The organism is Cumulibacter soli (assembly GCF_004382795.1).
GTDB classification, from domain to species: domain Bacteria; phylum Actinomycetota; class Actinomycetes; order Mycobacteriales; family Antricoccaceae; genus Cumulibacter; species Cumulibacter soli.
The window spans coordinates 515,696-571,874 of record NZ_SMSG01000003.1 but is presented as its reverse complement, the minus strand read 5'-3'; the positions used below and the strand labels follow the sequence as shown (position 1 = coordinate 571,874).

At 63.4% G+C, this 56,179-nt stretch carries 56 protein-coding genes and 1 riboswitch (1 of these 57 only partly in view); of the genes, 34 read left to right on the top strand and 22 right to left on the bottom strand.

All coding sequences use genetic code 11. The features are described from left to right. A protein-coding gene (locus E1H16_RS09465; protein WP_134323426.1) for a methyltransferase domain-containing protein crosses the window boundary here: on the bottom strand, positions 1–1,107 show its 5' portion. Its footprint begins 9 nt before the window's first position; only the first 1,107 of its 1,116 coding nucleotides appear in the window; it begins with the start codon at positions 1,105–1,107; its stop codon lies beyond the left edge, outside the window. Positions 1,108–1,146: 39 nt separating this feature from the next. On the opposite strand from E1H16_RS09465, the gene E1H16_RS09460 reads away from it, so the two are divergent. After that, on the top strand, positions 1,147–1,518 hold the full coding sequence (locus tag E1H16_RS09460; RefSeq protein ID WP_134323424.1) for a pyridoxamine 5'-phosphate oxidase: 372 nt from the start codon (positions 1,147–1,149) through the stop codon (positions 1,516–1,518). 46 nt (positions 1,519–1,564) lie between these two features. Here the strand turns inward: E1H16_RS09460 and E1H16_RS09455 are convergent, their stop codons facing one another. Beyond that, positions 1,565–3,076, bottom strand: a complete 1,512-nt coding sequence (locus E1H16_RS09455; RefSeq protein ID WP_134323422.1) for a GMC family oxidoreductase — start codon at positions 3,074–3,076, stop codon at positions 1,565–1,567. Between the two features lie 53 nt (positions 3,077–3,129). Between E1H16_RS09455 and E1H16_RS09450 the strand changes: the two genes are divergently transcribed. From E1H16_RS09450 to E1H16_RS09420, 7 genes are all read left to right on the top strand, one after another. Continuing rightward, positions 3,130–3,780, top strand: coding sequence for a 4a-hydroxytetrahydrobiopterin dehydratase (locus E1H16_RS09450; RefSeq protein ID WP_134323421.1), 651 nt, complete (start codon positions 3,130–3,132; stop codon positions 3,778–3,780). A gap of 29 nt (positions 3,781–3,809) precedes the next feature. After that, positions 3,810–4,613, top strand: coding sequence for an alpha/beta fold hydrolase (locus E1H16_RS09445; RefSeq protein WP_134323420.1), 804 nt, complete (start codon positions 3,810–3,812; stop codon positions 4,611–4,613). Between the two features lie 3 nt (positions 4,614–4,616). Further along, the gene (locus E1H16_RS09440; protein WP_134323419.1) at positions 4,617–6,287 is read left to right on the top strand and encodes a long-chain-fatty-acid--CoA ligase; all 1,671 of its coding nucleotides are present in this window, start codon (positions 4,617–4,619) and stop codon (positions 6,285–6,287) included. Positions 6,288–6,327: 40 nt separating this feature from the next. Next, positions 6,328–7,098, top strand: coding sequence for a thioesterase family protein (locus E1H16_RS09435; protein WP_134323418.1), 771 nt, complete (start codon positions 6,328–6,330; stop codon positions 7,096–7,098). 82 nt (positions 7,099–7,180) lie between these two features. Next, a complete protein-coding gene (locus E1H16_RS09430) occupies positions 7,181–8,506 on the top strand; it encodes an acyl-CoA dehydrogenase family protein (RefSeq protein ID WP_134323417.1) in 1,326 nt (441 codons plus the stop codon). Further along, the gene (locus E1H16_RS09425) at positions 8,506–9,654 is read left to right on the top strand and encodes a GNAT family N-acetyltransferase (protein WP_166741689.1); all 1,149 of its coding nucleotides are present in this window, start codon (positions 8,506–8,508) and stop codon (positions 9,652–9,654) included. Before E1H16_RS09430 ends, E1H16_RS09425 begins: the two co-directional genes overlap by 1 nt. A gap of 158 nt (positions 9,655–9,812) precedes the next feature. Continuing rightward, the gene (locus E1H16_RS09420; protein WP_134323415.1) at positions 9,813–10,217 is read left to right on the top strand and encodes a cupin domain-containing protein; all 405 of its coding nucleotides are present in this window, start codon (positions 9,813–9,815) and stop codon (positions 10,215–10,217) included. A 115-nt stretch (positions 10,218–10,332) separates the two neighbouring features. Here E1H16_RS09420 and E1H16_RS09415 read toward each other — a convergent pair whose 3' ends face one another. Continuing rightward, positions 10,333–11,037 (bottom strand): alpha/beta fold hydrolase, encoded by a 705-nt coding sequence (locus tag E1H16_RS09415; protein ID WP_134323414.1) that lies wholly within the window; start codon positions 11,035–11,037, stop codon positions 10,333–10,335. Between the two features lie 134 nt (positions 11,038–11,171). On the opposite strand from E1H16_RS09415, the gene E1H16_RS09410 reads away from it, so the two are divergent. Both E1H16_RS09410 and E1H16_RS09405 read left to right on the top strand, forming a co-directional pair. Continuing rightward, complete coding sequence (locus tag E1H16_RS09410) at positions 11,172–11,777, top strand: maleylpyruvate isomerase N-terminal domain-containing protein (protein ID WP_134323413.1); 606 nt, start codon at positions 11,172–11,174, stop codon at positions 11,775–11,777. A 67-nt stretch (positions 11,778–11,844) separates the two neighbouring features. Next, positions 11,845–13,065, top strand: a complete 1,221-nt coding sequence (locus E1H16_RS09405; protein ID WP_134323412.1) for an MFS transporter — start codon at positions 11,845–11,847, stop codon at positions 13,063–13,065. Here E1H16_RS09405 and E1H16_RS09400 read toward each other — a convergent pair. Beyond that, positions 13,053–13,697: a cysteine hydrolase family protein gene (locus E1H16_RS09400; RefSeq protein WP_134323411.1), complete on the bottom strand. Its 645-nt coding sequence runs from the start codon at positions 13,695–13,697 to the stop codon at positions 13,053–13,055. The two genes, E1H16_RS09405 and E1H16_RS09400, sit on opposite strands and share 13 nt — an antisense overlap. Positions 13,698–13,774: 77 nt before the next feature. On the opposite strand from E1H16_RS09400, the gene E1H16_RS09395 reads away from it, so the two are divergent. Next, positions 13,775–14,434 carry a class I SAM-dependent methyltransferase gene (locus E1H16_RS09395; RefSeq protein WP_208378958.1) on the top strand — a complete coding sequence of 220 codons (660 nt, stop codon included), beginning with the start codon at positions 13,775–13,777 and terminating at the stop codon, positions 14,432–14,434. A 29-nt stretch (positions 14,435–14,463) separates the two neighbouring features. Here the strand turns inward: E1H16_RS09395 and E1H16_RS09390 are convergent, their stop codons facing one another. Beyond that, entirely contained in the window at positions 14,464–14,931 is a 468-nt protein-coding gene (locus tag E1H16_RS09390) for a hypothetical protein (RefSeq protein WP_134323410.1), read from the bottom strand. 85 nt (positions 14,932–15,016) lie between these two features. Here E1H16_RS09390 and E1H16_RS09385 point away from each other — a divergent pair, with 85 nt between their 5' ends. The 4 genes from E1H16_RS09385 (at position 15,017) to E1H16_RS09370 (ending at position 19,061) form a co-directional block, all read left to right on the top strand. Continuing rightward, positions 15,017–15,844: a hypothetical protein gene (locus E1H16_RS09385; protein WP_134323409.1), complete on the top strand. Its 828-nt coding sequence runs from the start codon at positions 15,017–15,019 to the stop codon at positions 15,842–15,844. A 132-nt stretch (positions 15,845–15,976) separates the two neighbouring features. Then, complete coding sequence (locus E1H16_RS09380; protein WP_208378957.1) at positions 15,977–16,729, top strand: enoyl-CoA hydratase/isomerase family protein; 753 nt, start codon at positions 15,977–15,979, stop codon at positions 16,727–16,729. After that, positions 16,730–17,935 (top strand): acyl-CoA dehydrogenase family protein, encoded by a 1,206-nt coding sequence (locus tag E1H16_RS09375; RefSeq protein WP_134323408.1) that lies wholly within the window; start codon positions 16,730–16,732, stop codon positions 17,933–17,935. 10 nt (positions 17,936–17,945) lie between these two features. Continuing rightward, complete coding sequence (locus E1H16_RS09370; protein WP_134323407.1) at positions 17,946–19,061, top strand: acyl-CoA dehydrogenase family protein; 1,116 nt, start codon at positions 17,946–17,948, stop codon at positions 19,059–19,061. Positions 19,062–19,148: 87 nt separating this feature from the next. Here E1H16_RS09370 and E1H16_RS09365 read toward each other — a convergent pair whose 3' ends face one another. Genes E1H16_RS09365 through E1H16_RS18775 form a run of 3 tightly spaced genes read right to left on the bottom strand, consistent with a single transcriptional unit; the run spans position 19,149 to position 20,733 of the window. Beyond that, a complete protein-coding gene (locus E1H16_RS09365; protein WP_208378956.1) occupies positions 19,149–19,538 on the bottom strand; it encodes a periplasmic substrate-binding domain-containing protein in 390 nt (129 codons plus the stop codon). Between the two features lie 2 nt (positions 19,539–19,540). After that, positions 19,541–20,335 carry an ABC transporter substrate-binding protein gene (locus tag E1H16_RS09360; RefSeq protein ID WP_243837814.1) on the bottom strand — a complete coding sequence of 265 codons (795 nt, stop codon included), beginning with the start codon at positions 20,333–20,335 and terminating at the stop codon, positions 19,541–19,543. Then, positions 20,239–20,733 carry a hypothetical protein gene (locus tag E1H16_RS18775; RefSeq protein ID WP_243837808.1) on the bottom strand — a complete coding sequence of 165 codons (495 nt, stop codon included), beginning with the start codon at positions 20,731–20,733 and terminating at the stop codon, positions 20,239–20,241. The genes E1H16_RS09360 and E1H16_RS18775 overlap by 97 nt, the downstream gene beginning before the upstream one ends. A gap of 132 nt (positions 20,734–20,865) precedes the next feature. Between E1H16_RS18775 and E1H16_RS09355 the strand changes: the two genes are divergently transcribed. Next, the gene (locus E1H16_RS09355) at positions 20,866–21,219 is read left to right on the top strand and encodes a DUF2200 domain-containing protein (protein WP_134323404.1); all 354 of its coding nucleotides are present in this window, start codon (positions 20,866–20,868) and stop codon (positions 21,217–21,219) included. 98 nt (positions 21,220–21,317) lie between these two features. After that, on the top strand, positions 21,318–21,812 hold the full coding sequence (locus E1H16_RS09350) for a hypothetical protein (protein ID WP_134323403.1): 495 nt from the start codon (positions 21,318–21,320) through the stop codon (positions 21,810–21,812). A gap of 74 nt (positions 21,813–21,886) precedes the next feature. On the opposite strand, the gene E1H16_RS09345 is transcribed toward E1H16_RS09350, so the two are convergent. The 5 genes from E1H16_RS09345 to E1H16_RS09325 are packed head-to-tail and all read right to left on the bottom strand — an operon-like array spanning position 21,887 to position 27,064. Continuing rightward, positions 21,887–22,558, bottom strand: coding sequence for an ABC transporter ATP-binding protein (locus tag E1H16_RS09345; RefSeq protein WP_208378955.1), 672 nt, complete (start codon positions 22,556–22,558; stop codon positions 21,887–21,889). After that, the gene (locus E1H16_RS09340) at positions 22,558–23,481 is read right to left on the bottom strand and encodes an ABC transporter ATP-binding protein (protein WP_134323401.1); all 924 of its coding nucleotides are present in this window, start codon (positions 23,479–23,481) and stop codon (positions 22,558–22,560) included. Before E1H16_RS09340 ends, E1H16_RS09345 begins: the two co-directional genes overlap by 1 nt. Beyond that, positions 23,478–24,419, bottom strand: coding sequence for an ABC transporter permease (locus E1H16_RS09335; protein WP_208378954.1), 942 nt, complete (start codon positions 24,417–24,419; stop codon positions 23,478–23,480). Before E1H16_RS09335 ends, E1H16_RS09340 begins: the two co-directional genes overlap by 4 nt. Further along, a complete protein-coding gene (locus E1H16_RS09330; protein WP_166741688.1) occupies positions 24,412–25,437 on the bottom strand; it encodes an ABC transporter permease in 1,026 nt (341 codons plus the stop codon). Before E1H16_RS09330 ends, E1H16_RS09335 begins: the two co-directional genes overlap by 8 nt. 4 nt (positions 25,438–25,441) lie before the next feature. Then, positions 25,442–27,064, bottom strand: a complete 1,623-nt coding sequence (locus tag E1H16_RS09325) for an ABC transporter substrate-binding protein (protein WP_208378953.1) — start codon at positions 27,062–27,064, stop codon at positions 25,442–25,444. Positions 27,065–27,169: 105 nt separating this feature from the next. On the opposite strand from E1H16_RS09325, the gene E1H16_RS09320 reads away from it, so the two are divergent. The 7 genes from E1H16_RS09320 to E1H16_RS09295 all read left to right on the top strand — a co-directional run bounded on the left by E1H16_RS09320 (position 27,170) and on the right by E1H16_RS09295 (position 37,903). Beyond that, on the top strand, positions 27,170–27,514 hold the full coding sequence (locus E1H16_RS09320) for an ArsR/SmtB family transcription factor (protein WP_208378952.1): 345 nt from the start codon (positions 27,170–27,172) through the stop codon (positions 27,512–27,514). A 331-nt stretch (positions 27,515–27,845) separates the two neighbouring features. Continuing rightward, the gene (locus tag E1H16_RS09315) at positions 27,846–28,721 is read left to right on the top strand and encodes a response regulator transcription factor (RefSeq protein WP_134323399.1); all 876 of its coding nucleotides are present in this window, start codon (positions 27,846–27,848) and stop codon (positions 28,719–28,721) included. Positions 28,722–28,993: 272 nt separating this feature from the next. Further along, a complete protein-coding gene (locus E1H16_RS18375; protein ID WP_166741687.1) occupies positions 28,994–30,055 on the top strand; it encodes an Hsp70 family protein in 1,062 nt (353 codons plus the stop codon). Further along, the gene (locus E1H16_RS09310) at positions 30,052–32,751 is read left to right on the top strand and encodes a helix-turn-helix transcriptional regulator (protein WP_166741686.1); all 2,700 of its coding nucleotides are present in this window, start codon (positions 30,052–30,054) and stop codon (positions 32,749–32,751) included. Before E1H16_RS18375 ends, E1H16_RS09310 begins: the two co-directional genes overlap by 4 nt. Positions 32,752–32,982: 231 nt before the next feature. After that, a complete protein-coding gene (locus tag E1H16_RS09305) occupies positions 32,983–34,455 on the top strand; it encodes an IniB N-terminal domain-containing protein (RefSeq protein ID WP_166741685.1) in 1,473 nt (490 codons plus the stop codon). Between the two features lie 98 nt (positions 34,456–34,553). After that, complete coding sequence (locus tag E1H16_RS09300) at positions 34,554–36,389, top strand: dynamin family protein (protein WP_134323396.1); 1,836 nt, start codon at positions 34,554–34,556, stop codon at positions 36,387–36,389. Continuing rightward, a complete protein-coding gene (locus E1H16_RS09295) occupies positions 36,389–37,903 on the top strand; it encodes a dynamin family protein (RefSeq protein WP_134323395.1) in 1,515 nt (504 codons plus the stop codon). The genes E1H16_RS09300 and E1H16_RS09295 overlap by 1 nt, the downstream gene beginning before the upstream one ends. Here the strand turns inward: E1H16_RS09295 and E1H16_RS09290 are convergent. The 3 genes from E1H16_RS09290 to E1H16_RS09280 all read right to left on the bottom strand — a co-directional run bounded on the left by E1H16_RS09290 (position 37,841) and on the right by E1H16_RS09280 (position 40,408). Next, complete coding sequence (locus E1H16_RS09290) at positions 37,841–38,572, bottom strand: hypothetical protein (RefSeq protein ID WP_134323394.1); 732 nt, start codon at positions 38,570–38,572, stop codon at positions 37,841–37,843. The genes E1H16_RS09295 and E1H16_RS09290 overlap by 63 nt on opposite strands. Positions 38,573–38,736: 164 nt before the next feature. Beyond that, a complete protein-coding gene (locus E1H16_RS09285; protein ID WP_134323393.1) occupies positions 38,737–39,513 on the bottom strand; it encodes a hypothetical protein in 777 nt (258 codons plus the stop codon). Further along, positions 39,497–40,408, bottom strand: coding sequence for an ABC transporter ATP-binding protein (locus E1H16_RS09280; RefSeq protein ID WP_134323392.1), 912 nt, complete (start codon positions 40,406–40,408; stop codon positions 39,497–39,499). Before E1H16_RS09280 ends, E1H16_RS09285 begins: the two co-directional genes overlap by 17 nt. A gap of 133 nt (positions 40,409–40,541) precedes the next feature. Between E1H16_RS09280 and E1H16_RS09275 the strand changes: the two genes are divergently transcribed. The 9 genes from E1H16_RS09275 (at position 40,542) to E1H16_RS09235 (ending at position 47,998) form a co-directional block, all read left to right on the top strand. Then, the gene (locus E1H16_RS09275) at positions 40,542–41,726 is read left to right on the top strand and encodes a sensor histidine kinase (protein WP_134323391.1); all 1,185 of its coding nucleotides are present in this window, start codon (positions 40,542–40,544) and stop codon (positions 41,724–41,726) included. Beyond that, a complete protein-coding gene (locus E1H16_RS09270; RefSeq protein ID WP_134323589.1) occupies positions 41,726–42,385 on the top strand; it encodes a response regulator transcription factor in 660 nt (219 codons plus the stop codon). The genes E1H16_RS09275 and E1H16_RS09270 overlap by 1 nt, the downstream gene beginning before the upstream one ends. Positions 42,386–42,568: 183 nt before the next feature. Then, positions 42,569–43,072 (top strand): SRPBCC family protein, encoded by a 504-nt coding sequence (locus tag E1H16_RS09265; RefSeq protein ID WP_134323390.1) that lies wholly within the window; start codon positions 42,569–42,571, stop codon positions 43,070–43,072. Continuing rightward, positions 43,069–44,103 (top strand): LLM class flavin-dependent oxidoreductase, encoded by a 1,035-nt coding sequence (locus tag E1H16_RS09260; protein WP_243837807.1) that lies wholly within the window; start codon positions 43,069–43,071, stop codon positions 44,101–44,103. Before E1H16_RS09265 ends, E1H16_RS09260 begins: the two co-directional genes overlap by 4 nt. Positions 44,104–44,125: 22 nt before the next feature. Then, positions 44,126–45,358, top strand: a complete 1,233-nt coding sequence (locus E1H16_RS09255; RefSeq protein WP_134323389.1) for a glycosyltransferase — start codon at positions 44,126–44,128, stop codon at positions 45,356–45,358. 66 nt (positions 45,359–45,424) lie between these two features. After that, positions 45,425–46,087, top strand: coding sequence for an HAD family hydrolase (locus E1H16_RS09250; RefSeq protein ID WP_134323388.1), 663 nt, complete (start codon positions 45,425–45,427; stop codon positions 46,085–46,087). A 104-nt stretch (positions 46,088–46,191) separates the two neighbouring features. Beyond that, positions 46,192–46,812, top strand: a complete 621-nt coding sequence (locus tag E1H16_RS09245; protein ID WP_208378950.1) for a TetR/AcrR family transcriptional regulator — start codon at positions 46,192–46,194, stop codon at positions 46,810–46,812. 18 nt (positions 46,813–46,830) lie between these two features. Continuing rightward, positions 46,831–47,292: a PaaI family thioesterase gene (locus E1H16_RS09240; protein ID WP_243837806.1), complete on the top strand. Its 462-nt coding sequence runs from the start codon at positions 46,831–46,833 to the stop codon at positions 47,290–47,292. A gap of 29 nt (positions 47,293–47,321) precedes the next feature. Next, positions 47,322–47,483, top strand: a riboswitch (FMN riboswitch). 62 nt (positions 47,484–47,545) lie between these two features. Next, complete coding sequence (locus E1H16_RS09235) at positions 47,546–47,998, top strand: 6,7-dimethyl-8-ribityllumazine synthase (protein ID WP_134323387.1); 453 nt, start codon at positions 47,546–47,548, stop codon at positions 47,996–47,998. An 81-nt stretch (positions 47,999–48,079) separates the two neighbouring features. On the opposite strand, the gene E1H16_RS09230 is transcribed toward E1H16_RS09235, so the two are convergent. Together E1H16_RS09230 and E1H16_RS09225 are read right to left on the bottom strand one after the other, a co-directional pair. Further along, entirely contained in the window at positions 48,080–49,147 is a 1,068-nt protein-coding gene (locus tag E1H16_RS09230; RefSeq protein ID WP_208378949.1) for an alpha/beta hydrolase fold domain-containing protein, read from the bottom strand. Between the two features lie 132 nt (positions 49,148–49,279). Further along, positions 49,280–49,882: a class I SAM-dependent methyltransferase gene (locus E1H16_RS09225; RefSeq protein WP_134323386.1), complete on the bottom strand. Its 603-nt coding sequence runs from the start codon at positions 49,880–49,882 to the stop codon at positions 49,280–49,282. A 157-nt stretch (positions 49,883–50,039) separates the two neighbouring features. Between E1H16_RS09225 and E1H16_RS09220 the strand changes: the two genes are divergently transcribed. After that, positions 50,040–52,019 carry an OPT family oligopeptide transporter gene (locus E1H16_RS09220; RefSeq protein WP_243837805.1) on the top strand — a complete coding sequence of 660 codons (1,980 nt, stop codon included), beginning with the start codon at positions 50,040–50,042 and terminating at the stop codon, positions 52,017–52,019. 54 nt (positions 52,020–52,073) lie between these two features. Here E1H16_RS09220 and E1H16_RS09215 read toward each other — a convergent pair whose 3' ends face one another. The 4 genes from E1H16_RS09215 to E1H16_RS09200 form a co-directional block, all read right to left on the bottom strand. After that, positions 52,074–52,910 (bottom strand): MBL fold metallo-hydrolase, encoded by an 837-nt coding sequence (locus E1H16_RS09215; protein ID WP_134323384.1) that lies wholly within the window; start codon positions 52,908–52,910, stop codon positions 52,074–52,076. Positions 52,911–53,035: 125 nt separating this feature from the next. Then, on the bottom strand, positions 53,036–53,902 hold the full coding sequence (locus E1H16_RS09210; protein WP_134323383.1) for an aminoglycoside phosphotransferase family protein: 867 nt from the start codon (positions 53,900–53,902) through the stop codon (positions 53,036–53,038). A gap of 44 nt (positions 53,903–53,946) precedes the next feature. Beyond that, entirely contained in the window at positions 53,947–55,476 is a 1,530-nt protein-coding gene (locus E1H16_RS09205; RefSeq protein ID WP_134323382.1) for a long-chain-fatty-acid--CoA ligase, read from the bottom strand. Between the two features lie 103 nt (positions 55,477–55,579). Continuing rightward, positions 55,580–56,173 (bottom strand): MOSC domain-containing protein, encoded by a 594-nt coding sequence (locus E1H16_RS09200; RefSeq protein WP_134323381.1) that lies wholly within the window; start codon positions 56,171–56,173, stop codon positions 55,580–55,582. Positions 56,174–56,179 lie beyond the last annotated feature (6 nt).

Here is a 56,179-nt window from a genome sequence, read left to right as displayed (position 1 = left end):
CTGCAGCAGCACCATCACTTCGTGGTGGTCGGTCTGCGGAAACATGTCGAACAGTCGCGCAGCACGGGCGCGATACGACGGCATAGCGTCGAGGTCTGTGGCCAGTGACGCGGCGTTGCAGGAGGAATAGATGATGTGGCTGACCGTGCTGTGCTCGAGCCACGCAGCCAGATCCCCGACCCCTCGACGTGGCGGATTGACGACGACAAGGCCGGGCGCGCCGTGTTGCGCAGCGAACGACAGGGAGTCGGCCGCGACGAACTGCGCATCGAGTTGCGCGTCGGCGGCGCTGAGGCTGGCGCTGGCGATCGCTTCGCCTGATGTTTCCACCCCAGTGACCGCAATGCCTTCAGCAGCGAGGTGAAGGGCGAACCCGCCCACGCCGCAGTACAGGTCCCAGGCGTCCGGCGGCCGGTGGTTGGCCGCCCACGAGGCCGCCTGGCGGTAGAGCGCCGCGGCGATATCCGTGCTGGTTTGGAAGAACGATTGGGGGCGCACGTGCATCGTGATGTCGTTGAGGCGCATCGACAACGTTTCACGCTCGGTGAGCGGGATCTCGCGATCACCCTCCAACACTGCTCTATGCTCCGGCAGAATATTCGCCGACACGGCGACAATCGCTGGGCACGCCGCGAGCAGACCGGGCAGGTATTTGCGGATGCGGGCAATCGGCTCTTGCGAGCGCAAGACGAAGCGCAGCATCACCTCGCCGTCAGGTGAGACGGTGACCAGTAGGTTCTTCAGTTCACCGCGTCGGGTAGCCAGGTCGTACGGCGCGAGTCGAGCCGTCGTGATGAAGGTGGCGAGGTCGGCGAAGGTATACGCCAGCGCGGGTTCGTAGAGCCCGCAGTCGCGCAGATCGACCCCGAGTCCGTGATCCAGGATTCCCAGCGTCGGTGTTGCGATGGTGCCACCGATAGCCAACTTCGCCTTGTTACGGAAGCCCGATTCGGTGTTGCGGTACGGCGCCAGCCACATCTGCGGGTCGATATGCGCGGCGAGGACCCCGCGGACGGCCGCGTCTTTGCGCCGCAACTGCTCCTCGTACGGCGTCCCCATGAGGGAGCAGGAGCGGCACGCGTTGGCGTCGAAGTAGTCGCATTGCATAGCAGCATCAGGGTACGGCCGCGGCGTACGCTGACTTCCATGAGCATCCCGGTCAAGGTCGAAGACCTCGCGAAGGCCCTGGACGACTTCGATACCGCTTACTTGTTGTCTGTCGGAGCCGCCGGCGTCAAGGTGGTGTGCGTCGAGGTCACGGTCGATGAGGATGGCGTGCACATCCCTACGCAGAGCAAGGGGACCGCCGGTAATATCGCGCAGAATCCGGCCGTCACGTTGTTATGTCCGCCGCGCGAACCGCGCGGTTTTACCCTGCTCGCCGACGGTACGGCGCGGGTGGACGGCGAGGGTTTTCTGATGACGCCGCGCACCGCCGTACTGCACCGCCCGGCGTCACACGCAGATGCGCCGGTGGACGCCGAGGGATGCGGCCAGGACTGCGCACCAGTCGAGTGACGCGCGTCGAGTAGGCAGAGTTTTGCAATGCAAGCGGGGAGCGGTGTCAACGCTGCTCGGTCGCGTCAGTAGCAGCGATGCGACCGCCCGCGATCCAGCCGATCGCCATCGCCACGGCCGCCGTACCGCCGCTCGGATGGTGCGGCAGCACTGACAAGTCGGCGATATGTAGCCCCTCGGTACCACGCACTCGCAGGTCGTGATCGACCGCAGCATCGGCATCGGGACCCATCGCGGCCGAGCCGACAGCGTGATAAATCGACGATCCGGGACCGTCCAGCCCAGCGTGATCGACGCCCGTGACCAATTCCCGCAGTTCGCCGGTGGCGGCGATCCGACGTAGCGCAGCGAGCGTGGCCTGCTGCGCGTTCTGGTCGTGCACGGACAACGGCTCCGAAGCGTCGATGATGGGCTCGGCAAACGGATCAGCCGGATTGACGTGTACCGACACGCTGGTCGTGGAGCGCAACGGGTATCCGGCGAGCAGCATGCCTGGGTAGTCTGCCGGTCGCAAGATGCCGCCTGAGGCGAGCGCGAAGGGCGCGATCAGCAGTTGAGTGTCCACGGCGGCGCCACCGAGAGCCATGAGCGCGACGGCGTCGTAGGCGGGCCGCGCGATCGCGCCGCCGCGACCGAACGCGTACCGAACCGCGTGACGCGCAATCGCCTTATTCGATCCGAGCTCCATCGCATCCGCGACGTCCGAACGCAGCCGCAACTGCAGCCCGACGCCGCGCTGCTCGGTGATTCGATCCCCGAGCCGCGGACTAGCGACGCGCAGCGGGATTCCGGCGGCGTGCAGTACGTCGGCACGACCGATGCCCGAGCGTTCCAGCAGCACGGGTGTCTCGATCGTGCCTGCGCACACCACGACGTTGCGTGCGTGGATCTCGCGGTGCGTATTTCCACGGCGGACCCGAGCGCCGATGATCCGAGATCCCTGCCATAGCAGGGTTTGCGCCGTCGTCCCCGGTAATACGCGCAAGTTTGGGCCGGCCGATTTCAGCAGTACCGCCGCGCTGCGCCGTACACCTCGGTGAATGGTTGCGGGCATCGCGCCGGCTCGTGGACCCTCGAGTGCGTTGATGTCCGCGACGATCGGGACTTCGGTGGCGGCCACTGCCGCCAGTGCGAGCTCATCGAGTGCGTTGAGCGTCGAGCGGCTCGGACGCAGACGTGCCTCGATTTTCTCGAATGCATCACCGAATGCCGACCAGCCCCACCCCGGGTTCCCCGCGAACTCGATCTCCTCGTACGCCGCCGCCTCACCGCGGACGTACATCATTCCGTTCACCAGTGTCGAACCGCCGACACCGCGTCCACGTACCCAGTACCCGACGTCTGCGTCGCGCGGGCCGAGGGTTGGGTAGCTGGTCAGGGCAGCCGAGCGCAACGCAAACGGCATCGCCCGTGGCACGTGCGTTGCCGCAGGGGCGTGGCGTCCGCCAGCCTCCAGTAGTAGCACCTGCGCCCGCGGGTTCTCGGCAAGGCGACTGGCCGCAGCACAACCAGCCGCGCCGGCGCCGATCACCAGGAAGTCGAAGATCATCGGGTCCATCGTGCCAGGTGGCGACGGTGGCGCAGCACCGCACAGGCTGGGAGGATCGAGGAATGGGACAGTTAACGGCAACCGAGATACGCGCGGCGGACCTGCCCGATTGGCGCTACCTTGCCCGCGAATTGCATGCGCGGTTCCGCACTGGCGACTTCGTGACCGGCGCCGCGCTCGTCGCTGACATCACCGTGGCCGCGGAGGCAGCCAATCACCATCCAGACCTGAGCCTGAGTTACCCGTACCTGGACGTGCGGTTGATGAGTCACGACGTTGGAGCGGTCACTGAGAGAGATCTTAACCTCGCGGCGCAGATCAGTCAGATCGCGGCAGCGAAGGGGATCGCCGCCGACCCGCGGGTGCTGACCGAACTAGGCGTGGTCCTGGATGCAAGTTCGCACGGCGCCGTCGGCGAGTTCTGGGCCGTGGTGTTGGCCGGCTCGCGCGATGCGCTCGTCGAAGACATGATCACCGATCCGCACGGGCGAGTGCCCCGGTTGTGGTTGCAAGCCACCGAACCGCACCCCGAACCGCGCCAGCGCTTCCATTACGACCTCTGGGTAGCGGAGGACACGCTGGATGAGCGGATCGCCGCGGCGCTCACGGCCGGCGGCGTGATTGTCGACGACCAGCACGCCCCAGCTTTTGTCGTCCTCGCCGATCCCGAGGGCAACAAGGTATGCCTGTGTACCCAAGCGGGCCGGGGCTAGGAGTTTTCCTGGCCCACTACGCTAAGGGCATGTCTGATCGGGCCAAAGTACACGTGACGACGGTCGCCGGGCACGGACCGACGATCGCGTTCTTACATGGACTGTACGGGCAAGGCAAGAACTTCCTGAGCGTTGCTAAAGCACTCGCGCCGACCTATGGATCGGCGCTCATCGACTTACCGAACCACGGCGAGTCCGCGTGGACCAAGAGTGTTGACTACGTCGACATGGCCGACACGGTCGCCGCAACGCTGCGCGAGCGAGTCGGGCGAACCAGTGTGATCGGCCATTCGATGGGCGGCAAGGTCGCGATGGTGATCGCATTACGCCACCCGGATCTCGTCGAGCGTCTGGGCGTCGTGGATATTGCTCCGGTTGAGCACGCCGATATGTCCGAGTTCAGGCACTACCTCGACAGCCTCGCTGCAATCGATCTGGACCAGGTCGCCACACGTGCGGATGCCGACACGACCCTCGCGAGCATGGTGCCGAACGCGACGATCCGTGGATTCCTGTTGCAGAACCTCATTCGTTCCTCGAGCGGCTTCACCTGGAAGGCGAACCTGGATGTGCTGCGGCGTGATCTGGTAAATATCGGCTCGTTTCCGCAGCATCTCGCCTCGTACGACGGGCCGGTGCTGTGGGTATCAGGGGGAAAGTCGAACTATGTCCGCGCCGAGTACGGCGAACGCATGCGCGAATACTTTCCGGCGGTACGCAAGGTCGTGGTTAAAGGCGCCGGACACTGGGTTCACTCCGAGCAGCGCGACACGTTCATCGCCACGCTGAGATACTTCATGGAGCACACCGCACCACACGTCGAACGGACTTGATCTATGTACGAACTCGTCACTGGAATGCCCGCCACCCACGGCGATCACTACCAACTCAATACGACCACGCTGCTGCGGCACGCGGCGCGGACCTACCCGGAGCAGGAAATCGCCTACCGCGATTCAAACGGGCAGTGGCAGCGGTACACCTACGCGGACTGTTGGCAGCGTTCTGCCCAGATCGCGGGCATGCTGAGTTCGCTGGGAGCGCAGCCAGGTGACGTCGTCGGCGTGCTCGACTGGAACAGTGTCCGGCATTGGGAACTGTATTGGGCCATTCCCGGTATCGGCGCGGTCATGCTGCAGATGAACCTGCGACTGGCCACCGAAGACCTCGGGTACGTCACGAACCACGCGAATGCGCGATTCGTGTGCGTCGATGAAACTCTGCTGCCGATCGCCGAGAAGCTTGCCGAGGTCGCGACCGGTGTCGAAAAGTGGATCGTGATGAGCGACAAGCCGCTCGATCAGATCAGCACCAGCCTGAGGAACGTGGTGCACTTCGAGGACCTCGTGCGCGCCGAATCGACGACGTACGACTGGCCGATGATCGCCGAGACCTCGGCGTACAGCGCCTGCTACACGACCGGCACGACCGGTGCCCCGAAGGGCGTGTACTACTCGCATCGCGGTATCTACTTGCACTCGAGTTCCCTAGCGCTGGCCGTGCGGATGAACCGCGAGGACGCGGTCATGATGATCACGCCAATGTTCCACGCATCATGCTGGGGTCTGCCGCAGGCTGCTGTCATGACCGCAGCAAAGGTTGTCCTACCGGGGCAGTACAGCGCGGAGGACACCGGAATGCTGGTCGACGCCATCGTGTCCGAGAACGTGACCGTCGCGCCGGGTGCACCGGCGATCTTCCAGCCGATGATCAACTACATCAAGACGCTTGACGACTACCCGGATCTCAGCAAGGCGCGGTTGATCTGTGGCGCCACCGAGCCCCCGATCTCAATGATGCGTGACTTCTACGACTACACGGGCGCCGATGTAATTCACGGCTACGGTGCCACGGAGACGACTCCGATGGTCGCGTGCAACCTCGGTATGAAGCCGTCGCTGGCCGACAAACTCAGCGAAGAGGAGCGCTGGGATCTCAAGCGTTACCAGGGTCTGCCGCTGAGTGGCGTCGACTTCCGGATCGTGGACGCCGACAACAAGGATCTACCGCACGACGGTTCGGCGCAGGGCGAAGTACTGCTGCGCGGCCCCTGGATCATCGAGAAATACCATAATCTGCAAGAGTCGCCTGAGGAGTCCGCAGCACGATTCCATGAGGGCTACTGGCGCTCAGGCGACGTCGGAATGATCTCGGACACCGGGTACCTGAAACTCACCGACCGGATCAAGGACGTCGTCAAAAGCGGCGGGGAGTGGATCTCGTCGATCGATATGGAGAACGCGATCCTTGGCCATCCGAAGGTTCGCGACGCCGCGGTCGTGGGAATCAGTCACCCGAAGTGGCAGGAACGCCCGGTCGCGATCGTGGTGACCGATCCCGCCGACCCAGTAACGCTGGCGGAGGTGCAGGAGGTACTCGTCGGCAAGTTCGCGAAGTGGCAGTTGCCCGACCACCTTGAAATCGTCGACGTCCTGCCGCGCACCAGCGTGGGCAAACTCGACAAGAAGGTCATGCGCGTGCAGTACGGCGACCTGTACGAGCAGTAACTGGAAGCGGTGCTGGCACCGCATACGGGGAGGACACAGGTTGGCGTACTTCGAGCGCCTCGACGAATCGACCTATCGCGCGGGTGAACACACGACTGGCGCATGGTCGCTCGACGAGCAGCACATCGGTCCGTCGCTCGGTCTGCTGGTGCACGAGATCGAGCGCGACCGCGATACGCGGCGGGACGACGGTCTGCAGATCGGTCGGTTGTCGTACGACATCCTTGGGACCGTCCCTGTGGGCGATATGACCATCGATGTACGGGTGGTGCGCCCAGGTCGGACGATCGAGTTGGTAGAGGCAGCATTAGCGCACGGTGGCCGAGACATCGTGCTGCTGCGGGCCTGGCTGATGGCCGGCGGCGATACGGGGGCGTACGCCGGGACCGCGCTATCTTCGATCCCACCGCGGACGCAGATGCCGGCGTGGAGCCCCAGCGAGGTCTGGCCGGGCGGGTTCATCGCCTCAGCCGATGCGTACCGCCACCAGTATGAGCCGGGCCGTGCCGCGTATTGGGTGCGAGCCAAAGTCCCCCTGATTCGAGATGAGGCGGTGAGTCCGCTGGCCCGCGTCAGCGGACTCATCGACATCGCCAACGGTTTCACTGTGCGCCAGTCTCCCGATATAGTCGCGTTCCCGAACGTTGACCTGACTGCGCACTTCTTTAATCAGCCCGCTGGTGAGTGGCTCGGCTTCGACACGTCAGTGTCGTTCGGGGCCAACGGTTTGGGTTTGACGCACAGCATCCTGCACGACGAAACCGGTCCGATCGGGGCTATGTCGCAGTTTCTTACGGTGCGACCCCGGTAATTACAGCGTTGTTGCTACCGGCGTACGACCGCCTGGAGGCACGCGGCATGATCGGTAAGCAGGACCGGAAAGGGACACGACGATGAGCGATACCACCACGCAGCGGTCGGCCGAGCTTGCCCAGAAGCTCCAGGCCTTCATGGCAGAGCATATTTATCCGAACGAACGGCAGTACTACCTGGAGGCTGAGCGGCTCGGGCCGTGGCAGACCTACCCGGTGATCGAGAAGCTCAAGCCGCTCGCCCGTGAGGCGGGTCTGTGGAACCTGTGGTTGCCGGCCGCTGAATCTGCCGAGGGGCTGACGAACCGTGAATACGCGCCGCTGTGCGAGATCATGGGTCGAAGCACCCTCGCGCCCGAGGTGTTTAACTGCGCGGCGCCGGATACCGGGAATATGGAGACCCTGCTGCGCTACGGCACCGACCAGCAGAAGCAACAGTGGCTAGAACCCCTGCTGGCTGGGGATATGCGCTCATCGTTCGCGATGACTGAACCGTTGGTCGCATCCTCGGATGCCACTAATATCGGCAGCCAGATCATCCGCGATGGCGACGAGTACGTCATCAACGGACGTAAGTGGTACACCACGGGAGCCACCGACCCGCGCTGCAAGATCATCATCTTCATGGGTAAGAGCGATCCCGAGAATGCGAACGCCTACCAGCGTCAGTCGATGATTTTGGTGCCCAAAGACACTCCAGGTGTGGAAGTGATTCGGTCACTGCCCGTCCTGGGGTTCTATGGCGTGCCCGATCGAGCGTCGGAGGTCGTGTTCGACAACGTGCGTGTTCCGGCGAGCAACATGTTGCTTGGTGAGGGCCGTGGCTTTGAAATCGCGCAGGGGCGTCTCGGTCCCGGACGGATACACCACTGCATGCGGCTGATCGGTCTGTCCGAACGAGTGTTGGAGCGGATGTGCCGGCGGGCAGAGCAGCGCACCCCGTTCGGTCGTCCGCTCGCCGAGCAGACCTTGACGCAGGAACGTATTGCCGAGTCGCGGATCATGATCGAGCAAGCGCGTCTGCTGACCTTGCGTGCCGCGGAAATGATGGACACGGTCGGTAATAAGGGGGCCAAGCAGGACATCGCGATGATCAAGGTCGCTGCTCCTAGGATGGCGCAGCAGATTGTGGATTGGGCAATTCAGCTGTTCGGCGGTGGCGGTACGGCGAACGATCACTTCCTTGGCGCTGCCCTCGCCATGGCGCGGTTGCTGCGTCTAGCAGACGGTCCGGACGAGGTGCATCGCAACCAGATTGCCAAACTAGAGATCCGTAAGTACGCGTCGATCGATCCGAGCATGACCGGCGGTTCGGCTGACGTCGTGTCCCTAGATGAGGCGCGACGCATGGCCAGCGAGGGCGCGTGGCCCAGGCCCGCGAACTTCGGCGCTGAGGGGAGCGCATGATGAGTGAGAACGACGCCGTGGTGCGCCCGGCAGACCCATCGGATTTACCCTTCCTGCAGGCCATCGAGGCCGCGGCGGACCAACTGTTCGCACCGCTGATGCCGATAAGCCACTGGGGCACTCCGCCAACCGGAGAACAGCGTGCCGCGCAAGGCGGCTTCATCCTGGTGGTAGGTGACCCAGTCGTCGGATTCGCGCACGTTCTCGAGCGCGACGGGCGTTTCCACTTCGAACAACTAGCCGTCCATCCCGATCACCTGCGACGCGGGTTGGGGACGGCGCTCACGTACGCGGTCTGTGAAGCGATCGAGGCCCGCGGCGGAACCGGTATCAGTTTGATGACCTTTGCCGATGTGCCGTGGAATGCGCCGTTCTACGAGCGACTCGGCTTCGAAGTGCTCGATCCGGCACCCGAATACCTCGACGATGTTCTGGAACGTGAACGCGCCGCTGAACTTCACCTGGGCGGACGCCGGGTGGCGATGGTCCGCGGGATCACGCCGGGCGTTGTGCCGCGTTCGGCGGTCAGCGTGATCCCGGTTCGCGATGGCGAGGACGGGCTTGAGGTGTTCATTCAACACCGCGTGTCCACTATGGATTTCGCGCCGGGAGCCGTCGTGTTCCCTGGCGGGCGGATCGACCCTGTCGATGCGCAGCATCCGGCCGACGTCGATGACGATGTGCTCTCCGAACTCGTCTCGGTGTGGGGCGGGTCCACGTTTGTGGCCGCCGCAGATGACCCCCGCCTGGCAGTACGCACGATCCTGGCGACCGGGCTTCGAGAGGTGCATGAGGAGACCGGGGTACGCCTGGATCCCGCCGAACTGTTGCCGTGGGACGACTGGACGACGCCGCCCGGGTTCCCGAAACGGTTCCAGGTGCATTTCATGGTGGCGCATCTGCCGGTGGGCGACCCGCGATCGCCGCAGAACACCACCACTGAGGCGCTTGCGTCCGAATGGTTACCGGTCCAGCAGGTGCTCGATCGCGGTAATGGTGGCGATCTGCAGGTCATGACGCCGACGCGTGTCATTCTGCAGGAGCTCGCGGAGCTGGGGTCTGCGGATGCCGTGATGAACCTACATCCGCACGTCGTGCCGGTTCATCTTGATCGCAGCGGTCGACGTCCGCGCTCATCGCGGCGTTGAGCACTGTCGCGTCGTTCGTGTGGTTGTAGGTGTCGACGTGCGCGCTGGCGGCCGTCCGTACAGACGTTCGCGGATCGAATGGCGTCGCACGGCCCAGAGTGCACTCGAACGTCGACAGCCGCGCCACGGATAAATTTGAGACAGGGCAGAATGACAGCATGAGCGCTGAACAGAATTCGCATAACCCAGCAGAGCCGGTCGCCTTCATCCAGGGCGACGACCTGACCGATGCCGACCCGACGCCCGGTATGCACCGACGCCTGGCCAACAACTCGGAAGGGATGTGGACCGGTACGGTCGACACCCAGCCGCAGGCCGTGTCGGGGTGGCATCACCATGGCGAGCACGAGACCACGATCTACGTGGTCGAAGGGACGATGCGCCTGGAATCCGGCCCGAACGGCGAGACCGTGGTGGAGGCCAAGGCCGGTGACTTCATTCGTGTGCCCAAGGGGGCAGTGCACCGCGAGTCGAACCCGGGGGAGTCGGTCTCGAAAGCGGTCTTGGTGCGTTGTGGCACCGGCGTACCCACAGTGAACGTCGACGGTCCGGCGTCCGCCTAACCTCCGCCGCCGCACCCCACTCGGTCTCGCCATCGTTGGTCGATGACCGGTGGGTGTGGCCCGCTTGGTCAATGATGGCGCGTTGTTACGCGTGCTTGCTTGACATCCAGGGTGGTTACGCCGCGGGGAGTTCCAGGAGCAACTCGGCGAGTACCTGCGGGCGGTTGGTCGGGATCATATGGTTTGTGTCGACCTCGCGGTAACGCCATCGCGGGCTATCACTGGCATGTGCGCCCGCGGCGGTGAACACGCCGCCCGCCGCGTCGTCCTGCACGGCCCTGATGTACGTGAGGCTGAACGCCTCGTCCTCAATCGGTCGCGCGCGTCGGACTGCTTCAGTGAAGCAGGCGGCCGGATGCGGCGTACGGCGCGGACCGAGCCATTCGGCGTCCGCCGGATCGTCGTACGTGCGCGGCGCCGGGCTGACCAGCCAGTCTGCGCCGATCGTGATCGGCGCAGTTAGTCTGCCGGCTCCTTGTAGAGCGCGAGCGCTCTGGCCGTCGGCAGGGACAAACGCGTCGAGGTAGACGAGGTCATGCACTCGGTCCCCGATGTGATCGAGTGTCCCGGTCACGACCATGCCGCCATACGAGTAGCCGACCAGCACAATGTCGTCGAGATCTTCGTAGAGCACGCTGTTGACGACGTCGGTGACATGGGTGCTGAGGTTGACCTGCGGTCCGGTCAGATGCACACGCTCGCCGATCCCGGTGAGGCACGGTGTGAATACCTCGTGCCCTGCGGCCTGCAGGAGCCGGCGGACTTTACCGAATTGGTGCGGGCCGCCCCAGGCGCCGTGGACCAGAACGTATGTCGTCATGCGAATCTCCATCTGTCGGTAACCTGCGCCCACAACGGGCGTAGCCACCGATCTTGGGCCGCTTGGCGACAGTTCGCAACTACTAGTGATGATCGGACTAGCGCACGCGGGCGATTGGCCAGATACTGACTCCCATGACCCCTCGTGAGTGGTTCACGACCGCCGCCGACGGATATCTGACGGTTGTCAGCGGTGCCAGCGCGGACGTGCTGGACGCGCCCGGACTCGGCGAGTGGGACGTCCGATCGTTGTTGGGCCATTCGGCGCGCGCCTTTCAGACGATCGAGACCTATCTGGCCGCAGAGCCCGAGGCGATATCGCTGCGCGGCCCGAGTGAGTACTTCATCGCCACGCGTGCGGGCTTAGCCGACCCCGTTGCGGTCACCGAGCGTGGGCGCGCTGCTGGAATTGCACTCGGCGACGACCCGATCACTGCCATTGGTGAGATCGCAGACCGAGTGCTGGCGCTAGTGAATGCGGAGCCTGACGACGCCGTGGCCACGACGCCGGTCGGCGCGATAACCCTGCTGGACTACCTGCCGACCCGCGCATTCGAGTTAACGGTGCACGGACTTGATCTCGCTGCGGCGACCCGCCAAAGCACTCCGAAGGAACTCGCCATATCAGCCGTGGATGCGGCACAACTGGCAATACCGTTGAGCGGCCCAACCCGCGCCGCCGAAATCCTGTTCGCGCTCACCGGTCGCGGGCAACTCGCGGAGGGATTTTCCGTCTTGTAGACGGCATCGCTCGAGGTGGGGGAGAACCCCCTCGTCGCTGGTGTCGGTACGGCGATAAGGTCGGCCGATGACCGTTCCGGAACGCAGCGAAGATGGCGTCGGTTCGCGGCGTCAACAGTGGCTGATGTGCTTCGCACTGTTCGCAGTGGGGTACTCCGCGCAGGGCATCTCGCCGATCATGCTGCTGTACACCCGAGAACTCGAATTGAGCACCACGATGCTCACCGTGTTCTTCACCGTGTACGCGATCGGGCTGATGTTCGCGTTTGTCTTCGGCGGTCCGCTTTCGGACCGGTACGGCCGCAAGCGTGTGGTAGTTCCGTCGATGTGCCTGATCGTCGTGTCATTGATCGGTCTGTTGGCCGCCGCTTCGCTCGGCGAACCGATGATCCTGATCGCGCGGTTTGTGCAGGGCTTGGCCTCTGGGGCCGTGTTCACCGTCGGCACCGTGTGGTTGCGGGAGCTCGTGGGCACCAAGAACGCCGCGGGCGCCGCAGCGCGGGCGAGCGCATTCCAGGCATTGGGATTCGGCATCGGGCCGTTCCTGTCGGCGCTGTTCGTGCAGTGGCTGCCGTGGAAGCATGCGCTGACCATCCTGGTGATCCTGGCGCTACTGATTCCTGGGATCCTCGTCGCCCGCGTGCTGCCGGAGACCATGACCCGGCAGCGCTCCGGCCGGATCCAGATTGGCCTGCCGACCGGAACGCGCGCGGGTTACGTCTGGTATTTGGTGCCGTGCGGGTTGTGTGTCTACGCATTCGCAATGCTGTCGATCCTGGGGTTCCCCATTCAGATCGGGAATGCAGGATTCGACCAGGTCTACGTCATCTTGGGGATTAGCGCGCTAGTGGTACAGGTTGGTGCCGTGGTGGCCGCGGGCATCGCGAAGCGCCTAGGGCCGTCGGTGAGTGGATGGCTCGCCGGAGCTACCGGAGCAGCAGGGTGCGCCCTTGGCGTGCTGGCCGTGCAGCCGGGCGGATGGCTCTGGGTGATCCCGGCTACGGCGCTAATCGGGCTAGGTACCGGCCTCGCGATGACCTCCGGAGTCATGGTGTCCGACCTATTGGCCCCACCGGATCGCCGTGGCGCGCTGATCTCGATGTTTTATATCGCGGTGTACGTCGGGTACTCCAGTGGCACGATCCTGTCTCTGATCTGGGGCCCTAACACCATGGAGCAGCCCGAGACCGTGGCTGGATTAGGGGTAGCGGCGGTGGTGCTCGCGGTCATCTTGGCTGTGCCGGGCCGGGCCGTCGTACGCCGTGCGCGAGAACGTCAGGCCGCCTGAGCGATCGCGGTTACGATCGCGTCCGTCGTCCAAACCTCGGTGCCGATAAGGGCAAGATCGGCCAGGCGTTCGGGCGTGGACTGCGAGGTCGCGTCGGCGGCCAGCACCGCACGGTAATCCCGGTTGCTGGCATCGAACAGAGTCGCCCGTGGGCAGTTCGGCAGGTTACATCCCGCGACGACGACGGTGGTGACCTCGCACGCGCGCAGCCAGTCATCCAGGCTCGTTCGGTAGAACGCGCTCCACCGCGGCTTGTAATAGATGCGTTCGCGAGCGCCGACGATCTGCGGCGCATGGCTAAGCAGTAGCGCGGAATCGAGCGCCGTACGCCGCGGGAGAAGCGGTTGCGGAATCTGCGAGCCAGGGGTGTGCGGTGCGACGATCTGCGTACCTGCCTCGATCGACGCGCGTCGTGCAAGATCGGTGTCGCTGCCATGCGGCACGTACAACCGCACGACGTGAGCGACGGGTCGGTGCGTGCTGCGGAAGGCATCGGCGAGCGCGGTGAGTTGAGGTAGCAACTCGGCCGTGCCCGGCACGGGCATTGCGCCGTTCGGCTCGACGAAGTCATTCTGGACATCGATCAGCACGAGCGCGGACCGACTCCATTGCGGCTCGGTGTAACTCGGCATACCCACAACCTAGCGGTGAGGTGACGCGCCTAGCGAACGGCACGGACGCCGGCGAGGTGGCGCCGTAGGCTGGTGACGTGAGTTCGCGCGCCCGGATCCCCGACGTCGTTCAAGGTGCCGTGAACGGGCTGGATGAGTTCAATCGGCGACACCCGTGGAGCCACAACGACTTCTTTCATCCGTGGATTCTGCGCAATTTGCCCGGACGCCGGGAGTTTGCCGTCGACGTGGGCTGCGGACAGGGCAAATTGGCGGCCTCGTTGGCGCCGCGGTTCACCCAGGTAATAGCGATGGATACCTCGCCGCAGATGCGCGCGACTGCCGCACAACGATGCGCGAAACTCCCGAACGTATCGGTGACAGACGGCGGCAGAATTCCAGATGGCGCGGACCTGATCACGATGATCGCCGTATTGCACCACCTGGACGTCGATGAGGCGTTGTCTGAGGTCGCCGAACGGCTCGCGCCCGGCGGCCGATTCCTATGTGTGGGTTTGGCGCCATTGGCAGGGCTGCGCGACCTCTGCTGGGACGTCGCAGCCATGGTGACGACTCCAGTGATCGGACTGATCAAGTCGCCCAAGGCGCAGCAGGTTCCGCAGACCGACAGCTTTCCTGTTAAAGACCCCACCGTCCCGTTCGCGCACATCAGGACGATCCTCAGGAAGGCGATGCCGGGCGCCCAGATACGTCACCGACTCGCCTTCCGTCACACGATCTCGTGGACGAAGCCCTAACGCTCGCGGCGCGCGACTGCGCTCCCTCACTAGCGACCGAGCGCAGGATTCGCCGCCGTTCCCGCCGATAAGCGCTCGGCAAGGCGGTCGAGTCCGCTGCGGATCAGTTGCCCGTATCCGTCGTCTGCGAGGGTGTGCACGCGAGCCAGGCCGAGGTGCAGTTGGCGTTCAGCGTCCTCGAACCGTTCTTGCCGCAGATACCCGTCGCCGAGATTTAGATGGAGACTGGGCGCGAGTGCGGCCGCGTCAGCGATCCCCACCGGCGTCAGGTCCGCGTCACTGACATAGGGGTGCGCGGCGAGCGCACGTTCATCCCACGCGACTTCGTAGGCAAGGTCGTCCTGCAAGTCGGCTAGGTAATGCGCGATGACACACCGCTGGGCCTGATCATCATCGCTCGTCGTCTCCCAACAGGCGGTGAGCTGCTGACGCCCACTGTCCTTATCGCCGCTGAGTGCTTCGGTCACGGCCGCGAGGATCGGTTCCCAATTCGTCATACCCGCGATGCTACGGACCGTCTCTGACAGGAATCACTGCGCAGCGCTGAACTCAGCGTGATGAGCGGGCACCTATGCTGCATGGATGACTGAGCATTCGTCAATGTCGCGGTGCGGCGAGGCGCATGAGGTGGTGCGTCAAGCGTTGGTCGCGGCGCGGGAAGAACTCGGGCCGAATCTGCGCTCGGCGTACACGCTCGGCAGTCTGGCCCACGGCGGTTTTGCGCCGTTGGTGAGTGACGTCGACCTGGCGTTGATTGTCGTCGATCCCGATATCGCAACGAGGGTCGATCGCGTTAAGGCCGTCGTGTCCTCGCGCACCACGTCTGCATTGGCCGACCGGCTGTCGGTGTTCTGGGCTGACGTCGATGGCGTGCATAACGGCATCGGAGACGTAGGACGGTTACCCGAACTCGACCGACTCGATCTGCTTGAGTCCGGTGTAGTGCTGCATGGCGACGACATTCGCTTCGGTGCCACCCCTCCGGTGCATGATGACCTCATCGTGCAGGCCGCCGAGTTCGCGCTAAGGAAGTTCGACGCTGCTTTCCGCCGCGCGTTACGCGCGCCAACCGAGTTGGTTGCGGACGGAGTCAGAGCAGTGACCAAAGCAGTGCTGTTCCCGGTGCGTTTCGGGTACACATTGGAGACCGGAGCGATCGGGCGTAATGACGACGCGGCGTCCTGGTACACCGGTCGTGGGCGTGAGGTCGTCGCAGCCGCGATGCGCTGGCGGGTAGCTGGCATTCGCGACGAAAGCGAGGCGATTGTGCTGCTCAAGCGGCATCTCGTCGCGCTGTACGTCGAATTCGTAGACGCGTATTGCCTCAGGTTGGCGGCCGCTGGTCACCAGCAGGTCGCGGCCGAGCTGGCGCAGTGGGGCGAGCAGCTCGGGTCACCTGGCTCAGGCTGATGGTGACACGGCGCGGTCGACGTGGGTCGCGAGTGTTGAGCCATACTTGACTGGCATGTCAACTTCATACAGGCTGACTGCGTCGGGCGAATTCGGCGCAGCGGCGTGCTTGAGACGAGGGGAGACACACAGGTGGCTGACGAGGGAACACTGGTGGTTCGCGAGGATCGCGACGGCTGGACGATGCTCACGCTGAACCGTCCGGACAAACTCAACGCGCTCACCGTGGCGATGTTCGCTGAACTGCGTGCGCATATCGAAGACCTGCGTGGTGATGACTCGATCGGTTGCGTGGTACTCCGCGGGGCAGGTAAGTGCTTCTCAGCAGGTCACGACCTCGACGATATCGCTGCCGGAGAGGCAGTGCCGTCGCGCGGCTGGCACAGCGAGACTCTGCGCATGCTCGAGAAACTGCCCAAGCCGGTGATTGCCGCCGTACACGGACATTGCTACACCGGCGCACTGGAGGTCGCGCTCGCCGCCGACTTCATCGTCGCATCCGAGGACGCTCGCTTCGGCGATACGCACTCGAAGTGGGCCTTGACCCCGGTGTGGGGTATGAGCCAGCGGCTGCCGCGCCGTGTCGGCCCGGCGACGGCTAAGCGGCTGATGTTCACCGCGGACATGTTCGGTGCCGATGAGGCGGTGCGGATCGGGCTCGCGGAGTACGCCGTCCCTACTGCCGAATTCGAGCAGCATCTCAGCGAGCTCGCTGGGCGCATCGTGGCGAACTCGGTCTTCTCTCATGCCGCCAACAAGCAGCTCATCGATGTGACTGATGGCGGCCAGCTCGACGCGGGGTTGCAGTACGAAATCATGGAGAGCCCCGGGCGCGGTCCGGACTATTTGGAGCGCATCGCGGCGTTCAGCAAGGGAAAGAAGTAGATGAACCTCGATCAGGACCCAGAACTCGAGGCATTCCGCCGCGAAGTTATTGAGTTTCTCGATACTGCGCCGACCGATGAGATTCGTGAAGCCGGTCGCCGTACGACCAGCGCGTTCGCGCCATTCGATCAAACGATGGCCTGGCAAGCGATCCTTAACGAGAAGGGCTGGGCCGCGCCAGGCTGGCCCGCCGAGTACGGCGGCACCGGTTGGAGCGTCGAGCAGCGATACATCTACAGCGAGGAGTACGCGCGGCGTGACCTTCCGCCGCTGCTGCCTAATGGCCTGAAGATGATTGGCCCACTGATCATCGACAAGGGGACCGAAGAGCAGAAGAAGCGTTACCTGCCTGGGATCTTGGCGGGTAAGGACTATTGGACGCAGGGTTACTCCGAACCCGGATCCGGTTCCGACCTGGCCTCGTTACGCTGCGCGGCGGTGCGCGATGGTGACGATTACGTCATCAACGGCAGCAAGATCTGGACCACCCTGGCGCACCGCGCCAACCGGATGTTCATGCTCGTGCGCACCAGCACCGAGGGACGCAAACAGGCCGGTATCACCTTCCTGCTGCTGGACCGGGTTGATTACCCGGGCATGGAGATCCGCCCGATCGTCAACCTCGCCGGCGAGGAAGAGCAGTGCGAGGTCTTCTTCGAGAACGTGCGTGTTCCGGTCTCGGGCCGCATCGGTGAGGAGAACGACGGCTGGGCCGTGTCCAAGCACCTACTCACGTATGAGCGTGGCGCCAATGTCACTGCGCCCGCGATGCGGCGGCATCTGGTGCACATCCGCGATGCTGCCGAAGCCGCTGCCTCACCCTACGGCGGTTCTCTGGCCGAGGACCCGGTATTCCAACGAGACATAGGTGAACTCGCCGCCGACATCACTTCCTTCGAAGCGGTCGAAAGGCTCATCCATAGCGGGCATCCGATGGGACGCGATATCGCGACGCCATCGATGAACAAGGTGATTGGCAGCGAGATCACCCAACGGTTAACGGTCCTGATGACGCGGATCGCCGGCGTGGGGGCGATCCCGCGTCAGCTCGAGGAGATCGAGGTCGGCTCGGGTATCAAACCTGTGGCCAGTGAATTCGAGCTGACCGCGATGCCGTGGTACCTCAATAGCCGAGCAACCACCATCTACGCCGGAACCAACGAGGTCCAGCGCGACCTCATTTCGCGCACCCTCGGCGCACGTTAACGGAAGCGATATGGACCTCACATACTCAGAAGAACAACAAGCTCTCCGCGACGGGCTCGCACGGTACCTCGATCGCAGTTATGCCTTTGAACAGCGTCAGGAGCTCCTTCGCTCCGGCGCGCCGTACTCGACCGGAGCCTGGCAGCAGTTCGTACAGATGGGCCTCACCGCGCTTCCGTTCGCCGAAAATGTCGGTGGTATCGGCGGTACGATCGCCGACGTCGTCGCGGTTGGTGAAATCCTCGGCGAATACCTCAGCATCGAGCCGTTCGTGAGCGCGATACTGTGCGGGCGGGTGCTGGAAGCTGGCGGTGCGGCAGCGACAGAACTGCTCACAGGTGTCGTCGACGGCTCGGCGCAGGTTGCCCTCGCGCACGAGGAAGGGCGCGGCACCGCGTCGACCTCGTTGGTGGCGACATCAGCGAGCAAGACCGAGACCGGCTATCGGCTACATGGCCGCAAAGAGGTCGTGATCGGGGCGGCGCAGGCCTCCCACTTGATCGTCACCGCGCGGATCAGTGGCGCGACCGGCGATGCGGACGGGGTCGCCGCGCTACTGGTTCGGACCGCATCGGACGGTGTGACGGTACGCGAGTACCGGATGCTGGACGGTCGCGCGGCGGCGACGGTTTCCCTGGACAACGCCGAAGCCGAAGCGCTGGTGCTTGACTCAGCGGATGCGATCGATGCGCTGTTCGCCGACGGAATTATCACGTTGGCCGCAGAAGCTGTCGGCGCGATGAACGCGTTACTGCGGATCACCATCGAGTACGGCGCGACCCGCCAGCAGTTTGGTGTGCCGATCGGAACGTTCCAGGTGCTGGCGCATCGCATGGCAGACATGAAGATGGCGTACTTGAACGCCCGATCCACACTGCTGTACACCACGGCGCTAGCTGAGGCCGGACGGGCCGGCGCAGGCGATATCGCCGTACTCAAGGCGCAGGTGGGCCGGCTGGGCCGCGTGATCGGCGAGTCCGCAGTGCAGCTACATGGCGGAATTGGAACGACCGACGAACTGTCCGTCGGACACTATCTAAAACGCATCCTGACCGTCGAAACACTGTTCGGCGACTCGGACTACCACCTACGCCGTATCGGAGCCACGGCGGGCATCGGAATCTAACCGCTACGCCTAACAACCCGAAGGGGTGTCGCGTCAAGGAGTAAACATTGTCTCCTTGCTGCGACACCCCTCGCTATTACCAGGGACCTACTGTGGCGTATACGCGACACCACGCAGATCGCGCACCGAGTTGTTGTACGTCGAGATTCCGCTGACGCCGGGATCGAGAACATAGATCAGATCGGCATTACACACCGGCATGAATCCAGTGGGTTCCTGCACGACCAAGTTCATGAACTCCGAGTACAGGTCGTGACGCACAGCGTCATCGGGTTCGTTCGCCGCCTGCGTCAGCAGATCCCGCTGATCGTCCGGGAGGGAGTCACCGGGGTTGTTGACCGAACCCTCCTCGAATACGTACAGGTTCGTGTATTCGGGATCCACGTGGGCCGGGTTAGCGGCCACCATTGACGGCAGGGTCTTCTTGATAGAGAACTCCTCGACCATCTGCGGGCGGGGAGCGATCTCAAAGTCCATGGTCACGCCGATGTCTTTGAAATCGACTGAATGACTTCGGACAGTTTGGCGTAGTAGGAGACCGTCGAGGTAATCGCGTCGAAGGTGAACCCATCGGGATAACCGGCTTCGGCGAGCAACTCCGTGGCCTTCTGCGGGTCGTAGGGCCACACTTCGGCGCCGTCGCCGATCTCCTCGTCGTAGGCGATGCTAGAGGACGGCCATGGCTGGATCGGGACTTCGCACAGTCCGTCATTGAGCCCGTCGGCGATGCCTTGGCGATCGATCGCGAGATTGAGTGCGAGCCGTACGTTGGGGTCGTCAAACGGTTCTTCGGCGGTATTGAACTCGATGAACTGCATGGCCGAGAAGCCGCCGGCGATCACCGGAGTCTCGTTCGGATCGACATCGCCGATCTGGTCTGGCTCGATGTGCGCGATCTGCACCTGCCCGGACAGCAGCGCGTTCACAGCAGTCTGCGACTGCGGCATGTAGTAGTAGGTCATCGCGGCCACCCGCTGAGCGTCGGGGTCCCAGTAGTCAGGCGTCCGTTCGAAGCGCACTTCATCGCCGAGTTTGATGTCGACGGCCTGATACGCGCCGATCCCATCTGGCTGGGTGTGCAGGGTGCCGGCTTCGATGGCAGCAGGCGAGGCAATCATCCCCGCGCGACTCGTCAGCATTCCGAGGATGAGCCCGGGTTTGCCATCGATCGCGATCTTCACGGTGTGCTCGTCCACTGCCGTGACGTCGGTGATCGTGGAGAGTTGCTCCTTGATCTTGCTGTCATCGTCCGAACGGGCCCGATCGAGGTTGATTTTGACGGCGTCGGCATCGAAGGGGTGCCGTCGTTGAAGGAAACCCCGTCGCGCAACGTCAGCGTGATAGCGGTGTCCGACACCTCCCAATCCGTCGCCAGCATGGGGACCTTCTCGTCATCGGGGCTGACCCCGATCAACCGGTCGTATACCGGGAACAGATAGGTCAAGTCGTAGTCCGACACACCCTGATGCGGATCCCAACTCGTGGCCTCAAGCGGCCAGGCGAATGCGAGTTCGGCGTCCGGGTCATAGTCCTCGTCGAGATCGATACTCGCCGGGTACTTCGAGACGGCCTCATCGTGCGTCTCGGCTTTCTTTCTCGGTGCGTCGCCGCAGGCGCTGAGCGCCAGGACGGCAGCGGCGACAAGGCCGCCTAGTTTGATGAATCGGTGCATGGACCGAATCTAACCACACAGGTTTTACGCTCGCGTCAGGCGTCCTTAACCCGCGCCGTACTTCGCGGCAATCCGAACTCGAGGGCATCGGTGCGAGTGCAGTGCGTCCTCGCTCGGCGGCATACTGGGCACATGAGTCGCATCTTCGAGATGAGTTTTGCTTCCGTCTATCCGCATTACGTCACGAAAGTCGAGCGAAAGGGACGCACCGTGGCGGAGTTACACGAGGTCATTCGTTGGCTGACGGGATTCGACGATGCGGAACTGGAGTCGCACCTCGCGCGGGAGACGTCGTTCAGCGACTTCTTTGCCGATGCGCGACTGAACCCGAACGTTTCACTGATCACCGGATCGGTGTGCGGCGTTCGTGTGCAGGAGGTCGAGGATCCGTTGATGCGCCAGATCCGCTACCTGGACAAACTCGTCGACGAACTTGCCAAGGGCAAAGCGATCGAGAAGGTATTGCGGACGCCAAAGGTCAGCTGACCGATCCGAGCGGTCAGGCCCCCGCGGGTCTCGGTATGGAACTGTGCCTCAGGCTGCGCCGTCCCCCTCAGGGAGTCGTGAGCAAAGGCGGGGAAGCTATGAGACCGGTTCGACAGCGGATATTCGGCGGGCTGGCGCTCGCTGCAATCGTCTTCGCGCTCGTCCTGCTGGTGTGGTGGCACCCCTCGCTTCGTTACTTCGAGCGGTTTGATGACGCCGAGGGTGAGTTCGTCGTCGAGTGTTCCACCGTGCTGTCCTCCCCAAAAGATCAGCCGATCCCGAGCCCGTCCAGCATTTACGTACCAGGACCCGACGGTGCGTTTGACGTCGTCTCTGGACGTGAGGCATATGAACAAGCCGACGACGAATGGCGAAATGGTGACGGCGCCCCCACGGGTGATGTGCGCACCAATGTCAACTCGCTCGCCGATGCCGTCGAAGCGGACTGCGCGCAGGCACGCGGCGCCGTCGGTGGTTGGGCACTAGTGGTCACGCTGACCGCGCTAGTGTTCGGCTATGGCGCGGCGCGGCGCTCCCCGGACCCGGACAACGACAGTCGGGATCAACCCAAATGGGGACCACGCGGCGGTTAGGTACAGACCCGGGCGACGACTCGATTCGGGCCATCACGGTGGGCTCAAGTCAAGCTGCCACGCCACACGTCTGATTACCAGATCAGCGACTTCTTGTCAGAAACGACACTGCAGGTCGCGTCGAGCAAGGCGAGATCGTGCGATGCCAGTAATACCGCCGATCCGCTGCTGGCTTGCTCGGTGAGTAACCGCATGATGATCGCCGTCGTTGGTGCGTCAAGCATCGCCGTCGGCTCGTCGCAGATCAGGACCCGAGGATTGAGCGCAAGCGCTCTAGCCAGGCAAGCGCGCTGCAGCTGACCGTCGGAGACTTGATGGGGGAGGCGATCGAGGAGGTCGTCGGAGAGCTGTACGCGTTCGGCCAACTCCGCGATCTGGTCGGTGAAGCGTGCCGCGCGTGGTCGGGAAAACCCACGATCGTGCGATAGCGGTGCGGCGATAATGTCGCGCAAACTCAGTCGCGTATCGGTCGAGGCGCGCGGCGACTGGAACACCACGCCAATCCTGCGTCGCACATCCTGCGGTACGGCGAACCGCTTTCCGTCGACCGTGGTGCCGTCTACTGCCACTGCGCCGCTTGTTAGCGGCAGAAGCAAGGCCGCCGCCTTCAACAAGGTTGTCTTCCCGCTGCCTGACGGTGCGTGCACGCCGTACGTCGTACCCGCGGGCACATCGAGGTTGAGTCCGCAGAACACCGGCGATGATGCACCGGGATAGGTGACACTCAAGTCCGTCAACCGCAGCATTACCAAGCCTCCGAACACGCCACGAAGTGCCCAGCATCGTTCGCAACGAGCGGATGCGCCGCGCATTCCACCCCGATACGCGTATGCCACGCACACACCAACGGATCCGGATCGACCAGTGACGAGGGCGTGCCGGGGGGCGGCTTGAGACCGTTCTCTGGAAGCGCATCGAGCAAGGTTCGGCTGTAATCGTGAGCGGGCTCGGACAGTACGACATTGGCCGGTCCGTATTCCAGGATTTGTCCGGCGTACATCACCGCCACGCGGTCGGCAACCGAACGAGCCGCCAGTAGATCGTGGGTGATCAGCAGGACCGTCGATCCGCGATCAGCTTGATCGCGCAGTTTCCGCTGAACCAATCGTGCGCTGTGCGCGTCGAGCGCCGACGTCGGTTCGTCGGCAATGAGCACCGGTGGTTCGAGTGCGCACACCAGCGTGACGAGCACCCGTTGCGCCATCCCGCCGGAGACCTCGTGCGGGAACTGTCCCGCGACCTGCGGGGCTAGGTCGACCTGGGCTAGCAGCGCGGCGATGTCATCACGGGCGGACGGCAGGCCATGGAGTTTGAGCGTCTCAGCCATCACCGAACCGATCGTGCGCACCGGCGTGAGGTGCGTCGCCGCAGACTGCGGTACGAGCCCGATGCGCCGGCCTCTGGCCGCGCTGAGTTCGGGCTCGGTGGCATTAAGGACATCCAGTCCGTCCGCGAATAGTGAACCGCTCGTTTGTGAGCCGCCCGGCAGCAAGCTTGTGGCGGCCAGCGCTAGCACCGACTTCCCGCAGCCCGACTCGCCGACGATCGCGGTGATGCTGGATGCCGGGAAAGTCACGCTGAGGTTCCGCGCGGGATACACCCACCGCGTCGGGGTGCCCGGTAACGGGATGCGTACGCACATCTCCACGAGCTCCAGCCCGGGCCTCACCGCGACACCTCGGCTTCCACGGCTCGTTTCGGAATGGACTTATCGCGCAGACTACCGCCGAGGCCGGCAACGGCCAGGCACGCCGCAGTGAGTAGGACGGCGGGAAAGAACAGCATCCACCAGCCGCCGGCGAGGATTCCTTCGCGCGCGTCCTCCAGCAGGGTGCCCAGGGACGGATCGTTCGGCGGCAGTCCGACGCCGAGGAACGACAGCGTGCTTTCGTGCCAGACTGCGTGCGGCAGGGTCAGCACGACGGCGATGAGTGCCTGCGGGACCACAGCAGGAAGTAGGTGAGTCGCCCACACCTGTCGACGTGACGCGCCCGAAGCAATCGCTGCGTCGACGTGCTCTCGATTGCGCAGCGACAGAATTTCCGAGCGGACGATGCGTGCGATCTGGGTCCAGTGCGTGAGCGCGATCGACGCCACGATCGCCCACCAGGCTCCGCGCCACAGTGAGGCGATCACGACGCCGAGCAGCAGATGCGGTAGCGCGTTGAGCGCGTCGACCGCGCGCATCACGACCTTGTCCACCCAGCCACCGGCGAGGGCGGCCAGGGTACCGATCACCGAGCCGAGCACCGTCGAGACGACCGCGGCAGTGGCGGCCAACATCAAGGAAATGCGCAGCGCCTGCGCGCTGCGTACGAATAGATCGCGCCCGAGTAGATCGGTGCCCATCAGGTGAGCGCTCGACGGCGGTTGCAGGTACGCGGAGAGATCGACGACGCGCGGGTCGACGTCCGCGACCGCGGGCACGATGATGCAGTAGAGCGCCAGCACGACGAGAATCGCCACGCACACGATGCTCGCGCGTTTCGACAGCGGCCGTCGTGCGCGTCGGCGCGACGGCCAGCTAGGAACGTCCCGCCAACGTCGATCGCTCGTGGCGAGACTCGGCTCGGCCTTGTGCAGTACGTCGGTTGCGTGACTAGGCATCGTCAACCCTTGGATCCACCAGGACGTACACGGCGTCGGCGATGAGCGACCCGATCAGCACCATCAGGCTGGTGAGCACCGTGACCGCAGCGAGTAGCGGAAAGTCGCCCTCAACGGCAGCGTCAACAGTTGCGGATGCGAGGCCCGGCCACGCGAAGACGGTTTCCACCACTACAGCCCCGGTGACCAGTTCTGGCAATCGGGCGCCGATCAAGGTAACGAACGGCAGCAGCGCTCCGGGGAGTGCGTGCCTCCAGATAGTCGTCCTGTCCGGGAGACCGCGGGCGCGGGCGGCAGTGACGTGATCTTCGGTCAGCGCCGTCAGTACCGAGGTCCGGACGTTCAATAGCAGCCACGGCACCTGCGACAAGCCCAAGACCGCCGCCGGTAGGACGATATGCGTTGCGATCGATCCCCACGTCGGATCGGCGCCGCCGCGAGAGACCCCAGCGACCGGTAGCCATTGCAGGGTGAGGGAGAAGATGACTATCGCGCCGAGCGCGATCACGAATGGCGGCAGGCCCTGCACGATGTGCGCCAGTGCGGTCGCACATCGATCGATCAGCGAGCCGGGATGGCGGGCAGCCGCAACGCCGAGAACGAGCGACAATCCCACCGCGATCGTCATGCTTACAGCACCCAACATGACGGTCCAGGGCAGACGCTCACTGAGTACGTCGGCGACGGGCCGGGCCATCGAACGCGAGTATCCCCAGTCCCAATGTAAGACCACATCGCGCGCCCATCGCCCCCAGATGGTTATCCAGGAATCATCGATGCCGAGTTGCTCGGCGAGCGCGGCACGTTCCTCCAGGCTGGCGCGTTCGAACCTCGGTCCGAGGTAGGCCGCCAGCGGATTGAACGGGGCGATCGAGGCCAGCCAGAACACGATCATTGACACGGCGGCCGTGATGGGGACCGCGATGAGCGCACGCCAGCCTGCCAAACGCGCTGCCTTACCCCACCGTGCGTGGGTGCCAGAAGTGCGCGCTGGTTCGGTGGTCAGGGGCGGAGGCATGGACCTAGTCCTTCGGCGTCCATTGCTCGATGTTGACCCAAGGCCCCCACGACGTGCCGTGCTCATGCGGCTCGAGAATCGTTGATGTGTCGTGCCACGCGTCAGCGATGGCGCGTAGTTGGACATAGGTGTGATCGAGGAAAACCAGGACAACCATCGATGGCTCTGCCATGTAAATGTTCTGGACTTCTTGGTACGCCGCGACGCGCTCTTTCAGGGTGAGTGAAGTGCGCCCCTTCTCCAGCGCAGCATCCATCTTTGGGTTGGCGTACTGGCTGGGGTTGTCGTAGTACGCGCCCGCGGCCGGGTACGACGAGTGCAGCATTGAGAACAATTGCGAATCGATGTCGTACGGCGTGTCACCGCCACCGAGCATCACCGCATCCTGGTGGATGTGTGGCTCGAGTACGTCGAAGCCGGCACCCTCGATAGTGACGTCGAAGCCGAGCTTGAGTGCTTCGGAGGCAAATGCCGCCGATAGGTCTTTGCGCAGGCGGTCCTCTGGTTTGTAGTAGATCTTGAATTCTGCGCGCTGGCCATCCTTGGTGCGGATGCCGTCGGAACCCACTGACCATCCAGCGTCCTGCAGCATCGCAGTCGCCTGATCGACGTCGTACGCGAATACGGCGTCCTCGGAGTAATAGTCGGTGTACTGCGGCGGGATGAAGGTCGAAGCTGCCCGCCCGTACCCCATCAGGATGCCGTCGACCATCCCCTGGCGGTCGATACCGAGATTCAGCGCCATCCGCACCGCGGGGTCGGAGGTCACTGGGTTGTCTAGTGGCAGCGAAATGCCGCGCCAATCTGCCGACGTAGCCGAGATGACCTCGACGTCGTCGGAGTTCTCGAATGTGATCGCCAACCGCGGTGGGAGCACTGAGCCGTCGTACTCACCGGCGGTCATCTGCTGTGCGCGTGTGTTGTCGTCCGGTGTGGAGACGTACGTGATCTTCTTGATTGCTGGTTCGCCGTCACGGAACTTCGGGTTGGCGACGTATACCAACGTGCTGCTGCTGAAGGACTCAACGACGTACGGTCCGGTGCCGATCGGGTTCTGGTTCAGGTCGGATTCCTCGACCTTTTGGCCGGCAACGATGGCAGCCGCCGGGGCGATTCCGATGAGTAACTTCGTCGGAAACGCGACATACGACACCTTGAGGGTAAATACGACTGTCGTGGGATCGGGAGCTGTGACGCTCTTGAGCATCGAAAGGTCGCCGGCGATCGGCGAGGTGGTAGCGGGATCGATGATCGCGGTGTACGTGGCGACGACATCCTCGGCCGTCAACGGCGTCCCATCCGAGAAAACGACGTCGGGACGGATCTTGACCGTCCAGGTCTTCGCGTCCGCTGACGGCTCGGGGTCGCTTGCCGCGAGTTGCGGGACGAGATTGGGGAGGTCGTCTGCTGGGCCCTCGAGCGTCAGTAGGCCTTCGTTGATCTTGCCCATGCCATTGCTGTCAGCGCCCGCAATCGGGTTCAGTGTCTCCGGCAGCATCGCGGTTAGTAGTGCTAGAGAGTCCTTTGCTCCAGATCCACCGTCCACTCCGGGCGCATTGCACGCCGCTGCCGCCAGCACTGCGCCCGCCGTGCCTATCAGGAACAGTCGTCTGCTGATGTCGACCACGGGTAGCCTTACTGTGCGGAGTATTGGACGGTTTCCGACCCTACCGCACGTGTGTTTGGCTACACACATGTGCGGTTATGACGTCGGCCGATCACGAGGTTGGTAGTGGATAACGAGACGCCCGGTGAGGTCGCTGCGAACGCGGTGCATAGCAGTAGTGCGGCGATTGAGGGATGGGTAGGGACATTCGAACTCTTCGCCGACCCGACGCGGATGAAGATTCTGGTGGCTATTCACGCGGCACCGGACGCATCCGTTTCCGAGATCGCCACCGCGACCGCGATAGCCCCGAATACCGTGACGCAGGCGCTGGCGACGTTACTGGCCGCCGATGTGGTGGCGTACCGCAAGGACGGCCGCTACCGGCGCTGGAGCCTTGCGGACGATGCGGCGCATGCGGTGCTGCACCACATCAACGCCCCGCATACGCCGCTACACCCAGACCACTAGGGATCGCACCTAGCGAGAATACTCGGAGCGGTCGCGCCATACCCGTAATTGTGCGGTGACTGTAGGTGCCCCTGGTGGGCCAGTATGGGGATCGGTGGGTCGCGCGTGTCCATCAGCGGTGCGCGCCGATGAATCGAAACCTATTTAACCCACGTGAAATTCAACACCGGCGCAGAAGGGTATCAGTGTGATCTCGACGATTTCGCCCGATGACGCTACGCGTATTCTTGCCGCCACTTCTCGAATCTGGCCTCCGGGCCCGAATTTCAGGATTGACGCGCTGCAGGTGTTGCACGAACTCGTCGGGGCAGATTTGGTTCAATTTCACCGGATGGATATTGCGGCGGGAAAGCGCGATTTCGTCGTGTATCCGCTTGATTGGAGCGACCGGGTCGGCGCGATAAAACCGGTACTCGACCGACTCCGTAACCAACACCCGGTGGTCGCGTTCTATGCCGGTGCGGGTGAACTATCGGTGATGCGGGTCTCCGACCGAGTGGGGCCAGATGAGTGGTACGCCAGTCAACTGTACCGCGAGTACTTCATCCCGCTGGGCGTTGACTGGGAGATGCTGGTACCCGTCCCGTCCGGGGACCGATTCCTGAATCTGATCTCGCTGATGCGCTCAGGGGAAGATTTCACCGAACGCGATGTCGCGGTGTGTAATGCGCTGCTACCCGCCCTTGCGCTCGGCTGCGGCGGCGCCCCCGAGCCGGGTGAAATGCGTTCGGGGGCGATCGGCGGCTGGTTCGCAGTGACCATCGATGGCGCGGACCGCGTCATACAGGTCGCGCCGCCAGATCCGAGCGGCACTCTGCGCGAGGGGCTACGGTTGCCGAGCAGTGTTCGGCGTGCCGAAGGCAGCGTGGGTCTGCCGCCGGTGCGGCGATGCCGAATCGATGACGAGGATTGGATCAGTCGCAGCGTGATGGCGACATCGCAGGGCGAATTGATCGGAATGCGGCGAACGACGTCCGCTCCCGCTGATCTAGCAGCGCTCACCGGACGCCAACTCGACGTCTTGCAGTTGGTGGCCGGTGGTCGACGCAATGCCGAAATCGCCCGCGAGTTGGGGATCGCTGAAGGAACGGTACGAAAGCATCTGGAAAACATCCTCGAGGCGCTGGATGTGCCCAATCGAGCGGGCGCGGCTGCGCGCTGGCACGCGCTAAGCGCCGAACTCGCCGGTGGAGGCAGCGCGGGCTAGGCGAGACTTCCCGAACCCCGGTACCCCTGAGCGCTAGGCGCATCGGGGCATTACGTGATTTCTGAATGATTTCTAGGACAATTCGGGGTTCTCGAAGGTTAAACCTCGGAATACGTAAAACTACGTATCCACTTTCGTTAGGTACCCAAATAGCATTGAGAACGATCGATCTGCGATGTATAGGCCGGCCTATTAAGGTCGCGCATCCCCGTTGACACCTGGACGTGCCGACGGCGCAGGACCTACGTCGAGGAGCACGGGAGGACAACGCAGTGACTCTGAGTAGACCGTATGCGTTGGGTGTCGACATTGGCGGCACGCAGGTAAAAGCGGCTTCTGCGGAGCGGCTCGAAGACGGTGCGGTGCGAGCTACGACAATTTGCCTCGAGGCCTCTGGCCCTGCGATGCGCGCAGTGGCGGGCATCGCAGGGGACGAGCTCGTTGTCGGAGCAGAAGCGACTGAGTTGGCCCGGCGCGAACCGCAAAACTGTGCACGCGGTTTCATTGCGCGGGTCGGGGACTCCACCCCATACATCCTTGGGAATCACCAGATCACCGCAGCTCAGTTGTGCGCTGCCGTCGTTGAGGCCGTGACAGTGCACGCGCGAGCGGAACGAGGCTCCGAGCCGCAACGCATTAGCCTCGTACACCCACCCAACTGGCGGCCTTGGCGAATTACAGCGACGCTGGCGGCCTTGGCGGAGCGAGGTCTTGTCGGAATCCGCGCCATCTCGTCACCCATCGCCGTTGCCGCCAGCTACGGCGGCGATGGCACGCTTCCGTCGAATATTCCTGTTGCGGTGTGCGACCTCGGCCGCCACACGATGAGTGTGACGCTCGTGCAACGTCGAGCGGACGACTCACTTGCTGAGCTGGGTCAGTCGCAAATCTGCGCTTATCCGGGCGCCACATCGTTCACGTGGCCAGCGGAAACTGACGGGCCCTCCGATCAGATGCTGTCGCAGCTTCAGGGGCTCATTGATCGGGCGTTCGTCGCTGCCGGTATCTCCAGCCCTGGGGAGTGTGCGGTGATTCTTGCCGGGGGCTTGTCGCGGATGCCGAGCATCGTCGATTATCTTGCCCAACTGCGCGCAGCGCCAGTGTTGATGCAGGTCGATCCGCAGTATGCTGGGAGTATCGGCGCTGCTGCCTCGGCCACTACCGGGCAGCCAAGCACCGCGTTGCTGCAATTGACGTCCCGCGAACCCCGATGGGTGAGGTCGGCGCGCGGCACCGAGCCGGTGCGGGGCGCTGTAGAACCACTCCGGTTTATCGCGCGTCCACGTCCGATCACACCACTGGCGGCGATTCATTCGGTGAGGGCATCGTTATGACGCTAGGTGAACTTTCCAGAACCGCGCGTCAGCGCACCGGCGTAGGTGTCGAGCGCTCGGAAATCACGAGTTTCATCAACACGATTGTCGCGGACCCATATCGCCGGCATTGCACCGCGCTGAACGGGGTACGAGGCTCAGGTAAGTCCGCGGCGCTGGATCGCTGTATCGAGGCGTTCGAGGGTATGGGCTTTCCCGTTGCGCGTGACGTGACGGCGTTGGCAGCTGAGGTGATGCCCATCCGCCGCGAGTCGCTGCGACCGTGGCTGGTGGTGGATGACGTTCACCTGGCCGATGAGCAGGTGATCTGGCGGTTGGCGGAACTAGCACGCGACCAAGAAGGACCGAACCTGCTCGTGGCACACCTACGCGGTTCGCAATCCGATTCGGTTCGCGCATTGCGCACGGTGATGGGGTCCGTCACCAGGCCGGTCGCGCTGGGTCCGCTGTCGAGCAATGAGGCGCGGGAATGGATAGAAGGCCAATGTGCGTGGTTATCAATCGCGGCGCGTGAGCGGTGCCTTATCGCCTCGGGTTCGATGCCATGGGTTCTGTCGGTCGTCATCGAGGTGCTGACCGAACTTGCTGATGGCCGCGAAGGTGGGGTTAGCGAGATCGAACGCGCACTGGCGGGCACCGCAGTGCTCCCCGGGTTGATCACGCGACTGTCGCTTGAATTGGACAGGCTGGCTGACTCGCCGCGCGCATTGGCCCTAGCGCTGGCATCCGGGGCGGATGCGTCCGACCTCATCGGGTCGGGCATAGTCGATCTGGGTTCACCGCGCAGCGGCGGCTACACCGCCAAGCAGTACGACGATGACCTTGCTGACCTACGTAGCGGGGGCATGCTCGATGTGCACGAACGCCTCATTCCACTAGTGCGGACCGCTGTTCTGCATACAGCCCCCGCACATCGACGCCGGGCATCGCGGATCGAGTTGTTGGGCTCTCGGATGGACAACGGGCGCGATACCGCTGACCTCGCCTGGGAACTGGCGCGCCAGGGCGTACAAGACCCGCGAGTAGTCTCGGCTTTACTCAGGACGGGGCATAACTTGTTGGGCGCGGATCCGCGACGTGCGGCCGCTGCGTTCGCGTTGGCCAGCGACATCGGCGCGCCAGCGCAACAGACACTGTTGCCGCAGGTCGAGGCGTTGATTGCGACCAGCCAGCTTGACCTGGCTCTGTCTCTGCTCGAGCGAGATCGCAGCCATATCCCTCATGTCAGTCAGCCAGACGCTGCGGCAATCAACGCCGCCCTGTGGCTGCGTCTCGGTTACCCCGAGCGCGCCGCCGACGCGGTTCACTCTCTGGGCGCGGACGGCGCAGCGCGCCTTGGAGGCATCGGTGCGGTAGCGGTGACGGCCGCCGGACAGTTGCCCACACGGTTGATGGCGTCGGAGGTGGATAAGGTCCCGCAGAGTCCCGCGAGACTTGCAATCGAGGCGATGGGTACCGCGATCGTCGACTCACTAAAGCATGACTCGGTGGCTATCTCGCGATCATTGTCGTCGCTCGTGCGCGCTTCCGAGACCCTAAGTGCCACTGGGTCAACGGCGCTCCTGCCGGATTCGCCAGCCGCGCTGGCCGCGCTGATCGCCATACACACAGGGCAACGAGAGACCGCGATCGCCGTGCTCAACCGGGCGATCGAAGCACACCACCCGAATGCGGAGCTGTTGCCCCGGCTGCGACTACTGCGAGGGTGGGCGGCGTTACTCGACGGCGACGTGCTGACAGCGGTCGAAATGAACGACTTATCCGCGGGTGAGTTGGCAGCACGCGACGAATTGCTATCGGCGGCCCTCACGATAGCGATAGCTCATCGAGCTGACGATGCACCGGCGCTGCGGCGCACCTGGCCCCGGGCCCGCGCTGCGCTGATGCGAGTGTCGATCGGACTGTTCGACATTCTCGCGCTCGGCGAACTGGTGATTGCGGCCGAGCGTCTGCGTGAAGACGACGCGGTCGCAGGTTCACTCGCCGACGGATTGTCGGTATTGCAGCGGTTAGGCGATCCGCCGGTGTGGGGAACCCTGCTGCATTGGGGATGCGTGAAGGTCGCAATCCGCAGGAACCAACCGACTGCGTTGGAGCCACATGCGGCCGCGTTGGTCCGCGGCGGCGCCGCGGTGCGACTATCGGGTGCGCTGGCGGATGTAGGACGGTCGTGGGTCGCGATCCTTGGGGGCGCCCGCGATAGCGCGACCATGACGACGGCCGAGCAACACGCGCGTGCGCTGGGTGCTGCGGGAATGGAGTGGGACGCCGCACGGTTCGCCGGGTTGGCGGCTACTCAGGCCATCGGTCGCGGCGATATCCAGCGATTACTGCATGTCGCGCGTGACATGAGCCAGGTGCACGCCGTTCGCGCAGACCCGGTTTCGGAGTCCGCACGTACGGTGCGCGTTGCCGGCCCCGGATCTCCGAGCGTGCGTGAGGGGCAGAGTCCGGGACCGGTGCATCCTCGCGAGGATGCGCGTTCGGTACTTAGCGCGCGGGAAATCGAAGTAGCTGCGCTCGTCCTCGAAGGTCGTACGTACGCGGAAATCGGTAACACTCTGTTCATTTCGCCGAGAACTGTTGAACACCACATGGCGCGAATACGACGCAGGCTCAACGTTTCAAGTCGTAGTGAACTTTTGGTGCGACTTCGGTCCCTGCTTAGTGGCGTCGGCATCAATGGCGGTGCGTAAAAGTGTCCGCTGACCTGGTGCTATGCCGCAATCCCCAATATAGGGGCGAAAACCCCCTAGTGGCCAGCGACGGGATTCGGGATCGCACCCGATGCGCTGTCGCGAGTGAATCGATTGCATGTAGATATCCGAATCCGGAGCCGTGGCTGTGGTGCGACAGGGCACCCGAAAGATTGCATGGAACCGGTGAAGCAGTTTGGCCGACGCGGCCGAATGACTATAGGAGCGATCATGGCATTCTCAACCTCAGCCCTCATCGAGTTCTTGCTGAACCTGTTGAAGGACCCGGCAGCTGCGCAGCAGTTCACCGCTGATCCCGAAGGATCACTAGCCGACGCCGGCCTCTCGGATGCATCGGCGGCGCAGGTCCAGTCGGCGATCCCCGTCGTACTCGACGCCCCGCAGGTGTGCGTCGCACCGTCGGCGGGAGGCAACAACTACTTCACCGGCGGCAACAGCACCAACTCCGGCGATGTCAATGTGATCTCCGGTGGCGCCAACGGCGGCTACGTGCCCGGTGGCAATGGCGGTAACGGTGGCAATGGCGGTAACGGTGGTGACGGCGGCAATGGTGGCAATGGCGGTAACGGCGGCAATGGTGGAGACGGTGGCGGCTACGGCGGCGACGTGTCGGTCATCGAACAGATCCGCACGATCGTGAACAACTACTCCTACGTAGACGATCGCGACACGATCACCGACCAGTCCGTCAACCAGAACATCTGGGCGGATGGCCCGGTCACCCAGTTCTTCGACAATGACGCGGTTGTTGCCTCCGGCGACGGCGCTATTGCGGCCGGCCGCGACGTGTCGAATGTCGGATCGACGTCGACCACGACCACGACCACGATCTCCGATTCGGGCAACGACAACTCGACGAACGTCGAGGTCGGCGACGTCTCGCTGGATAACGTCGGCAGCACCAACACCGACAACTCGACGAATGTGTCGATCGACGACATCGAGATCGAGGACAGCCAGATCGGTAACACCGACAACTCGGTGGATATCGATGACTCGGGTAACGGTAACGGCAGCGGCAACGGAAACACCATCGTTGATGTCGATGACTCGGGTAACGGGAACGGAAACGTCGTTGATTCGGGCAACACCGATATCGAGATCGAGGATTCCGGTAACGGCAACGGCAGCGGAAACGGAAACGTCGTTGATTCGGGCAACACGGATGTCGATGTTGACATCGAGGACTCGGGTAACGGCAACGGCAGCGGAAACGGAAACGTCGTTGATTCGGGCAACACCGATATCGAGATCGAGGATTCCGGTAACGGCAACGGAAACATCGTTGATTCCGGTAACGGCAGTGGGAACGACAACTCCACTGAGATCGAGATCGAGGACAGCGAGATCGGTAACACCGATGTCGACATCGAGGACTCCGGCAACAACAGCGGGAACGACATCTCGGATTCTGGTAACGGCAGCGGGAACGACATCGAGGTCGACATCGAGGATTCCGGTAACAACAGCGGGAACGACTCGTCGATCGACATCGAGGACTCCTTCACCGACAACGTCAACATCGAGGACAACTTCAGCGGGAACGATGTCCTCAGCGGCAACGATGTGCTCAGTGACAACAACACGGGCAACACCAACATCGAGGACAACTTCAACGAGAACGACGTCCTCAGCAACAACCTGAACGACAACGAAGCAGAGCTCGATCTCGGGGTTCTGTAACGACGCGCGTCGCCCTTAGGCGACGTCGCACATGCACCGACTGCCCGGAACGGCCTAAGCGCCGTTCCGGGCGTTCGGGGATATCGAAGGTAGGCGACATGGAACTGGACGAGATACTCGTGCGCGGGATCGACGCCGCGCAACGCAACGAGCGCACTGATTTCGTCGAGCGACTGTCGCACGCACGTATACGCCTCAGCGAAAGCGCCGTACGCGTGATGGTTGTTGGCGAGTTCAAGCAAGGAAAGAGCCAGCTGGTCAACGCTCTGGTTGGCGCTCCGGTGTGCCCCATCGATGACGACATAGCGACGAGTGTTCCGACTACCGTGCGGTACGGCGAGCAACCGGGTGCGGTTGCTATCAGCCCTCCAGGGCGCCGATCGGCCGAGGATGCGCCGGTGCGTACTCCGCTCGAGTTGGGCGCGGTCGCGGACGCCGTATCTGAACGGGGGAACCCGGGCAACCGGCTCGGCCTGACCGGGGTCGAGGTGTCGCTTCCCAGCGCGCTGCTCAAGGATGGGTTGGAGCTGGTAGATGCGCCGGGTGCGGGTGGCACTACCTCCGTGGCGACCTTGGCGACACTCAGCGTGCTCGCCACCGCTCACTCTTTGCTATTCACGACCGACGCCACTCAGGAATTCACCGAACCGGAACTACAGTTCTTGCGGACGACGATGCGGGTGTGCCCGAACATCGCTGTACTGCTGACCAAAACCGATCTATCGCCGCAATGGCGCACGATCGAGCATCTCAACCGTCAGCACCTCGATCGCGTCGGTCTCCAGTCGATCCCGATCATCGCGGTGTCATCTCACGTTCGCATCGAGGCGTGGCGGGTGCGCGATAACGAGCTCGAACAAGAGTCTGGCTTCCCTGCGCTTGTCCATTTCTTAAAGAGTGACGTACAAGCCAACTCAATCAAGTTGCTGCGGCGGGGAGTAGCTCAGGACTTGCAGATCGTGGCCAGCCAACTACGCCTGAGTCTGACCACCGAACGTGAGGCGCTCACTGATCCCGACTCGACCCCCGAGATCGTCGCTGGGCTGGACAGTGCGCTTGAGCGAACCGCCGAGTTACGCAAGAACGCGTCGCTGTGGCAGGTCACGTTGAATGACGGCATCGCCGATATAGTCGCTGACCTCGACTATGACCTGCGTGATCGACTGCGGCGGGTCCAGTCGGACGCCGAAGAGGCCATCGATGCTGGTGACCCCGGACCCGTGTGGCGCGACATGGCCGAATGGTTAGAGAACGAAGTGGCCGCGGCGATCACCGACACCTTTATCTGGACCAATGAGCGCTCAGCCTGGCTGGCGGAGCGAGTGAATCGGCACTTTGAGGACGACGCATCGGCGATTCCGCAGATGCGGGTGGGGGAGACGGACGGCGTGCTGGGCGCCATCGGAGATATGGCGGAGATTGATCCCGGAAGGCTATCGATGTTCCAGAAGGTTTTCGTCAGTATGCGCGGTTCGTACACCGGCATCCTGATGGTTGGCCTGGTGACGGGACTGATGGGCTTATCTCTGATCAATCCGATTTCGCTGGCGGCGGGTGTCGTGCTCGGCGGCAAGGCCTACGTCGAAGATCGGCGCAGCAGATTGAATCGGCGGCAGATCGAGGCGAAGATGCTTGTCCGCAAGCAGATCGATGACGTCCTGTTCCAGGTCGGTAAGCAGTTGAAGGACCGCATCCGACTAGTGCAGCGCGCGACGCGCGATCATTTCACCGCGATCGCGGAGGAATACCACCGCACCCTTCAGGACGCGACCACCGCCGCGCGGCGAGCAGCGCAAGTCGCCCGGGAAGCTTCCGATGACAGGATCAAGCAAATCGACAGGGAGCTGGCGCAAGTCGACTGGCTCGCGCGCGCGGCGGACGCCGTACGGCCGAGCGGTGATGTGCCCGTACCGGTTGCCCTGGAGGGACTGTGATGGCTGCTGAGATCGTCGCCGAGACACACCGCCTACTTCAGCTCGCTGTGGACTCCTATTCGGATGAACCAAGTTGTGTGGCTCACCTGCATCGGGTACGTAACCGGCTGACCGAACCGGTACGGATCGCGTTCGCAGGAATGGTGAAGGCTGGTAAGTCGACCCTGCTCAATGCGATCCTCGGCGAGCGGCTTGCGCCCGCCGAAGCCGGCGAATGTACCCGCGCCTTGACGATCTATCGTTTCGGGCACGAACCTCGAGTAACCGCAGAACTCGCCAACGGCGACGTGGTGACTCTGCCGGTACGCACTGTCGACGGTCAACTTGACCTTTCACTCGGCGATGCAGCGCAGGCGCGTCGGATCCTCGTTCGATGGCCGGCTGAGATCCTGCGGACGATGACGCTGGTGGACACACCCGGAATCGGGTCGCTATCCGGGGAAGTGTCGATGCGGACCAGTACCGCGCTCGCGCAGAGCGACGCCGCAGCGGAAGCCGATGCCGTCGTATACCTGACCCGGCGGCTACATGAGACCGATGTTCGATTCCTACAGCAACTGGCGCCGAGCGATAACTCGATCGCGGCGACGATCAATACGATTGCCGTTCTGTCTCGCGCTGATGAAACGGGCGCCGGTCGCATCGACGCGATGTTGACCGCGCAAGAGATCGCGACTCGCGTACGCAGCGACCCAGCGCTGTTTGGCACAGTTCTAGGGGTGTTCCCGGTGGCCGGCCTGCTCGCACAGGGGGCCCGCACACTGCGCGAGGAGGACCTACAAACTATCCGTGAATTGGCCGAACTCGATCGCGCAGAACGCGACCGAATGCTGGTCTCGGGTGATCGGTTCGTGCGCCCGACATCAACGTTGACTAGTACGCCGCAGTCGCGCGCGGGCGTACTGGAGCGGTTCGGCGTACATGGCATTCGCGTAGCCACGTCAATGATTCGGGGCAACGACACGATGCGAGTGGCCGAACTTGCGCCGCTGTTGTCTTCACAAAGCGGGCTTGGTGATCTTCAGACGGCCATCGGTCGGCACTTCGTTGAGCGGGCAGACCTGCTCCGCGCCCGTTCGGTGTGGCGAGCGGTCACCGGTATCGCGGCCGCGCGGCCCGAGGTGTTAGCGAGTTCTCGATTGCTCGGCGAAGTGGATCGGCTCGAAACTGCCGCGCACGGATTGCGAGAGTTGTCGTCACTGGCGAGACTGAGCGGCTCTAGCCCCGACATTGACTGGGACTCCGAGACTGTGGGACAGGCGCAACGGCTGCTGGGTGGCTATGGCACGAGCGCAGCCGCGCGGCTGCGGACGCCCGACGGCGCGGACGCAGCGGCGTTGGCCGAGAAAGCCCGAAATGGCGTGCGTCGATGGCGTGCGTCCGCGAATGCCGAGATACAGCGCGGCCTGCAGCAAGACATCAGCGAGACCGTGTGCCGCAGCGCGGAGGAATTACTGATCGAGGCGCATCCGTCCGCTGCGCGCGGCGTCCTCCGTCTCGCGTCGGGTAACTAGCCACCTCTTGGTTCCGGGGCAGACGCCCCCGATGGCTGCGATGAGTGCGATCGTGAGTTGCGCGAGTGCCAATAAGGTGATGAGCAGGCCGTCTCGATCGACCGCCACTAGTCGGTGCACCAGCACTACCAGTACGCACTGTGCGGCGACGAGCACCAGAAGCCACCAACGTGGCCGGAATCGCCCGCGCAGCAGTCGAACGAGCACGAGCGCCTGCACGACAATGAGCGCCACGCACATGGCCGTGACTGACCAGAACAGGATCGACGCGGCCGTGCTGATAGTGGCCTCGTCGTAGCCGCTGCGCAGCGTCGGGATGTACTCACGCAGCGCCGTGAGGCGTCCCTTCGCCGAGAACGCGGCGAACAGCGCGGCGGCCGTGCCGAACGCAAAGCTGAGTAGCCACAGTGCGCGAACTGTCTGCACCGTCCGCGTGTAAGGAGTCTCCGGGACGATCGGGGGAATGCTGCCCCCGGACATCGCCGGTCGCGGTGGTGAAGGTTCGGTGTGTGCGACGCGCCGGCCTGGGCCGTCGTTGACGATGCTCGGCGGGGGAATGACGACCGTGACCCCACGACTCGAATCCCCCTCGGCGTACCGGGTGACGGCGGTATCGTTGTCGATCTGCATCGGGCGAGCGAAGCCATCGGCGCGCGGATCGTTAGGCATACATCCAAAATAGCCCCCTCGGTGCCGCAGAGTTAGCCCCGCGATGGATGCTGGGCAACGTTAGGTAGTTGAATCGGTCAGATTAGGGGATTCGAGGTGTCCGGTGCAGTGCACGAAGTACCACGAATTACGCCGACGGCCGCTATCTGGGCTCCCACGACTGACTACTTGATTTCTCGTCGCAGTAGCCGCAAGATTCCGACGCCTGCGGGTATCAGGACCCACAGGGTGATTGCGGTCAGCGACTGATACCAGTCGTGTAGCGGATCTGAGCTCGAGATCCTTTCGAACGCCTGCAGCACGTCAAACCACGCCGCGCCATCCCGCAGCACCGCTGAACCGAGAATGCTCAACATCGCCGGCGCTGCGAGCAGCACCGCCACGGCGATCGCAGTCTGCGCGACCAATGCACCCACAGCCGAGCCCATCACCGCCATCAGCAGACACACGACGACGGTGCCGCGAAGCGTCTGTTCGAGACCGTCGGAGTTGATCGACTCCCCGGAAGCAGCGCCGATCACGAGGGCGGTCGACATCGCTGCGACGAGAGCAGCGGCGATCGCACCCATGGTCAGGGTCATCGCTGCAATGAACTTCGCTGCGATGACGCGCACGCGGCGCGGCGTCAACGTAAACGTGGTGAGGGCGGTCCGCTGGGTAAATTCGCCGGTCATCGCCATCAGCGCGATCACCGGCGCGATCATGCCGGACGCCTGGATGGGGCCCTGGATGAAGTCGGACATCACCAGCTCGCCGTCGCGTTCGACGAATCCTTGCCCGATCGCGATCGCCAGCGCGAGGCCGACCACGCAAATGAGCAGCGCCCGCCCGGCTCGGGTGTCCACCATCTTGCGGAACTCAACATTGAGCAGGGTCGTGCCCGATGGCGGTGCGATCGGTGGGGTCGATTGAGTTATTGATTGTTCAGACATGGTTGTCATTGCTGGCTCCTATACCGGTGGTCGCGTGGCCGGTCAGTTCGAAGAAGATTTCTTCGAGCCCGGCTGCTTCGTTTTCTCGTAGTTCGATGAGGATCTGTCCGGCCGACGCTGCGACCCGCCCAACCTGCTCGGGAGTCGCGTCGATCAAGAACGCACCGTCGTCGGTGCGTTCGATGGATAGGCCCTGGCTGCGCATTGCGCGGTTAAGGCCATCGGGATCCGTCCCGCGGGCGACGGTCCCGCGGTGATGTAACAGTTCCTGCAGCGCACCTTGGGCGACGACCCGACCGTGTTCGATGACGACGAGGTGGTCGGCCGTTGCCTGGATTTCGCCGAGCAGATGGCTCGACAGCAACACCGTGCCGCCCCGTCCGGCGAAGTCTCGCAGCAGGCTGCGCATCCACCGGATGCCCGCGGGGTCCATGCCGTTGGCCGGCTCGTCCAAGATCAGCATCTGTGGGTACCCGAGTAGTGCGCTTGCAATTCCCAGCCGCTGGCGCATCCCGAGCGAATAGGTCCCGACGCGGCGACGTGCAGCGTCGGCGATATCGACCTGCTCGAGCATTTCTGTCGCTCTGCGCCGCGGCAGGCCCATCACGCGGGCGGCGAGGCTGAGGGTTTCCAATCCGGTCCGCCCGGGATGCTGAGCAGCGGCGTCCAGCATGACCCCGACCAACCGACCGGGGTTGGGCAGGTCGGCGTACTGTGATCCGCCAATCGTTGCCCGGCCGGACGTGGGTGAACTCAGCCCGGTGAGCATGCGTAGCGCGGTGGACTTTCCAGCGCCGTTCGGCCCGAGGAATCCGGTAATGGTGCCGGGCTCGCACTGAAAACTGACGTCGTCCACGGCCGTGACGTGACCGTATCGTTTCGTGAGATGCTCTGCGGTAATCATGCCGCCCAGCCTGACGCCGGGCGGGGCCGTGACACATCGGCGTTTTGGTGAACAACTGGCCCTACGAAAGTAGGGGTGTGGGTAAGACGATCGATGGGTGCAACTCGAAGCGGCCAGGCCGTACGGTGAATGAGTGGCGATCGACGGGTGGACGAGTGGGATGCGTCAGTGGTGGGGACGCGCCGGCGGCCGCGTCCTCGACGTCGTCTTCATCGTCGCGTGCACCGCGATAGCCGCGGATCAGATTCATACTGGTCACGCCTCGGGCCTCGTCACGAACTCCGCGGTGTCGATTGCGCTGGCTGCCGCGGCGGTGGTGTCGCTGTGGTGGCGCCGTTCGCGCACGGTGCTAGTCACGATGCTCGCGGTCGTGGTTTTGGGGGTCACCGGGCTCTACGGTTTCGCGGTCGTCGCGCTCTTCACCCTGGCCATGGCAAGACGAGACCGCACGCTCGTGATGCTCACGGTTGCAGCCTGGGGCGCGGCGCTCATCGGCACTGCTGGATCCGACGGACTAGATGCCGGGGCGATCGCCGGCATTACGGTCATTGTCGGACTCGCGGTGTTGGCCGGTGGCTACCTTGGCGTACGGCGAGACCTACTGGAATCACTGCGAACACAGGTCAGACAAGCCCAAGCCGAACGTGATCTACGAGATCGGCAGGCACAGATCTCGGAGCGCACCCGTATCGCCGGCGAGATGCACGACATCCTGGCGCACAAGGTATCGCTTATCGCGCTGCATGCCGGAAGCCTGGAAGTAAATCCCGCCGCTGGGCCCTCCGAGGTTGAACGTGCCGCAGCACTCATCGGCAGCACGGCGCGCCAGGCCCTAGGGGATCTGCGCGATGTCCTGGGCGTACTGCGCACCGATCAGTCGGCCGGCGGTGATGATCTCGCGCCACAGCCGGGGCTCGTAGATATCGAGCGACTGGTGTCCGCATCACGGGCGGCAGGAGTTTCGGTCACGTACGAGTGCGCCCTAACGTCGGTTCCGGATGTCGTAGGGCGTACGGCTTATCGAGTCGTGCAGGAGGCCTTGACGAACGTACACAAACATGCGGCGGGGGCGCGCGCTTCGGTCTGTATCAAGGCCGCGTCCGAACACGAGGTCGACGTTCAGGTGTTGAATGGGGTGCCGTCGGCGGATCGCGCATCGTTGCCCGGGTCCGGATCAGGTCTGGTCGGTTTGCGCGAGCGGGTGGAACTGCTGGGTGGCGTGTTTCAGTCCGGACCTACTGCGGTCGGAGGATGGATGGTGAGCGCACGCATCCCCGGGCGCGGCGTGATTGCATCGGTCGAGGGTGCGGCGACGTGATGATCCGAGTGGCGTTGGTCGATGATGAGTTACTGGTTCGCGCGGGCCTGCGAATGATTTTGCAGGCGGCAGACGACATCGAGGTCGTGGGCGAGGCAAGCGATGGTGATCAGGTGCAGGACCTCGTCGCACGGCACAGTCCGGACGTCCTCCTGATGGACATTCGGATGCCAGGCACCGACGGCTTGTCCGCAACGAGATCCCTGATCGAGTCGGGATCGGCCGCGAAAATCATCGTGCTCACCACGTTCGACCTTGATGATTACGTGTTCCGCGCGCTCTCGGCAGGCGCCAGTGGATTCTTGCTCAAAGACACACCGCCGCGCGAGCTCATTGACGCTGTACGTGTGGTCGCGGACGGGGACGCGATGCTGTCGCCCAAGGTCACCAGATCGATGATTCGGCATTTCGCCGCGGGACGTGACTTGCGCGGGGCGGCAGCGCGTCGTATAGCAGCGCTGACCGCGCGTGAGGTGGAGGTGCTGGCCGAGGTTTCTGCCGGTCGTTCGAATGCTGATATTGCGGGCATCCTGTTCATGAGCGAGGCCACGGTAAAGGCACACGTATCGCGAATCATCGCGAAGCTTGGTGCGACGAACCGTGTGCAAGTAGCGATCGTCGGGCACGACGCCGGCCTCGGTGCCGATTCAGACCGGTAACGCTCATCAGCGGCGACGAATTGGTTGGCCCGGTTGGCGCTGCTTACCTGCGAGTTGCCCGAAGCGACCAGGTCCAGTTATCTTGTGCTGAGTTGCTCAATAGGACTCACTGGTTGCGTCGATCGGCCCCAGGTGTGTCCGTGTGACGGCAAATGGACGGAATTCAAGGCGAGAGGCAGCCATATGAGGTACGCGGAAGCGCCCACCACGCGGGCCGAGATCGATATCAACGCATCGGCAGAGGCAGTGTGGTCACTCGTGACCGACCTGCAGATTCCATCGGCCACTAGTGCAGAGTTCAAGGGCGCCGACTGGCTGGACGGGGTGAGCGAACCGTCCGTCGGCGCACGGTTTGTCGGACGAAACGCGCACGAGGCGATCGGTGAGTGGGAAACGACCTGCGTCGTGAGCGTCGCGGACAAGCCGCATGAATTCGCCTATGTCGTTGGCGATCGTGACAACCCGGGGGCGGTGTGGCGCTACCTGATCGAGCCACTGTCGGGCGCGCACAGCGTCAAACTCACCCAGATCGCACAGATCGGCCCCGGTCCCTCCGGGCTCTCTCCGGCTATCGAGAGGATGCCGGAGAAGGAGGAGCGGATCGTGGCTCGTCGCCTGAAAGAACATCATGCGGGCATCTCTGCCAACCTTGCGCACATCAAGCTGCTCGCCGAGCAGGGGGTATGAGCGCGATGCGGATCGGGATCAACGTTGCGCCGCACACACCCGAGGGGGTACGGCTGGCGCTGGAGGCCGACGCGATGGGGGTCGATTCACTGTGGACAGCCGAGGCATGGGGATACGATGCGCTGACACCGCTCGCGATGCTTGCCGGCCGCACCCAACATGCGCGGCTGATTAGCGGCATCGCGCAACTCGGCGCTCGAACACCAGCGATGCTGGCGATGTCTGCCATGTCGCTGCAGGCGATGTCCGAGGGCCGCTTCGTGCTGGGACTGGGTGTCAGCGGTCCGCAGGTCGTGGAAGGCTGGCACGGAGTTCCGTTCGCCAAACCGATCCAGCGCACCCGAGAGACGATCGAGATCGTGCGGATGATTCTCGCTGGTGATCGGGCGGCGTACGACGGTAAGACCTATCAACTACCGCTGCCGGGCGGCGAAGGCCGCAGCATTCGGTCGATGGCTCCGACACCGGTGCATGTGCCCATCTGGCTCGCCGCACTTGGGCCAGCCAATCTCCGACTCACGGGAGAATTGGCCGACGGATGGATCGGGAACTCATTCATGCCGGGCACGGCAGGTGAGGCGTTGGTTGCGCCCATCGTCGAAGGTGCTGCGAACGCCGGCCGCAGTGCGGATGACGTCGAAATTGCCGTGGCTGTGTCACTGGAGATCGGAACGCAGGAGGAGGTGCCCGCTTTGGCGCGTAAGCACGCAGGCGGGTACGCGTTTACGTTCGGCGCTATGGGGAGTGCAAAGACAAACTTCTACAGCGCTGCGTTCGAACGTCAAGGATTCGGCGAACAGATCGACAAGGTGCATCAGTTGTGGCAATCGGGGGACAAACAGGCGGCCGCAGATGCCGTGCCGGCCGAGATTGGTCTGGGCACGAACCTGGTGGGCACCGAGCAGATGATCGCCGATCAGCTCGCGGCATACTCAGCCGCCGGAGTTGGTCTGTTGCGGGTGAGCCTCGTAGGCGAGACGACCGACGAGAAATTGCGCGCCCTTGGCACGCTGCTGGAAATTGCTAACTGACCCAGACGGGTAAGGTCGACCCGTGCGCGTAGTGATCATGGCCGTCGGTAGCCGAGGGGACGTCGCGCCTTTCACCGGGCTGGCGCAGCGGCTCCGCAATGAAGGCCACGAGGTCGTGATCGCGACCCATCGACTGTTCGAGGAGATGGTGTCCAGCAGCGGGAGCGAGTTCGCACCGTTGCCGATGGATACCAATGAGGAATTGAATGCCCGTCTCGCCCGCGGCGGCGTGAGCAGCCCCGTGAAGGTCGTGCAGGCATTCAACCGAATGCTCGTTGAGAACGCTCCCGAGGCCGCGGAGGCAATGCAGACAGCGCTGAAATCGGCAGATGTCGCGATGCTGACACCCGGCGCCTGGATCGGCGCCCATATTGCAGAAGCGCTATCTGTGGCGAGCGTTGGCGCCTACTTGCAGCCGATGAGCCCCACGCGGGAGTTCCCGCCGCCGACGTTAGGCACCCGGAGCCTCGGCGGTTGGGCTAACTACCGGTCCGCGGAAATGCTGCGCAGCCTAGGCCAGCGCCCGTATCGCGGGTTTATCCGAGAGCTGCGCCAGAGCCTGGGACTACCACCGATCACGACCCGTCGCTGGTTCGCGGAACTTGAGCGGCAGCGTTGGCCGATCTGTCACGGTTTTAGTCCGCATGTAGTCCCGCAGCCGGCCGACTGGCCACCCTGGCATCGACCGGTCGGCTACTGGTGGCCCGCCACTGATTCTGCGTACACGCCGGATGCTCGACTGGCGGACTTTATCTCCGCTGGGGAGCGTCCGATATATGTGGGGTTCGGCAGTATGCCATCCAGCGATGGCCGGGCTTTGTCGCAGATGGTAGCGGCGGCAGTGAAGGAATCCGGTGTGCGTGCTGTAGTGCATGCCGGGTGGGCCGAGCTCGAACTGACCGGCGATAACGTGTTGACCGTGTCCGATGTGCCGCATGACTGGCTGTTTCCGCAGATGGCGGCAGTGGTGCACCACGCCGGGGCCGGTACGACCGCTGCCGGCCTGCGAGCCGGGGTACCAACGCTCGCCGTTCCGCACATGATGGATCAACCATTCTGGGCACAGCGGATCCATCGCCTCGGGGCAGGGCCCGAACCGATCCCGTTTCGACGACTGAGTGCGAGCCGGCTGTCGGACGGATTGCGCGAGGTGAGGGCGAACCCTGCGTACCGCACTGCTGCGCGACGACTGTCCGATCTGCTTGCCTGCGAAGACGGGGCGCGCGGCGTGCTTGAGACCCTAGAGGCGCTCTGATCGCACGACGGCGTTAGTAGGTGTGGCACAGCATCACGAACCGGGACACAGAATGGGATAGCACCGATGACGTTGGCAATCTTTGACTGCGATGGTGTTCTCGTCGACAGCGAGATGCTGGCGTGCCAGGCGCAAAGTGATTCATTGCGAGAGCGCGGCTTCGACCTCAGCGCAGACGATGTTGCCGCGCGATACATAGGAATCTCCTCTGCTGATATGCGGACCGATCTAGAACGACGATTCGCTCGTGGATTGCCGGCCGATCACGAAGAACGGGCAGCGGCGCGTCTGCGGAACCTATTCGTGTCTCAGTTACGGGCTATACCTGGGATTCCGGACGTGCTCGACGTCGTGAAGAGTATGGGGATTGCCAGCTGTATCGCGTCTGGATCGGCGCTTGACCGCATCGCTCTGGCACTGAAAGTCACCGGGCTCGCTTCGCGGTTCGATGGTCCTGTTTACTCCGCGACGATGGTGGGGCGCGGTAAGCCGGCCCCCGATCTGTTCTTATACGCCGCGGCCGAGATGGGGTACGAGCCCGGCGAGTGCATCGTGATCGAGGACAGCGTGCCTGGTGTCCAGGCTGCATGCGCTGCGGGCATGCCGGTGATCGGCTTCAGTGGCGCGTCGCACTGCGGTCCGGGCCATGCCGCGCGATTGCGCGATGCAGGCGCTGAGGAAGTGGCTGGTGATTCGGCCCAGTTGACAGCAAAACTCCGAGACTTCTAACTCCTAGAGATTCCTTCGCAATCAATTAGATAGGCCGCTATATGCCCTCTCGTATATGTAATATGACAGGTAACATAATGGGCTAACGGGCCGGGAGAGAGACGATGCCTCAGAGAAGCGACACCCGGCAGCGGATGGTGCGCAGCACCGTTGAATTACTGCGCGAACGTGGCGCTACCGCGACGACCATCGACAGGGTCCTGGCCGACAGCGGCGCGCCCCGCGGTTCGGTCTACCATCATTTCCCCGGTGGCCGATCGCAACTGGTGCGCGAAGCCGTCGCAACGGCGACCGTGCCAATGGTGACGGCCATCGAGAGCGCCGCGGAGAACGACAACGTGGTCGAGGCCGTGGAGGGATTGTTCGCTGGCTGGCGGGTCGGGGTGGTGGAGGGTGACTACCGCTCGGGCTGTCCGATCGTCGCGGCCGCCGTCGAGACTAACGACGATGCGCCCGAGATAGCCGAATCCGCTGGTACTGCATTTGGTCAGTGGTGTGACGCGCTGGCGAAGTTGCTGCAGAACTTCGGTATATCCGTAGAACGCAGCCGAGTCCTGGCGTTCACGATCATTGGCGCTCAAGAAGGCGCGTTGGTGCTGAGCCGTGCGATGCGAAGCACTGAGCCACTGGACGCCGTTCGAGACGAGATCAGCAAGCTCCTCGCGAACGCGGTGGGCGAGACTGAAAATGTCCCGGAACACCACGGGGACGACAAGAGTGAATGACCGAAGGGGCTAGGAACCTTGAGCGCAGACACGACCTCCGGAGTCGACTTCTCCACCATGTCAGGCCTGGAGACGCTTCGATGGATTAAGGATCGCGGACCAGAAGACGGTCCGGGGATCAACCGCCTCATCGGGATGCAGTTCGATGAGGTTGAGTTCGGTCGCGTCGTGATGTCATTGACGACGCAGCCAAATTTTGGCAATCCACTAGGCACAGTGCATGGGGGAATCGCGGCGACGTTGCTCGACTCCGTTGTCGGATGTGCTGTACACAGCACAATGGACGCCGGAGTGAGTTACACGACGCTCGAACTGAAGGTGAATTACATCCGCGCTGCTCGCACCGACGGGCAGAAGCTGATTGGCGAGGGAGACACCATTCACGTCGGCAGGCGTACGGCGACCGCCGAAGGCAGAGTGCTCGACGAGCACGGCAACCTCATCGCCCACGCGACTACGACCTGCATCGTCCTGCGGTAACCGCCGCTGCGGTGAATGTTAATCTGAGTCGACGTTCTCAGGGCGGGGTGGAACTCCCCACCGGCGGTATCCGTACTCGGCAGATCCGAGTACCGAAGCCCGCGAGCGCTGTCGTCTGCTTCGGCGGCAGGTCAGCAGATCCGGTGTGATTCCGGAGCCGACGGTCATAGTCCGGATGAGAGAGAACGCGGTCGGGCAGCGCACACTGTTCGCGCCGTACGCCCTGGGTGACGGTGCGAACAGGAGGAGAAGGATGACGCACCCAACACCCCAAACCAGCCCGCGCATTGCCGTTGTGGCGGCGAACTGGCACGCGGACATCGTCGATCAGGCTACTGATGCTTTCGTCGCTACCCTCGGCGAGCACGCGGTCACGGAGGTCGACTTCTTCCGCGTCCCGGGTGCATTCGAGATCCCGCTGAAGGTACAGCGGCTGGCGAATAGCGGCGAGTACGAAGCCATCGCGTCCTGTGCCTTCGTCGTGAACGGCGGCATCTACCGCCACGAGTTTGTGGCGTCTACGGTGCTCGACGGGCTGATGCGAGTGCAACTCGACACGGGGGTGCCGGTGTTCTCGGCGGTGTTGACGCCGTGGAACTTCCACGAGAGCGACGATCATCGCGACTTCTTCCGTGCTCATTTCGTCACCAAGGGACGAGAGTTGGCACGCACGGTTCTGCAGACCCTCGAGGTCGAGACAGCGTAGGCGCACCGCGAGCGCAATCGTCGGCACGAGCGGGAAGAACGAGTCTCACTCGTGCCGACGATCCACGTGATGCTTTCGCGGCTAACGCAACGAGTAGCAGAATGCTCGGATGTCTTCAGCCGTGGCGTCATTGACCTCGGGCGCGGCAGCTGGCGCAACCAAGATGTCACCGCCGTGCGTCGTACCGGGCGTCACGCGGCCGCGCGCCGCTACGTTCGCCGCCCATAACTTGCGTAGGAAGTGCAGGCCTTCGTCGCGCAACGGGTCGAGTTCATTCACTGAGATGACCGTGGGCGGGAAGCCGACCAGATCCTCGCTGGTCGCGTTGAGCGGCCATGCGAGTGGATTGTTCAGGTTCGCGCCGTCAGGATCGTAGGCGCGCACCAGGATCGACATCATGTCGCAGCGCAGGAAGTAGCCGTTGTTCTCATGCAGCGACGTGAGCGCTTCCGGCTGCTGGGCGTACGCGCCGGACACATACGGACATTCGGCGTAGACCCCACTGATTCGGTCGCTCCAGCCTTCGCGGTTGGCGGTGATCGTGCTCGCGATGGTGAGATTTCCGCCGCCTGACTCGCCCGAGACAACCAGGTTCCCGATGCCCAGGTCGGCCGCGTTGTCCAGGGTGTACTTCAGCCCGGCCACGCAGTCGGAAAGGCCGGCGGGGAAGGGATACGGACCGAGCTTTCCGGCGCCGTTACGGTATTCGACGCCGACCACCACCAGCCCGGTGGCGGCCATGCGATCGCGCCACCATACGTACTCCGCGCCCGCCGCAGACAGCAACACCATCCCGCCGCCGTGGATGTGGTAGACGCCGGGCAGCGGCCCGGAGCCATCGGTGGGTCGGTGGATGTAGAGGGTGATCTCGTTGTCGTCGCCGCCCTTGACGGTCAAGGTTTCGCGAGTAACGCCTTCGACGGGCGCCACGTTCGCGAAAATGGCGCCGAACAGCCCGGTGAATCCTTCCTCCGCGGCATCGACGAACGACAGCACCTCCTCGATCGGAGCGTCAGCCGATACCGGTGGCGGTTCACCGTTGCTATCGAGCCCGAACGAGGCGAGCGTGGCAAGCATGCGGGGATCAATGCGGGGGTCGGTGGCGAGTGATCGGTCGGGATCGCCGAGGCGACCGGGCAGGTCGGGCATGTTCGTCCTCCTTGAGTGATGTACATCTCATCGAACCACGCGTTCTAGAGACGGACAACCCGGCGGGATAGGCCCGGCGGACGTCGTCTGCGCACATCTGACCGATCGCCCGCATCACGAGGGGGGCGAGGGTCAAGAACCGCGCCGGGCAGTAAGCATCCCCTGGCGACGTACCCCTGGATCCGTGCGTGCGCGGCCGTCGGTCACGACGAACCCAGCGTCCTGCACACGCGAGGCAAGTTCGTCCATCGGCCAGTAGTACGCCGTCGTCACGGCGTGCTCGAACGCGACCAATTCGGGCCCCTCGAAGAACCCGAGTGCCAGCCCACCGTGAGGCCGCAGGCACCGCGCGAACTCATCCAACGCGGCCGCGATCTCGTGCGGCGCGGTATGGATGAGGGAGCACCACGCGAGAATTCCCCCGACGCTCGCATCGGCTAACTCCAGTTGTTCTGCTCGTCCTACGCTGAACGTGCAGGTCGGATAGCGCTGCCGGGCGGCATCGACGAATGCGGATACCGGGTCAATACCGCGCACATCGATACTGTTCTGGGCCAGAAAATTCGTCCACTGACCTGGTCCGCATCCGACGTCGATCACCGGACCATCGAGGCCTGTGGCCCAGTCGAGAACGAACTGGCGATCAGCAGCTGCGGCCGAATCGATCGTGCCGAACAGATTGATGTACTCCGCCGATCGGGCGGTATACGCGTCTCGCACTCGGCTGAAGGGCATCGCCAGAGGATAGCGGACACCCGCGTGCCGTACGCGGACACCCGCGTGCCGTACGCGGACACGCGGCGGTGCGCGCATACTGCGAATGCGCCGCGAGAGTACGCTCCCACCGCTATTGTGTGCGGATCGCGCGTGCGCATCCGAGAGAGGAACTGCGGTGAGTACACCAACCAGCGAGCGGTCGCCGATCCGCGAGATCACTATTCGCGGCATCATCCTTGGCGGCATCATCACCTTGATCTTTACCGCGGCCAACGTGTACCTCGGTCTGAAAGTGGGGTTGACGTTCGCGACGTCGATCCCGGCAGCGGTCATCTCGATGGCAGTCTTGCGCTACTTCAAGGGTCACACGATTGTCGAGAACAACATCGTGCAGACCATCGCCTCCTCGGCCGGCACGCTCTCAGCCATCATCTTCGTCCTACCGGGCCTGGTCATGGTCGGCTGGTGGACCGGGTTCCCCTACTGGATAACGCTTCTCGTCTGCGCCCTCGGCGGAATCCTCGGCGTGATGTACTCGATCCCGCTGCGCCGCACACTGGTGACCGGATCCGACCTGCCGTATCCCGAGGGTGTTGCCGCAGCGGAGGTGCTCAAAGTCGGTGACACCGAGCGCGGTGCTCAGGAGAACCGGGGCGGGCTGCGATTGATCGTGCTCGGCGGGCTCGCGTCGGCCGGATATGCGCTGTTGGCGGGTTTGAAGGTTGTTGCTGGTTCGGTGACCACGGCGTTCAAAGTCGGCGCAGGCGGGACGATGATCGGCGCCAGCATGTCGATGGCGCTCATTGGGATCGGTCACCTCGTGGGGATTTCGGTCGGCATCGCGATGATCGTCGGTCTGTTGATCGCGTACGGCGTCCTGCTGCCGGTGCAGACTTCAGGAGAACTGGGCGGGATCCCGCTCGAGGACGGCGTGAATTCGATCTTCGCCAATGACGTTCGCTTCATCGGCGCGGGAGCGATCGCGATCGCAGCGATCTGGACCCTGGTGAAGATGCTCGCGCCAATTGCCCGCGGAATCAAAGATGCAGCGACTTCTGCTCGTAAACGGCGCGCCGGATCGAGCGTCGAGATCACCGAGCGGGACATCCCGATCAACATCGTCGGCGGCGTCATCGTGGTCTCGCTGATCCCGATCGGATTCTTGCTGTGGGACTTCGTGGCCGGTAGTGCACTGCAAGGACACAGCGGGGGGATCGTCGCCACCGCGCTGATCTTTATCTTCGTCATCGGTCTGCTGGTGGCGTCCGTGTGTGGTTACATGGCCGGTCTCATCGGCTCGTCGAACAGTCCCATTTCCGGTGTGGGAATTCTGGTCGCGCTGCTGGCTGCACTGCTGTTGAAACTTACGTTTGGCGACATGTCGAACGGTGAGCTCACCGGATTGGTGGCGTTCACCATCTTCACGTCGGCGGTCGTGTTCGGTGTCGCCACCATCTCGAACGACAATCTGCAAGACCTCAAGACTGGTCAGCTAGTTGGCGCGACGCCATGGAAGCAGCAAGTCGCATTGATCATCGGAGTTGTGTTTGGGTCGCTGATCATTCCGCCGATTCTCGACCTGATGATGACGGCGTTCGGGTTCCAGGGGGCACCTGGCGCGGGGCCGGATGCGTTGGCCGCTCCGCAGGCAGCGTTGATCTCCTCGCTCGTGAATGGCGTGTTCGGCGGATCCATTGACTGGGGACTGATTGGGCTCGGTGCGGCTATTGGCGCTGTGGTGATCATTATCGACGAGGTGCTCGGTAAGACCTCCAAGTTCCGGCTGCCACCGCTTGCGGTCGGTATGGGCATGTATTTGCCGATTTCGCTGACCCTCATCATCCCGATTGGCGCGTTCCTCGGGCACTTCTACGACAAGTGGGCGAGCAATTCCGGTGGGAACGCTGAGCGGAAGAAGCGGATGGGCGTATTGGTCGCGACGGGCCTCATCGTCGGCGAGAGTCTGTTCGGCGTAATTTTCGCCGGCATCGTGGCTGCGACCGGAAACGATTCGCCGCTGGCGATTGTGGGCGATGGGTTCACCGGATGGGCCGTTGGGCTTGGCATCGCCCTGTTCGTCGTACTGACGCTGGGGCTGTACCAGCGCACTCGAAAGATCGCTTCTCAGGAGCCTGCATCGACTGGCAACCCGTAACCTCGGCACCGAGACGCATTCGGTGACGGCGTCGGTAGCGAACGCGTCGCGTGCCTAGATGCCGGGCACGAATCTACGCTCACCGTCAGTACGGACGACCTGGCCCCAGCCGGGATGCTTCCAGTGCCCGCCCAACACATAGGCACCGGAATCAGCGAGTCGGTCGTACAACGCACCACGCGCCTCGATGGCGTGGTTCGCATCTACGTCCATCGGCGATGGCCAACTCGAGTGGGTGACTTGGAACGGGTGATGGCAGGAATCGCCGACGATCACCGCGCGTTCCGCTCCGTCAGTGATCTCGACGGCGACGTGTCCGGGCGTATGGCCCGGATTGGCGATGAATCCGATGGCGCCCAGGTAGCGAGCGTTGGCGTCGACAAGGTCCACACGGCCGCTGTCGCGCAGCGGCGCGACACATTCGCGTAGTACGGCGTTGTCCGGGGCATCCAATTGTTCCGGTGCCATCCAGTAATCCCACTCGGCTTGCTGGATCACGAACCGCGCGTTCGGGAAGAAGATCGCACAGCCGCCGTCCGGGGTCTCATAGGTGTTCCAGCCGACGTGATCTATATGTAGATGCGTGTGAATCACCAGGTCGATCTCTGTGGGGGAGACCCCGGCTTCGGCTAGCGCTGCATCCAGGCGACCATGCGGAAAACCCTTGCGTTTGCGCGGACCGATACCGGTGTCCACCAAGGCAAGACCATCGGCGGTTCGCACGAGATAGCAGGTAACCGCACCGGTGCACAGACCGCGTTCATCGAGGGTGTCGCGATACTCGTCCTCGAGTTCGGCCGCGTGCTCGGGTGACAAGTACGCCAGCGACTGGAGGAATGGTGCGTCCAGGAGCGCGGTGATGTTGACCGAACCTACCTGCAATGTGTGCATTCTGAGTCCCTTCGTCTGGCTACGTAACGTACCGCGTCGTCGAGATCAGGCCGTCTAACCGGCGAGGTGGCGCCACGTTCTTCTGAAATACGCTTCGCTGCCAAACGTAGGTGTGGGTGGGTGGACTACGAAAGTGTTCGTGCGGCCGTAACCGACAACTCGTGCAGCGCGTGCAGCGCGCAGGTATGCAGGGGATGGGTGTCATCGGTGGCGAGAATTGCCGTCGCGAGGCTGATCGCCCACCCCCGCGATCGACGCCGGAGTGCGTCGTCGGCGCCGTACACGTCGAAGAACTCGCGGCGCCCGCCGGCAGTGAAGTGCAGCCACATGGCGCCCACATCACTCGCAGGATCTCCGCGACACACATCGCCAAAGTCGATCAGTGCCGATAGTCGACCCTCTGCGTCGACGATTACATTCGCGGGATGAGGATCGCCGTGCAAGGTCAGCGCAGGGCCGGAGTATCTCGGCGCGTCCAGTGCGTCGCGCAGCAGCCGCCGGAGGCCAGCGTCGTCTAACCGCGCGGTGACGTCAGGCGCGCGGTCAGCAAGCGGCACACCTCGATAGCGATTGGTCGGCAATCCCTCCGGCGCGGGCCGGTGTAGGCGTCGCAAGGTCTGCGCGAGCTGCCCGGCGTACTGGTCTCTTTCTTTGGCGGCAAGGTGGTCCGCGGAGGTTCCAGCAAGCCACGGCACGATGGTCCAGCGGTACGGATAGTCCGTGGTGGAGGTGCCAGCAAAGATCGGTACCGGAGCGGCGATCGCAATCGTAGTGGCGATCTGCGCAAGCCACGCGATCTCGTGTTCGATGAGTTGAGCGGCCGCGTAGCGGCGCGGCAGCCGTACGGCGAGGTCCGACCCGAGTCGCCATATCTCGTTGTCCCACCCGCGACCTGCCAGCCGAATCTGCAGGCTCCGGTGTTCGGGTGACTGTCGCAACAGCGAGTAGACAAGCGCACTATCAATCTGAACGTCGGCATCGGGTGTCGCCATGAATCACACTCAAGCCCAGTGAGGTCGACGCCGACCCACGTCCGTCATGCGCTGCTAGCTAGTCGATCGCGCAGTGTTCGTTTCAGAATCTTTCCTGCGCCTGAGAGGGGCATTTCGGCCACTACCGACAGGCCGGTCGGACATTTGTATCCGGCCAACCGGGCGGCGCAATGGCTGCGAAGTTCTTCGATCGTCAATTCGGTGCCGTCAGCCAGGACGACTACTGCGTGAACGGTTTCGCCCCATTTCTCGTCGGGTACGCCGACGACAGCACACGAGGCAACCGACGGGTGAGTGGCGATAATGTTCTCGACCTCGATTGAGTACACGTTCTCGCCACCGGTAATGATCATGTCTTTGAGGCGGTCAGTGAGAAATACATAACCGTTCGCGTCGACGTACCCGCCGTCACCGGTGTGCATCCACCCGCCGCGAAGCGCCTCCTCAGTTTCCTGCGGTTTGTTCAGGTAGCCCATCATCACGTGGTCGCCGGCAATGCAAATCTGGCCGGGTGTGCCTACGGGGAGCTCCTCATCGTCCGGGCCCACGATCTTGATCAGCGAATGCGGCGCCGCGCGTCCCACCGATCGCGCCGCGGTGGCGTCGTCGTGCTCGTGGGGCAGCAAGATGGTTCCGACCGGCGAGACTTCCGTCATCCCGTACGCCTGGCTGAACTGAGCGTCAGGAAACACGGCGCGTGTTCGATTCATGACCGCCTCTGGGATCGCGGATGCGCCGTACAGCACGTGCGTGATCGAGCCGAGGTCGTGATCATGAATTGCGGGGTGATCGACGAGCATCTGAATCATCGTCGGCACCAGCAACGACGCTGTGACCTTGTGCTCGGCAATCGCCTGCATTGTCGCGACCGGTTCAAAACTCGGGATCATGACGTGCGATCCGCCGACGGCGTTGATCGCATTCCAGGCTGCCAGATCCGCGAGATGGAACATTGGTGCGGCGTGCAGCAGTCGCCCGTGCATCGGCACAAATCCCGTGGCGGCCGCGCCGACCGCCGAGGTCATCAGATTGCGATGGCTAAGCATGACGCCCTTGGGCGATCCCGTGGTTCCTCCCGTATAGAAGATTCCTGCGAGGCTCTCGCCGCTTCGGTGCGCGTCCGGGATTGGGTCGTGCGCGGCAACGAGATCCTCGATCGCGGTGGTGCCTTCCGGAGCGGGGCCGGGATCTAGATGTACGACGTACGAGATCTGCGGGTGCTTGGTGCGGATCTCCTCGACCAATCCAGCGAAGGTGGCATCGACAAAGAGTTGCGACACTTCAGCTTCGATGAGCGAATAGACAATCTCCAACGCGCTCCAACGCACGTTCACCGGAACAAAGACGGCATCCGCCCAACTACAGGCGAGAAGCACTTCGTGGTAGTAATCAGAATTCAGCGCCAGGATCGCGATGCGTTCACCAGGCTGCGAGCCAGCGGCTCTTATCCCAGCAGCGATACGTGAGACTCGCTCAATGCTTTCGCGATGGGTGCGGACACGGTCGCCGCAGATCGTTGCCACGACATCGGGCTGCTGTTGGAGGTTTCGGTGCAAGGCCATGGTCAGGTACATGGGATCTCCCCAGTAGAAGGGCACCTTTGGCCAAACCTAGAACTCATCCTCAATCAAGTCAACGCAACGTTGTGTACGTAGAGCACGTGCCGCACGCAGATTCCTACACAGGGGCAAGCGGTGCATGCGGCTCGGGTGGGAGCGCAATCGATACCGGATCGCCAGGGCGGACGTTCCCGCTGCGTTCGACGACCGCCATCACGCCTGCCTTGCGAATCAATTGGATCCGGGATATCTCAGGAGATCCAGTCGAAGGCGCAGGTTCAGCGACGGGCGTGCCGTCCTCCTGTGCGAGCACGACCTTGAGCAGACCAGCACGGAACTGATTGATCTGGACACATGGATTACGCACACCGGTCAGCCGGATGCGGGCGTCCCCGACATTCAGTATGCATCCCGTCGGAAGGTTCAGTAGATCGATACCTGAGGTAAGGATGTTCTCGCCGAGATCTCCGGGGGATAGTTCATACCCTTCCTTCCTGGCTTCGCTGAAAAGTTCCTCCTGGAGGAGATGGACCTGCCGAAGATTCGGTTGATTTGGGTCGCGACGCACGCGTGAGCGGTGCTGTACCAGCCTTCCAGCGTGTGCGTCGCCCAGGACGCCGATTCCCGCAATGAGCGAGATTGAATCGACCGGCACCTTGCTGAAACGGTGCGTCTCATCGCGGCTCACGGCGATTACCTTCGGCCTCAGCATCCTTCA

Bases quoted from the DNA above. Each gene is read 5' to 3' on its own strand.
- E1H16_RS09440 (WP_134323419.1), top strand. From the start codon at position 4,617: ATGTACGAACTCGTCACTGGAATGCCCGCCACCCACGGCGATCACTAC.
- E1H16_RS09235 (WP_134323387.1), top strand. From the start codon at position 47,546: ATGACGCACCCAACACCCCAAACCAGCCCGCGCATTGCCGTTGTGGCG.
- E1H16_RS09265 (WP_134323390.1), top strand. From the start codon at position 42,569: ATGAGGTACGCGGAAGCGCCCACCACGCGGGCCGAGATCGATATCAAC.
- E1H16_RS09365 (WP_208378956.1), bottom strand. From the start codon at position 19,538: ATGGACTTTGAGATCGCTCCCCGCCCGCAGATGGTCGAGGAGTTCTCT.
- E1H16_RS09420 (WP_134323415.1), top strand. From the start codon at position 9,813: ATGAGCGCTGAACAGAATTCGCATAACCCAGCAGAGCCGGTCGCCTTC.
- E1H16_RS09225 (WP_134323386.1), bottom strand. From the start codon at position 49,882: ATGCCCTTCAGCCGAGTGCGAGACGCGTATACCGCCCGATCGGCGGAG.
- E1H16_RS09250 (WP_134323388.1), top strand. From the start codon at position 45,425: ATGACGTTGGCAATCTTTGACTGCGATGGTGTTCTCGTCGACAGCGAG.
- E1H16_RS09285 (WP_134323393.1), bottom strand. From the start codon at position 39,513: ATGACAACCATGTCTGAACAATCAATAACTCAATCGACCCCACCGATC.
- E1H16_RS09405 (WP_134323412.1), top strand. From the start codon at position 11,845: ATGACCGTTCCGGAACGCAGCGAAGATGGCGTCGGTTCGCGGCGTCAA.
- E1H16_RS09245 (WP_208378950.1), top strand. From the start codon at position 46,192: ATGCCTCAGAGAAGCGACACCCGGCAGCGGATGGTGCGCAGCACCGTT.
- E1H16_RS09400 (WP_134323411.1), bottom strand. From the start codon at position 13,697: ATGCCGAGTTACACCGAGCCGCAATGGAGTCGGTCCGCGCTCGTGCTG.
- E1H16_RS09295 (WP_134323395.1), top strand. From the start codon at position 36,389: ATGGCTGCTGAGATCGTCGCCGAGACACACCGCCTACTTCAGCTCGCT.
- E1H16_RS09330 (WP_166741688.1), bottom strand. From the start codon at position 25,437: ATGCCTCCGCCCCTGACCACCGAACCAGCGCGCACTTCTGGCACCCAC.
- E1H16_RS09210 (WP_134323383.1), bottom strand. From the start codon at position 53,902: ATGGCGACACCCGATGCCGACGTTCAGATTGATAGTGCGCTTGTCTAC.
- E1H16_RS09445 (WP_134323420.1), top strand. From the start codon at position 3,810: ATGTCTGATCGGGCCAAAGTACACGTGACGACGGTCGCCGGGCACGGA.
- E1H16_RS09455 (WP_134323422.1), bottom strand. From the start codon at position 3,076: ATGGACCCGATGATCTTCGACTTCCTGGTGATCGGCGCCGGCGCGGCT.
- E1H16_RS09410 (WP_134323413.1), top strand. From the start codon at position 11,172: ATGACCCCTCGTGAGTGGTTCACGACCGCCGCCGACGGATATCTGACG.
- E1H16_RS09310 (WP_166741686.1), top strand. From the start codon at position 30,052: ATGACGCTAGGTGAACTTTCCAGAACCGCGCGTCAGCGCACCGGCGTA.
- E1H16_RS09260 (WP_243837807.1), top strand. From the start codon at position 43,069: ATGAGCGCGATGCGGATCGGGATCAACGTTGCGCCGCACACACCCGAG.
- E1H16_RS09350 (WP_134323403.1), top strand. From the start codon at position 21,318: ATGAGACCGGTTCGACAGCGGATATTCGGCGGGCTGGCGCTCGCTGCA.
- E1H16_RS09200 (WP_134323381.1), bottom strand. From the start codon at position 56,173: ATGCTGAGGCCGAAGGTAATCGCCGTGAGCCGCGATGAGACGCACCGT.
- E1H16_RS09300 (WP_134323396.1), top strand. From the start codon at position 34,554: ATGGAACTGGACGAGATACTCGTGCGCGGGATCGACGCCGCGCAACGC.
- E1H16_RS09215 (WP_134323384.1), bottom strand. From the start codon at position 52,910: ATGCACACATTGCAGGTAGGTTCGGTCAACATCACCGCGCTCCTGGAC.
- E1H16_RS09270 (WP_134323589.1), top strand. From the start codon at position 41,726: ATGATCCGAGTGGCGTTGGTCGATGATGAGTTACTGGTTCGCGCGGGC.
- E1H16_RS09305 (WP_166741685.1), top strand. From the start codon at position 32,983: ATGGCATTCTCAACCTCAGCCCTCATCGAGTTCTTGCTGAACCTGTTG.
- E1H16_RS09230 (WP_208378949.1), bottom strand. From the start codon at position 49,147: ATGCCCGACCTGCCCGGTCGCCTCGGCGATCCCGACCGATCACTCGCC.
- E1H16_RS09355 (WP_134323404.1), top strand. From the start codon at position 20,866: ATGAGTCGCATCTTCGAGATGAGTTTTGCTTCCGTCTATCCGCATTAC.
- E1H16_RS09375 (WP_134323408.1), top strand. From the start codon at position 16,730: ATGAACCTCGATCAGGACCCAGAACTCGAGGCATTCCGCCGCGAAGTT.
- E1H16_RS09280 (WP_134323392.1), bottom strand. From the start codon at position 40,408: ATGATTACCGCAGAGCATCTCACGAAACGATACGGTCACGTCACGGCC.
- E1H16_RS09425 (WP_166741689.1), top strand. From the start codon at position 8,506: ATGAGTGAGAACGACGCCGTGGTGCGCCCGGCAGACCCATCGGATTTA.
- E1H16_RS09460 (WP_134323424.1), top strand. From the start codon at position 1,147: ATGAGCATCCCGGTCAAGGTCGAAGACCTCGCGAAGGCCCTGGACGAC.
- E1H16_RS09345 (WP_208378955.1), bottom strand. From the start codon at position 22,558: ATGCTGCGGTTGACGGACTTGAGTGTCACCTATCCCGGTGCATCATCG.
- E1H16_RS09390 (WP_134323410.1), bottom strand. From the start codon at position 14,931: ATGACGAATTGGGAACCGATCCTCGCGGCCGTGACCGAAGCACTCAGC.
- E1H16_RS09385 (WP_134323409.1), top strand. From the start codon at position 15,017: ATGACTGAGCATTCGTCAATGTCGCGGTGCGGCGAGGCGCATGAGGTG.
- E1H16_RS09290 (WP_134323394.1), bottom strand. From the start codon at position 38,572: ATGCCTAACGATCCGCGCGCCGATGGCTTCGCTCGCCCGATGCAGATC.
- E1H16_RS09205 (WP_134323382.1), bottom strand. From the start codon at position 55,476: ATGTACCTGACCATGGCCTTGCACCGAAACCTCCAACAGCAGCCCGAT.
- E1H16_RS18775 (WP_243837808.1), bottom strand. From the start codon at position 20,733: ATGCACCGATTCATCAAACTAGGCGGCCTTGTCGCCGCTGCCGTCCTG.
- E1H16_RS09430 (WP_134323417.1), top strand. From the start codon at position 7,181: ATGAGCGATACCACCACGCAGCGGTCGGCCGAGCTTGCCCAGAAGCTC.
- E1H16_RS09335 (WP_208378954.1), bottom strand. From the start codon at position 24,419: ATGCCTAGTCACGCAACCGACGTACTGCACAAGGCCGAGCCGAGTCTC.
- E1H16_RS09315 (WP_134323399.1), top strand. From the start codon at position 27,846: ATGGATATTGCGGCGGGAAAGCGCGATTTCGTCGTGTATCCGCTTGAT.
- E1H16_RS09370 (WP_134323407.1), top strand. From the start codon at position 17,946: ATGGACCTCACATACTCAGAAGAACAACAAGCTCTCCGCGACGGGCTC.
- E1H16_RS09450 (WP_134323421.1), top strand. From the start codon at position 3,130: ATGGGACAGTTAACGGCAACCGAGATACGCGCGGCGGACCTGCCCGAT.
- E1H16_RS09415 (WP_134323414.1), bottom strand. From the start codon at position 11,037: ATGACGACATACGTTCTGGTCCACGGCGCCTGGGGCGGCCCGCACCAA.